Here is a 57,671-nt window from a genome sequence, read left to right on the forward strand (position 1 = left end):
GCTTGAACAAGACGGTGTTCCAATTGATGCGCTGATTGTGGACCCGCCTAGGACAGGTCTAGCCAAGAGCTTGATCAAGACTCTGCTCAAGGTCAAGCCGCGTACCTTCGTCTATATTTCTTGCAATCCGTCAACGCTGGCCCAGGACTTGATCTTGCTCAGTGAAGCATACAACGTCCGCTTAATCGAAAATGTGGACATGCTGCCGCAGACCCCGCGCTGTGAATGCATCGTCAAGTTAACCTTGCGCTAAGTAAAAAGTTGCCGTAATAACGGCAACTTTTTTGTTTGACAATTATTTAATATATTTAGCCAAAAAATTGCTAATGCGCCTGCGGTATTCCTTAGGGTGGTCAGCAAATGACTTGGCATGCTTGGACTTAGGTGCAACCCATAGTTCTTTTGGCCCTCTTGTGGCCTTGTAGTTGCTGTAAACCATTTTTGTAGGAACAAAGTTGTCACGAGCACCGTGGATAAACAGCATTGGCCGGTGGTTCTGGTGCAATTGGTTGACACTGGAGGCATCGCCCATGAAATAGCCTACCTTGGCCCGGTTAATCCCGCTAAGAATTTCAACTAACGGAAAGCGGGGAAACGCTGGTAAATTATAGAGTGCCTTGGCTTCGTGTTCAATCTCGTCCTTGACACTGGTATAGCCACAGTCTTCAACAAAGGCCTTGACCTGGTGCGGCAGTTCTAGCCCACTTGCCATCATTGCGGTAGAAGCACCCATGCTCAAGCCATAGACTACAATTTGCTGCTTGGGGCCCTTTTGAGTTAGCAGCAGATTTATCCACTTTTTGACGTCATCTTTTTCCGGCCAACCATAACCAATATACTTGCCTCCACTGGCCCCTTGCGCTCGTGGATCTGGGGTAAGTGTGTTATAGCCTAGCTGGTGAAAGAGTGCATCATATTCAGCCATGTCCTCCTTAGTATCCATATACCCTGGCAAAACGATGGCAGTCTTGTGCGAATTTGCGTGCGGAATATAATTAGCAACCAGCTCGTATTGCTTGTCGGCTGACTTAATATGCCACTTTTGCTTGGATGTCTTTTTAAACCAAATCTTTTCCTGGTATAGAGGATCGGACTTCTTAATCACCTTGCTGGATGAACTTAAAAAGCTCTTGGGTCCTGGAACACAGGCAACCTTAAAAAAGTAAAAACCTGCAGCAGTGAATGCCACAGCTATTAACAAAATGATTGTAACTAGTGAAAGCCATAGCTTTTTGTGTTTCAATTGATTAAACCACCTTTTCCAAAAACAATACTTATAGTATAACATTTTTATTTCATATAGGATAATGTGATGCGACTAACGGATTTATTGCAATTAACCAACGATCTAAACAAAGAGACAGCTTTTTATTTAACCATTCAAGGCCAAACAAAGCCCTTGGCCAAATTAAAAATCTCAAGCAGTGCATGTACGCTCTATCCCGGCAGCAAGCCCGTTACTAAGGGTAAACTAACCCAGCTAGTCAAAAATTTGCACGGCCGGAGCATTCCCATATATATTCAAAGTGAGGGGGAAAAACTTCCAATCTACGGAATTCAGATTCAGCCTGAAAAGAATGCTGTCTGCCTGACCTAAAAGCTGCTGCACTCAAAGCACAAGCGATTTTGGTGCTTCTTTTAAATTGCCTATTATTTTCTTCTTGACCTTGACGCAGCGTCAGCCTCTATAATCATTTTTGCAAGTGAGGTAACTTAATCATGTCATATTCAATCACAGAATTAGCCCAGCTAGCAGGCACTTCAACCAGAACGCTTCGTTTCTATGAGCAAAAGGGATTATTAAAAGCGCACCGCAATCCTCAGAATAATTACCGCTACTATGATGAAGCTGAAGTTGACCGCCTCCAAAAGATTCTGTTCTTAAGGCTATTTGACCTGCCTTTAGACCAGATCAAGAAGGTTTTGGATGATTCTGAAATCATGCAATACCAAACCTTGGCTGCCCAACGCCAAAAAATGATCCTTGAGCAGCAACGATTGGCCGACTTGATTACTAGTTTAGACAAAACACTTGCAAGTATGAAAGGAGTATCAAAAATGAGTGATACAGAAAAATTTGCGGCCTTTAAAACCAAGGCCCTTGATGACAATGACCACAACTACGGGCAAGAAATTCGGACAAAATATGGCGAGCAAGCAGTTTCCGCAAGCTACCAAAAGTATCGCGCTTTGACAAGGACTGAAATGACCCACTTAGACGAAGTCACCCAACAAATATTGACAGAATTGCGACCCCTGGTTGGCACCAGTGACTTGGACCAAGAGGCGGCCAAGCACCTTTTCGAACTACACCGGGAATTTTTACAAGCTACTTGGCCAAGCGGCCTATATTCACCTAAAGCACACCGGAGCATGGCAGCAATGTATGTTGTTGATGACCGTTTTAGTAAATACTATGAAAAGGGTACCGGAAAAAAGCAGGCCGCTGCCACCTTAAAAGCAATTATTGACCATTACGCTTAAAATATTTTTGTTTTAAGTAAAATACATAAAAACCACAATTACGACACGAAACATTTCCAGGTTAAGGAATTTTTCTTGCTAATTGTGGTTTTTGCTTTAGTTAAATTATATTAGTAAAGACAGGCAATAATTTTTACTTTTGCTTGTATTGGCGAACATGGTTCTTCGTTCCAGCAAAGTACCAGTAACCTGCCTCTTCATCACTTGCTAGTTCCTGGTTATCTTCTGGCAAACGCAAGGCCTCGGTAAAGATTTGCTCGTAGTCTTGGATGTCTAGCTTTTGCCTACGCGCAATCATTTCTTGATCTCTCTTGTCATTTAAAACTTGCTCATAGCCGGCAATCAGTTGGCCCGCATAAAATTCGCCCATTGCTCCAGACCCATATGAAAACAGTCCCACCTGTGCACCTGCCTCTAAGTGCCCATTTTCAAGAAGACTGAGTAAGCTCAAATAGAGCGAGGCCGTATAAATGTTACCAACATTTTGACTAAAGAAGGCCGAAGCAGTAAAGCTTGCTTGCAAACGCTGGACCGTTTTTTCATCCTGACCAGCAATTGCCAACTTATTAGCCTTTAAACCCATTTTAACGAAGGGCAAATGATAGATCAAGGCGGCAAAATCGCTAGTAGAGCTACCAGTCTGGGCGCAATAATCAGTAAACGTTCGCTTGAAAAAGTCGAGGTAAACTTCGGTTGAATACTTGCCATCTACCATGGCAAGCGCAGAATCATTTGGCCGCCAAAAGTCATTGATATCTGCACTATAGGCGCTGTGATTTGCTTTAAGCGTCATAATCCGGGGCTGGGCCTTGACCAGCACGCTCACGCTACCGGCTCCTTGAGTTACTTCGCCACTAGTTTTAATTCCATACCGGGCAATATCACTGCCAATCACAATGGCACTACGGTCTGGGTGAAGCCGCACATAGTCGCTGGCAATCATAATGCCAGCAGTCATCCCAAAACAAGCCTCCTTGATTTCAAAAGTACGGACATCAGGAGCCAGTTGCAGCGCGCTTTTAACAAACAAAGAGGCTGACTTGGACTGGTCAACGCCGCTTTCCGTACCCATTAAGAGTAGTCCTACCTGTTGGCGATCAACTTGCTTAAGGTAACCCAGTGTAGCGTTAATACCCATGGACACGGCATCTTGCGTCTGGTCAGCAAGGCTCATTCGACTTTGACCAATGCCAATCAGGTACTTATTGGGGTCTACCTGGCGCGCGTGTGCCAGGTCAACCATGTCGACATATTTATTCGGTGTATAAAAACCGATTTGATCAATTCCAACTTCCATTACTTTTCCTCCCTGATTTGCTCCAATATCTCTTGGGCTGCAGACTGCGAATAGTTTTTTTGTGCAATCATCAGTTGCACTACGGCTGCCTTTTCTGCAGTAGTTGCATTGAGACCAGCCACAATATTTCGTGCTTGCAACTTCATGTGTCCTTCTTGGATACCAGTCGTTGCGATTGCCAAGAGTGCAGCCAGGTTGTTGGCTAGGCCAACAGCTGCAATGATGCCTGCTAGTTCACCGCTTTTGATGCCAGCACCCAGAATACGGTAGTTCTGCTGGACATCCTGACGTGCATTAATCGATCCGCCCACGGTACCAATGGCAAGTGGCAAAGTTATACGTCCCACCAAGTCTCCGCCATCTACTTGCCATGTACTGAGACTGCTATACTTACCGCTTTTATTAGCCCAAACACCGCAAGCCGCTTCAACTGCACGAGTGTCGTTGCCTGTTGCCAGCAGCACACTGTCAACGCCATTCATGATGCCCTTGTTATTGGTTACTGCCCGCCAGGGGTCTGTTTGCCCAATTTTGCTTAAAAGAGCAATCCGCTCGGCCACGGCATGGCCACCTAGAACCTCAGCACTCACCCTAACCTTCGCTTGCGTTAACTGGCTAGGGTAATTAGACAAAATGGCAAATAATTTAGTCGTAATTCCTGCGCACTGGACAAAATTGGCAGCCATAAATTCTAAAATAGCATTGGCTCGGTTGGCCCCCATTGCTTCGGCTGGATCAATCAGAACTTTGAGAAAGACCAGAGCAGACTGATGGTTCATTTCGATTGTCCTGACACCGCCGCCATGCTTAACCAAGCTGGCAAACTTTTGATTGGTTTGGGCAATTATATTGGGAAAAGCTTTTTCAAATTCATTGACATTAAAGTCTGAACAGGCCTTTAAGACAATCTGCCCATAAATGCCTTCGCGATGACTAACTGCAGTCACACCGCCGCACTGAGCAAAGAGGCTAGCGCCATGATTAGCTGCTGCTACCACTGAAGGTTCCTCAGTCACCATGGGGACTTTATAATCGTGCCTATTAACGCGCAAGCTTTTAATGAGGCCCACGGGCAGCTCCAATTTGCCCACTACATTCTCACTTAAGCGGTCCAGGCGGTGCAAGTCATCAACAGGCACATCAACTAATTCAACGCCCTGCTCCTTGAGCCAAAGTCGCCGGTCTTCTGGTGTTAATTCATAAAACTTCATTTAAAAATCGCGCACCACTTCACATGCTATTGCTTGGCCGCCTCCAATGCAGAGGGTAACCAGCGCCCTTTGTCCATTACCTTTGTGCAAGGCATTGACGGCCGTACCAACCAAGCGCGTACCCGTAGCTGCAAGCGGGTGCCCTAGAGCAATTGCCCCGCCAGAGATATTCAGTTTCTCTTGTGGAATTTCCAGTGCTTGAGCTAGTGCTACACTTGGCGCTGCAAACGCTTCATTGACTTCAACCAGATCGTAGTCTGCAATGCTGCCGCCAGTTTGCAGCAATAGCTTGTGCACAGCAAAATAAGGGGCAAAGCCCATGTAGTCTGGATCAGTACCGGATTCTGCATAAGCTCCAATCCGGGCAAGCGGCACCAGTCCCAAGTCCTCTACCTTTGAAGCCGAAGCCAAAATCACCATACTGGCTCCATCGCTTAGTGGTGAAGAGTTGCCTGCTGTGACCAAGCCCCCATCTTTAAAGGCTGGCTTAAGCTGACCAAGAGCAGCCATACTGGTGTCTGGGCGAACAGTCTCATCCCGGTTGATTATTTGACCAGCAACTTTCAATGGAATAATTTCACTATCAAAATAGCCTTGGTCTGCTGCATGCGCTGCTTTTTGGTGCGACTCAAGGCTGTATTCATCCATTTCTAGGCGTGATACATGGTACTTAGCTGCAACGTTTTCTGCAGTTAAACCCATATGCATGCCAGAGAATGCATCAATCAAACCGTTATCCATCATCTCACTGTGCAGGTTAGTATTCGTCTGATCGCGGGAATAAAAAACAGCATTAGTCATGCTTTCGCTACCCCCAACTGCAACTAGGTCCAAGTCACCTAGTTCCATCTGACCCTGAGCAAGACGCAGCGCCTTCAGGCTCGAGCCACAGACTTCGTTAATCGTAACACTGCTGCTTGTTTCGCTCATTCCAGCGCCAAGGGCAACCTGCCGCGCCATATTTTGGCCCAGGCCTGCTCCTAGTACGTTGCCCATAAACAAGGCATCAAGTTCGCCGGCGCTTAAATCAATGCTTTTTAATGTTTCATTTAGGGCTAGTTCACCCAAACCAACTGCATCTTGACCAGCCCACAATCCGCGGTAACGACCAAAGGGCGTCCTTTTAGCTGCAACAATAAAAATATCCTTCATTAATCCCTCTCCCTTATAAAAAGAGTCATCTTACACGGTACATCTTACCCAAATTTGCTGTTCAGCAATAGTAATTGTCCCGACATTAAGAAAAATTTTAATCAAAAAGGAGCCACGAACTTGTGACTCCTTGTAAAATTACTTATTGTTTTTTGATTTTTTTTCATCATTGGCTTGCAGGCGTTGGCCCAAGTCAATAATGTAGTGGCGCAAAGCATCCTTGGTTTCAGGATGGTTCAAGCCATATTCAATTGAGGTTTCCAGGTAGCTTTCTTTGTTACCAACATCGTGCCGAATTCCCTTGAAGACATGAGCAAAAACGCGCTGCGTCTTGTTCATCGTGTCAATTGCATCAGTCAGCTGGATTTCACCACCCTTGTCTGGTTTTTGATCAGCCAAGATCCCAAAAATTTCCGGCGTTAACAGGTAGCGGCCAATGATGGCATAGTCACTAGGAGCCTGGTCGACAGCCGGCTTTTCCACAAAAGACTTGACATTAATCAAGCCAGGCATATTTTCGCTCTCAGGCTCAATCACTCCGTACTTAGAGACTTCTTCATGCGGAACCGGCATAACTGCAATGGTCGAGGCATGGGTCTCATTATAGCGGTCGATCAACTGCTTGGTTAGTGGCACCTTATCCATCATGAGGTCATCGCCGAGCATGACAATGAAGGGTTCATCCCCGACAAAGCTGCGCCCGCGTGCAATTGCATCCCCCAAGCCTGCTGGATAAGGCTGTCTGGTATAGTAGATATTAATTCCTAAGTGAGTAATGTCTTGCGACATTTTCAACAGGCCCGTCTTGCCCTTTTCTTGCAAATTCTGCTCAAGTTCAGGGTTAGAATCAAAGTGGTCTTCAATTGGCCGCTTGTTCTTGCCAGTTACAATCAAGATGTCTTCAATACCAGAGTTTTTAGCCTCTTCAACAATAAATTGAATGGTTGGCTTATCCACAATTGGCAGCATTTCTTTGGGCATTGCCTTGGTTACAGGCATAAACCGCGTACCTAGTCCGGCAGCGGGAATAATTGCTTTCCTTACTTTCATAGCTTGTACACTTTCTGTTAAACTTTTAAAACTTAATATAGCAAATTTAGCAAGATAGTTCCACTTTTACCGGTGCCGCTTGCTCTGAACATATTCGGCCAGTCGGCCCATCGAATATTGCACCTCACCATAGTTAAGTGCCACGATTGCCGCATTAACACAGGTACCTAACAAGAACACAACCGAAGCTATGTTGAGCCAAAGCATAAAGATGATAAAGGTGCCAATAATGCCGTAATTTTCCCAGCTAATGTGAAAGTTATGCAGATAAAAACTGAACAGCCAGGATAATAACAACCAACCAACAAGAGTCGTGAAGACACCTGGCCAAATAACCTTCTTTTTAAGCTTGATATTGGGCAAGAAGTAATTCAAGTAATACAGGGCACCAATCAGCGTGATAATGACAACTGGATAACGGTAGCTAAAAACGCGTTCGATTTCGCCAACTGAAAAAGAAAAGATCGGTCGCAGAAACTCCAGTATCTGCTGGCCAAAGATAAAGGTTAAACTGAGCAAGGTGAAGATAACAATCATCAAGTTGGTCAACATAATCGTAATCGACCTAGTCCACACAGTTACTTGCCACTTTTGCCGGAGTTCAATCTTGCGCACGCCATATATCCGGTTCATCCCGATTCGAATTGCATTGACCAATGATGAAACCGACCAAAGCGCAAGCAAGATACCAAAGGAAATATAGCCGGTCGAGTTGCTTTTTAAGAGCGAGTTGATAATTGGCATAATAAATGCTGCTATTCGATCAGGAAAAATCAGCTTCAAGTAGCTGGCAATTGGTGCTGTATTGATGTCGAACAGGGGTAATATGTTACCAATAATAATAATTAACGGAAAAATTGAGAACAAAATATAATAAGCGATTGCGATTGCGCTCGTCAAAACTTCCCCTTGCGTAAACTTAAGGGACAGCTCCTTATAAAACTGTGTAATCCGTCGTCCGACTGTTCCAACTTTTCTACCCATTCACTCTAGTCATCCATTTCGTCAAAATGAGGCAGGTATTTTTCATAACCATCATATGGCTTCTGCAAGGTCAGGATCTTTGGACCATCCTTGGTGATGGCAAAAGTGTGTTCAAACTGGGCCGACTTAGACCCATCTGGTGTAGCATAAAAAACCCAATCATCATGCGGATCAGCAACTGACTTTTGCTCAATGCGCCAGTCGCCACCAGCTTCCACCATAGGCTCACAGGTAATGGTCATGCCTTCGCGCAAGCGCAGACCATGGCCAGCTTTGCCCCAGTGCGGCACTTCTGGGTCTTCGTGAATAGTTGGCTGAATTCCATGCCCCACTAATTCTTTAACATCGCCATAGTTGTGCTCATCTTCAACATAATGTTGAATAGCAGCTCCAATATCGCCGATGCGGTTGCCTAAAACTGCTTGGTCAATGCCTAAGTACATTGCCTTTTTGGTTACTTCCATCAAGTCACGATCTTCGACAGAAATTTTACCTACTGGATAAGTCGTGCATGAATCTGTCTCAAAGCCATCAAGGTTGCACGTAACATCAACCTTGACCAGGTCGCCTTCTTTTAAGATTGTATCCCTGCGCGGAGTGGCGTGAGCAATTTGGTCGTTAACCGAAATGCAGGTCCCATACTTGTAACCTTCAAAGCCCTGCTCAGATAGGCGGCCACCGCGACTTTTAACAAACTTTTGACAATACTCTTCAATCGCCCAAGTGGTGATGCCAGGCTTAATCACGTCCCACAGCCCTTCAAACATTGACGCTAGCAGGTGGCCAGAAGCCTGCATGCCCTTAAGTTCTCGAATGGATTTAATTGTTATCAAAATTCAACTTCTCCTCTATAAAATGATCTTTATGTACATTATAGCGTTTTTTAAAAGTTTACTAAAGGGTTTCATCTAGCAAGCAAAATTAGGTATAATGTTATGATAAATGTATATATGAAAGGTATGAGGAACGTGAAGGCGAAAATTGTCTACGCTAGCATGACTGGCAATGATGCTGATATGGCAGAAATTTTAGAAGAGGATTTGCAGGACCTGGGCTTTGATGTCGATACTAGTGAGGCCGAATTCACTGATGCTAGCGACTACTTAGATAGTGATTTGTGCATCTTTGTAACCTATACCTATGGTGAGGGCACAATGACTGACGAGGTGGCAGACTTTTACGCCCAGCTCCAAGAGTTAGACTTAAGTGGCAAACATTTTGCCGTAATGGGCAGTGGAGACATGGTCTACGCTGATCATTTTTGCGAAAACGTTTATGACTTTGAAAAGATGTTTAAGCAAGTTGGCGCCCAGGAATTAACCAAGCCGGTAACAATTGAAAATGCACCTGACGATGAAGCAATTGAACTCATTGATAATGCCGCCCAGGAAATGGCTGATCAGTTAAATGGTTAAAGACAAAATGAATAATACCAGCAAGTTCAACTCAACTGAGGATCCCCACATTCACTCCTTAGCCCAAACAGTGGTCAAGCGTCATCGCAACCTGTTTGTATACATGATCTTTGGTTTTATCGCTGCACTCATCAATACCGTCGTTTTTATGGCCTTGCACAAGTGGGGTCATAGCGCGCTATTGATTTCCAATACGATCGCATTTGTGGTTTCTAATTTGGCGTCCTTTGTTTTTAACCAAAAGGCGGTTTTTATTAATAATGTTGACCGCGACCATTCCACTTGGCACAAATTAATTGTCTTCTTCACCTACCGCATTATCAGCCTTATCCCAGATAGCTTAATTATGCTGGTGGGACTGTCTTGGTTGAATTTGAATGCCTTGCTAGTTAAGATTATCGACCAGCTCTTGGTCGGCATCTTCAACTACCTGACCACGCGCTCAGTCTTTCAGGCCCAAGAGAAGACCATGATTGAACGCGCTAAGGCCCGCATCAAGTCACATACTGATAACAAGTCAAAATAAGCAAAAAGTCCAAAACCTAAGTTGGTTTTGGACTTTTTTAATGCAGTTTGCTCATCCCTTACTTTTATTCAAAGTCTTGGGGACGCTTGCCCCTTTGATTAGAAAAGTAGTATGCAATGGCATCCATGATTCGATCAGCAGCGTGTCCATCACCGTATGGATTCTTGGCATTGGCCATCTGATCATACATCTTTTGATTTTCCAGGAGATCTAGCATGGCGGTGCGAACTCCCTCCACTTGAGTTCCTACTAACTTCAAGGTGCCTGCCTCTACACCTTCCGGACGTTCAGTTGTATCTCGTAGAACAAGGACTGGCTTGTTGAGCGCTGGAGCTTCTTCTTGGACGCCACCTGAATCAGACATGATAAAGTAACTGCGCTTGATCAAGTTGTGAAAGTCAACCACATCAAGGGGCGCAATCAAGTGAATCCGTTCATCGTTACCCAAAATTTCGCGGGCAACTTCTTGCACCTTAGGCGATAGGTGGACCGGGTAGATGATTTCTACATCATCATGGCTGTCCACCACCTGTTTCATCACCTTGAATACTCGCCGCATCGGTTCTCCTTGGTTTTCGCGGCGGTGCATCGTTACCAGAATTATCTTATGCCCTGGTCTGATCACATCCAGCACCTCGTGGTGGTAGTCTTTTTGAACAGTCTGCTGTAAGGCATCAATTGCTGTGTTGCCCGTAACAAAGATATTTTGGGCACTATGATTCTCTTTGAGCAAGTTATCCTTGCTCATTTGCGTTGGCGCAAAGTAGAGATCGGTCAAGTCATCCGTCATCTGCCGGTTCATTTCTTCTGGAAAAGGCGAATACTTATTCCACGTGCGCAAGCCTGCTTCCACGTGGCCAAGTGGACACTGCTGGTAAAAGCTAGCCAAACCCGCAGCAAAGCTAGTAGTCGTGTCACCATGAACCAAAACAATATCAGGTTCTTCCGCCTTAATCACATCTGCCATGTCGAGCATTACCTTGGAGGTTATTGCCCCAAGCGACTGGTTCTTCTTCATAATATTGAAGTCATAGTCTGGCTTGATGTTAAAAATAGCAAGTACCTGGTCCAACATTTCGCGGTGTTGGGCAGTCACCACGGTTATCTCTTCAAAGCGTTCATCTGCTTGCAGCTTTAGTACCAGCGGAGCCATCTTAATGGCTTCAGGACGGGTACCAAATACCATCATTACTTTAATTTTTGTCATATAAGCCTCCACTTTAATATTAATAAATTGATGTCTAAAAGACAAGATGATGTGGTTTAATTATTAGTAAAACATAACTAAGGAGAACAAATTGCACTACCACTTTGCCTTATTGCTTATAACTGGATTGTTAATTGTCATCGCTAGCTTCAGCTTCGTTTTCAGTTTTGACTATAAAAGGACGCGCAAAAACCGCCGTATTTTGCTTTTGACGGCAATTGGGGGATTTGTTTTTATTGCTGTCTTAATTGCAATTTTAATGCGTTGGCCCGTGAGATAAAATAAAAATCGCACTGCTTTTTTATGAGTAGCGCGATTAATTAATAGCCCAATACTAGTAATAAATATACTTCCAAATTATGACCCCGGTGAGATTCGAACTCACCTCTACGGTTTAGGAGACCATTGTTCTATCCAGATGAACTACAGGGTCGTACGAAATTAACTTTACCAAACACAAGGGCCAAAAGTCAATTTTTTCGTAATTAATATTGCTGTGTGAAATAGTTTTGGGGACTGTTGGCATCAGCAATTTTATCAGCGGCAAAGACAAATGGAGTCCAGATGGCCAGGGCTATTAACATATTGACAATACACAAGACGATAGCGCGCCAGTCATAGTTGCAAGCTAAGAACGGTCCAATAATTGGTGGTACAATGCCGGGAATGGCAGCCTGGACAGGATTGACCAAGCCCATCATGGTGACCCAGTAGGAAAAAGCTACGTTGACTAACGGCGCCGCAACAAAGGGGATAAAGTAGACCGGGTTAAGGACCACTGGCAAGCCCAAAATAATAGGCTCATTAATATTAAAAATGCCCGGAGCCAGGGCCACTTTGGCAATGGTGCGGTAGTCACTGCGCTTAGAAAACAGCAAGATAGCTGCAATCAACATCAATGTGCCACCTGTTCCACCAAACCAGACGAAAACATTAAAGGAGTCATGCACCCACAAAAATGGTGCAGAGTTTCCATCTTTTACTGCCGTCACATTAACATTTTGTGCGGTCAGCCAGATTGAATCAAGTACTGGGGCCCAAACACTGAGGCCATTGATGCCAAAAAAGCCAAATAGCTGCACCAGTAGCGTCACCAAAAGGACCATGCCAAAACCTTGCCCCAGCTTTACTAATGGCGTTTGAATCGAATGTAGCAGCCAATTGCCAAAGAAAGTTCCTGTGACTGTCTGAAAGACCAGATTAATCATACCCACGCTGAAGATGGCAATAATTGCTGGAATTAAGGAATCAAAGGCCGTTTGTTCTGCTTGCGGCAGACTGGCAGACATGTGGATTGTCAAGCGCGCCCTGATGCAAAGTGCAAAAATTGAAACGCCGATCGTGCCAAACAAGATAGCAGTAAAAATTCCAGTAGTTGAAAATTGGGAAATATCAAATGCATGATGGACTGCAATAGTCTTGTCCCCCACCTTCAAATGGGTCAAGTTAGCAATACTCATGGCTAGTGACGATAGCGAAACAATTGCTCCCGCAATTGGATCAACTTCCATGCTTTTAGCCAAATGATAGCCTAAAGACATTGACAAAAAGAGTGCAAAAAGCGCAAAGGTTCCACGCCAGACAATGTCACTGGCCAGTACAAAGGGTTGCATCGCCCAGGCAAAGGCATGCCAGCCAAAGTGTGTTTTGGCCGCTGCAATCAAGCTTTTAATCAAGACCGCAACCGAACCAACAAGTGTGATCGGCATTACTGAGACAAAAGCATCCCTAAGGGCCACAAGCCAGCGTGTCTGCGCTAACTTATTGGCAAGCGGTAAAACATAATCTTCCAACCAGGCAACTAAACGACTCATCTTTCTTCCTTCTTCTTCAAATAATGTGGGTGATAGCCCTTATTTTTGAGGTGGCGCTTTTTGTGCTTCTTCTTTTTACTAGTAGCTTGCACTTCTTTAAGCGGCAATGATATCGGCTTTTCCTTTTTTACTGGTATCTGGGTTGACAACTGGTCGCCTGCAAAGTAAACACGCTCAAGCTGGACCGAATTGTCTAGCAATTTTTTCAAGTCACGCAAGTCATGATCGTCACCTAAAGTAACAACATAGCCCTTGGCACCCATGCGACCTGTACGACCGGCGCGGTGCAGGTAGGTGTTGGTTTCACTTGGAATATCAAAGTTAACAACATAGGTAACACCGACAATATCAAGACCGCGAGCAGCTAGGTCCGTTGCTAGCAGCAACCTGGTTCTGCCTGCCTTAAAGTTTCGTAATGCTTCTTCACGCTTTTGCTTGCCAAATTCATTGGCCAATAGACCAAACTTGGTTTTGGTGTGGGCCAATATCCCTGCAAAACGCATCATCGTTTGATTGCTATCAAAAAAGAGGATGCCCTTAAAATGGCCAAGCCGCATTAGCCGCTGCACAAAGTCAACCTTATGATTATTATCAATCTGCAAGAAATAATTTTTGACTGTGCTCTCTTGGTCAGGACGCACGTCCACCAGCTCAAAGTGCCGGTCAAAAAGCTCATCGGCTTGGCGCGTAACCTCCGATTCAGTAGCACCAAAGAGCAAAATCTGGGAATCAGGTCTCATGTTTTGCCCTAGTGAACTGAGAAGCTCCATCTTGCTGAATTCCAATATATCATCAGCTTCATCAATTACCAGGATCTTAATCTGCTCTACCTTAATGCGCCCACTTGAGAAAAAGTCAAAGAAGCGCCCTGACGTAGCCACGACCACTTCAGGGTGCTTTTTCTTTAAGTTGTCTTCTTGGCGCTTGCGATTGCCCGCTCCAACTAGGGTAACGCCTGTAAGTTCCAGTGCATTAATAAAAGGATCAATAGCATGACGAATCTGCACCGCTAATTCTGTTGTTGGGGCAAAAATAACTAGACTGCCTGCTTTGCCTGGCTCAAGCTGTTCCATGGCAGGCAAAGCATATGCTAGGGTCTTGCCAGTTCCTGTCTTGGCCAGGGCAATACAACTGGCGCCACGGCTAATCGTCTTGGCTGTTTTTTCTTGAATTAAGGTTGGTTGGTCAAAACCCATTTTAGTTAGAACTGCTTGAATTTCTTTTTTCATTATTGTGTTAACTGCCCATATTTCTGTTTATATTGCATTACTGTGCCGTTATATGCCAGCATGGCCACCCGGTCTTCTAATCCCTCGACAGACTTCACCCGTCCGCTATTAGTGTAGCGCCAAAAGGAATACTGCATCTTGTTTGGCGCCTTTTTGCCTCTAGTAATAAAAATAACGCCCCGAGGAAAATACTTCTTATACTTGACCTCAATTTCCACCATCACCCGCTTGCCTTGATTCTCAAGCAATTGCGTGAATGCAGCCATCTGCTTAATATAGTGCAGGCTATGATCATCAACAGCTGGCTCGATTAAGACAGGCAGGCTACCTGTATTTTTACCCACTTTTTTTATAAAGTAGCGGTAGTGCTGCAGGGGCGTTGATTCATTACTATAAGCGATGCTGGTACCAAAGGCCAATTTTGTTCCCAAAATCTGGTCACGGTAGGACAGATAATGGTCATCAAAGTATGATCGTCCCTGGGTACTTTTCAGGTAAACAAAGGAAATGCCATTAGCCTGCAATTCATGCAGGTCAATATATCCGTAATTTTGGTTTAATTCTACGCCAATTGCACTAGAATTAGCAGCCGGCGGCAAGGTGGTTTGGCTGTTCATGTTGGCCAAGCCTGTAATCAAAAGTCCTACCGCAGCGGCTAGCAAAAGCAAGATGGCCGGTAGCGTATATTTGTGATGAAACCTTTCCATCTCTTGCCTCCGACTATTTTCTACTATAGCTATTATATCAATATTACAATTATAAAGGATAAAAGCAAAATTTGATAATTTTGCGAAAAAAAGATGACTAATCTTTAAGATCAGTCATCTAATGAGGCAAACACTATTCATTAACGGGATAAACTGGTGCTTGCCCGTTTAAGACCCGCTTAACATCCGTCATGCTCTGTTCAATCATGTTTTTAACTGCCGTTTTGGTGTAATAGGCTGAATGCGGGGTGAAGACCACATTCGGCATCTTTGCCAGCTCCTGGTAATCTGCCGGCAGTTCACTTAGGTCATTAAAATGCTTCATGACGATTGCTTCTTCACCCGTCATCACGTCCAAGGCTGCACCGGCAATTTCCTTGCTCTTCAACGCGCTAATCAAGTCCGCAGTATTAATAAGGGGGCCACGGGCGGCGTTGATGATCACAGCGGTATTTTTCATTTCTCTAAACTGCTTGGCACTGATCATATCCTCCATGCCCGGCTCAAGTGGCGTGTGCAGAGTGAGAATATCCGCCTCCTTAACTACAGTGTCAAAGTCAGTATACTCAAGAAAGGCTTCATTGGCTGGATTTTCTACTACATCATAGCCAATGACGCGTGCCCCTAAGGCATGGAATATTTCTGCCGTAGCTGAGCCAATCCTGCCCAGACCAATAATACCGACCGTTTGATTATAGATTTCATCACTCATCAAGTCTGTGCTGCGAACAAAGTTCAGGTCTTCTCTTTCGTTTTTGAAAATCGGCCCCCACTTGCGCAGTAAAAACATGGCAGACGTTAACGTGTTTTCAGCAACGGCCCGGGGCGAATAGGCTGGGGTGTTGGTAACCAACATCTGGTACTTGTGGACATAGTCCCAATTGATGATGTTGTAGCCAACAGATCTTAAGGCAATCTGGCTAATTCCATAAGCGGTCAGTTTTTGATAGACCACTTCATCGTTAATGTCAAAGACCTGCAAAACGCTGACCACGTCGTACCCCTTGGCTTGGTCAACTGTCTCTGGGGTCAAGTCGTCTGCGGTCGTCACTAGCGTGTCTTCTGGATGCTGCTGACTCCACTTGTCAACGTATACCTGCTGTTCTGGGGTCATGTTATATAGCAAAACTTTCATTGATTAAATCCTCCCTTGCGAGTAAATGTCTTACTCATATTTTAACCATCATTAACAAATAATTACAGTTTTATTTAAAAAATTTAAGATAACTGTTTTTTTAACTGCTACTCCAAAAGATTGCTAGTCAGGTCAACTCATGTGCCACTTTTACAGGTTAGCTAATAAGCTCGCTGCCCCTTCTTGTAGACCTGCTTGTCTTCTTGAACAACTGCGGCAATTTTTTCTAAGGGATTTTCATCCAAAACTAAAAAGTCTGCATACTTGCCCTCTTCCAAGGTGCCATATTCATCTGCAATCTTCATTAACTTAGCTGAATTCAGGCTGGTTTGAAGCGCCTCAAAATTAGTGAAACCTTGCTCAACCAACAGAGGCAGTTCTTGCGGTGTCATCGTAAAGTCATTAAAAGGCGTACCGGCATCAGTGCCCAGCGTAATTGGCACACCAGCATTTTTGGCATACGTGATGTTGCCCCGTAAGTCCTTCCAAGCAGCCGCAATCTTGGCCATTTCCCATTCAGGAATCTTGCCCGGCGCGTACTCAATGAAGGCCCAAGCCCCCACAATTGTTGGGGTCAGGTACGTGCCCTTCTTGAGCATCAATGCAATTTCTTCGTCATTGACATAAAAGCCATGCTCGATACTGTCAACGCCGGCTTTTATAGCATTTAGAATGCCCGGGTTGCCCTCAGCGTGGGCTGCGACAATAAAGCCTTTATGGTGTGCTTCCTCAACTGCAACATGAATTTCTGCTTCGCTAAGTTGAGGATCATCCATGAAATCATTTTCAGTCATTACGCCGCCTGTTGCCATGACTTTAATAGCCTTTGCCCCCTTCTTGATGCCCCGGCGGACCGCCTTGCGCATCTCATCAGGTGAATCAACCAGATGGGCAAAGTTGGGCAGGTCACCGTGGCCCCCAGTCATTGAATACGGGCGACCCGACGGCATGATTTCCGGCACACGGGTCAACTTGCCTTCCTTAATCAAGTTATTTAAGGCGATATCGATGTCAAAAGAGCTGCCACATTCGCGAATATAAGTCACGCCTGACTTTAACAGGTCGTGTAAATGCCCTACGCTGCGCACAGTAGCCTCAACTACGTCGGCACGCGTATCGCCATCTGCTGTATTCGAATCCATTACAATATGAGTGTGGCAGTTAACCAGCCCCGGCATCACGTACCTGCCCTGCAGATCAATTGTGCGGTCAGCTGCTGGTATTTGACCACTGGCTAGCGCAACTATCTTGCCCGTTTCATCATCCACCAGCATGTATTGATCTTGTTGGATCTTTTCGTCTTTGCCATTAAAAATTTTTGTATTTGTAAAAACCGTCTTCGCCATTTGTTGCCTCCTAAATAAAAAAGCACTCAATCCTTGTATCAAGGACGAGTGCTTCGTGTTACCACCTTTAATTTGTTTACTGCTTACGCAATAAACCTCACTGGCTGCCATCTAGCAGCCTGCACTTGATAACGGGTGCATTCCGCTGCCGGCTAACTGTCACCGGCAGGCATCGTTTCCAAGCCCATATTCACTACTTGCTGCCTGCCGGCTTCCACCATTGCCAGCTCTCTTTCAAGGCGCCCATCAGCAGCTACTCTGCTCTTCAAGATGAATCTATTAATTTAGTTTTCATTTAAGCATGCAAGATAGGCTTTGTCAACTGCAGGCAAGGAAGTGGGCTTGGTGTTTACTTAACTAGGATAAATAGTTAGTCCTTGTCCGTATAAAAATCATCCAGATGGTAGGTTGTCCTGGGCTCAACGTGGTACTTAAATTTAGCCACTAAATTGCAAATCCCATCGCCGTTAATGAGCGTGATAATTCTCGTGCCCCGCCGGGCAGTCTTGATTGCTTCGCGCGAAAAGTCAGATGTTGTAATAAAGATACCGAACTCGGCATTGTACTTATCCATCGCCCCGCGAAACTTATCAATCTGGGACCGGGACGTTGCCCTGCCAGCGCTTGGCCTGCAGAGCGACGCGCGTCGTCCGGTAATCGTCCGATTGAACATAGCCAAAGCCGTCTAGACCACCATCGGCAACGTAACTTACCCCAATTTCCGGATCCACATCAATTCCCATCCTGGTTAAAAGACCGCGGCAAAATAACTCAAACTTTTGCGGATGCATTTTCAAAAGCGCATCGAGCAGTTTTTCCCGCCAGGTCTCGGCTTCCTCGTCATCATCAATTTGTTCATTAACTTCCTGCCTAATCGTCTGCTTAACTTTCTTTTGACTCGTACTTTGCGCCTCAATAATGGGCCGCACATCCCGTGCAGCATCAAACGTTGATAGGTCAATGCTCCGCCCCTTCGCCGAAAACTCAACAACATGATTGCTATCATCGATTAGATATCCGGCACAAATTAAATATTTAACAGCATAATTTAAAGTCCAAGTAAAGGGACTGTATGGCTTGCCAGTCTTCTTTGATACTTTGATTTCATCTATCTCATCTTCAGAAATCACCGTTGAACTCTCGCGCAGTTCCTGGCGAATTTCCTTCCTGGTTACGGGATCGCCTAACCGGCGCATGGCAACCAAGATTTCTTTCATCGTTAAATTTTCGCTAATGATTTGCTGATCGGCCATTGAACTTGTCCCCTGCATTTTTATCTTTGCTATCTAATTTTCCTTAATTTAATTCTAGTACGTTTTCTGCCAAGCAAAAAGGATTCACTGCTAGCACAACGCCAATAGTGAATTTTGTTTTTATGGATTTATACTTCATTATTTAGCCCAGCGTTTTTTCCAGGCAGACAAATCGTTGAATCCCTCGCTACTATCCTTAACAAGCCCGAGTTTTCGGCCCTGGTCAAAACCAGCGCCTTCTCCACTTCTTGGGGCAGCGGGATAGTCTGCTGCGTGCTTTCTTTGCGATTAACCTGGTAGATGAAGCCCTTATTATGGTTAAATTGTGCAATCAACATCTTAACCACGGCTGCCGCGGTCAGGCCGATGGCCAGTGCATTCTTCCCAACAATAACGTTTCAACCACATAAGAGTAAAACAAAAGGGCGTTGTAATAACGTCCTTTTGTTCTGATGCAATAACACCCACTGATTAGTTAAATACTTATTCTAATTCTTCTTTATAAATATCTGTCCACCTGACAATTGCGTATTTCTTCTCCGGCGTCTCTTCCTGATCATCCTGTTCAGTTTCAGAATAATCAGCAAACAAATCGAGTTCCTCAAACTGCTGCTTCTGTGCACTCTCAGGTTCGCCACCGTTGAGAATCGACTCAAAGGTATATTCTAAACGTTCAACCTTCTTGACCCTACCATTAATGAGCTTCCATTCCGAAAAGATAATCGGTGATCCATCAGCCGTCGTGCCTTTTAAAGCATCGCCCTGAGCAATATTAGCCTTAATAATAATTTGGGCACTCTTTAAGACATGACTATCTGGCCTTGTTGCCGAAAACTTTGTGATCGTCACATGACTGTACTGTTCGGTAAAAGTCATGATCATGTTCATAACTAGCATCTCCACGTTGTCTTCCATGATTTCAATACCATAGAGTGTGGACAGGGCAATCAAGCAATTTTCACCGTATTCCTTTGCCGTCTGACTCTGATCCTCAGCCACATGCATCTTTCTTTTTAGCAGTTCAACCAAAAATGCTCCTTCACCTGCAGCAGGTTCTAAAAAAGTTGCAGTTAGGTCTTGAATCTTGGCCTTGATTTCTGGTTGATTCAGCATGAAATTCACGATTTTCTTCGGCGTGAAAACCTCGCCCAAGTTTTTAACCCGCGCGGCAGACTTGATTAAGTTCTCTTCCATTAGTCCATAGCCTGTACTTTCGTCTCGATGAAGTTAATCTCATCTTCAGACAAGTTATATTTTTTGTATAATTGCTGGTCGATTTCAGCAACCGACTTGGTCCAATCAATATCTGACTCTGGAGTAAAATCTTGAAGAGGGACTAAACGCCAAGTTTCTCTATTATTGTGTTGTGTAACCTTTAGTATACCCAACATTATTCTAGAAAATTTAGCTTTTATATATTTCATTACTGCATTTGCTTCCAATAAATTATCAAAAGAACCGACACTAATAAAAGTTTCAGTACTACCCATTAGTGGGGTACCGATTAGTGGGGTACTGAGCCTTTCCCCCAAAGATCCGCTCCCATTAGCTTGCGGAATAAAAACTTTATACTTGTCTAAATTATGCTTATTAAACACATATTCTTTTCGTATAAATTTTTCTTTTCTTTTACTTTTTTCTCTTCCAATAATTTTTACATATTCGTGTCCATCATTAGGTTTGCTATCAAAAAACACTTCCGGGATTATATTAAATATATTAGATGACATATCATAATCATGTCCTTTGCTTATTCTTTCTATAAAGTCTGGATGATCTTCATGTATTTTCTTAGTAAGCTTATACGCCGTTCTAGAATATATTATGTTACTGAGACTAATAAAATTATTTGTCATAACTTTATGCATGATAGAATTTAGGTCTTCATAAGGAATAAATATGTTAGCTGGACTATATTTTTCTTTTATTGATTCGAGATTCTTAATTTTATTCCACAGTAGAATTACAATTCCACCTTTTATATCCGTTCTAGGAAAAAGGTCTGAACTCACCGGAATGTACTTAACAATCTTCATATGAGTGTCATTTAGTATCTTTTTAGTCCAGTCTTTTGGAGCACTACCTGCATCAAATAAAAACCTGGCTGGCGTGATTAATATTACTAAATTACTCAACTGGTTTGACAAATCAATAAAATCATTATAAATAGGAGCATGATAAGTATCGTTATCACCCTTGCTAGTATCTTGATATGGTGGATTCCCGATTATAACATCAAATTTCATATTATTAAATAGCCCCTCAATCTTTTGTGCTTCTTGATCAACATCTTTTTTCGAGTCTTCAACAATATTGTCAACAAATTCAATGTTTACATCCATGTCATGATAACCAACCAAGGTCCTGCGGGCAATTGCTGCTGCCATCGGCGTCTTGGCAATCGCGAAAATGTTCTCGCGCAGAACACGCTGCCAGATCATTAGCTCATCTTCAAGGCTAAATTTACCAGCAGCATCATTGTTCAGCTTCTGGTATTCACGCCAGTAAATTGACATCGCCGCATACAGTGGGTAAAGTCCGGTCTTGGCATTAATTTCCAGGATATGGCTACTCTTAGAAAAGATCTTGTCCGTATACTCGGTATGAATCCAGTGGTTAGCACGCTTTCCTTCAAAAGTCGTATACTGATATTTATCATCATAGAAGCAGTAGCCACCAAGCGTCATGCCTAACTGCATGTTGACCACGCGCCACGGCGTTAAAACCGTTTCCTTGTCGGGATTGCGAAAGGTGCCAAAGATTTCTGCCAGGTGCTCAACGCGGTCAATCGGATCTTCCCTGTCTAATTTCTTAACGCGCTGCCGGATGATCCTGCCAGCTTCAATAAAGACGTCTTGGTCATAGTACTTGCTGAACTCATGGAACAATTCCTTGGTTACGCCTTTTGGCATGAACTCTTGCCAAGACTTATCATCAACCTGGTCAATGAACTTGCGAATATTCACATCTTCGTCCAGTTTGACGTCCATTCCATAAATCATCATCGGAATTCGGATTGAAATCGACCGCAAGATAGAAATCATCGTTTTACGCTGCTTCTTTAACTCTTTCATCTTATCGATAGCAGCTTGTTCAGCCTCTGTCCGTTGCCGCTTTGGTTTCTTTTCACCTTTAAGTGCGCTGTCATACTCTTCTTGGTCAAGTCCTTGATTATTAACGTCAATCTTCTCGGGCTTCTTTTCGGCTTTGGTTGTTCCCACGATGGCCTTTAGGTTGTTAAAGGCTTCGAGGTCCTTTTCCTGCAGCATTAATAGGGCATCACTGTACAGGGAATCGTCATCAAAGCCGGTACGCACAGCCTTTTCGGCGTATACACGCTTAATCTTAGCCAGAAGCTTATCCACCTTATAGGGTTTCATCCCTTGACCGGATTCACCAATAATCGGCAAGAAGTTGAGCAATTCTCCCATCTTGGCCTTTTGAACACTTGATGTTAACTTTCCCACACCCGTGTTCAGCTTGGTTGAAGCCGCCATTATTTTTAGCGCGCGGTCGGGTGCAAAGTCAAAGATGTAGCAATTTGTCTTTTTGCCAAACGTCGGTGACGAATATGGTGTCTGTGCCCTGAAGGCGGCCTGCAGGTACTGCATCGCACTATTGGTGTTGGAAAGAAAGACAACGCCTGTCCACGGCTTAATGGTAACACCCGTAGTCAGCTTCCGCACCGTTAAGGTGATTGTCTTAGTGGCCGCCGGATCGGGACCGATGGCATCGTTGACTTGCTGGATATCACTTTCGGAAGTTATCCCGTTATCGTCCTCACCATTAACGTTGCGAACCACGTTGACGATTCGATAATCAATTCCAAAAACCGGGTGTCGCTTCAGCAATTGCTCTAACGCATTGGCCTCCTTCACGCCCGACATAATCCACAACGTATGACGCAAACGCGCACGAAATTCCTTGGTGGAAAACGGGTAGTTAGTTTTCTTATCCGGCTGGGTGATATTGTCTAAGAAGTGCCGCACCTTATCTTCATAAACAAACTTCCCCTGGTCATCAACCCTGAAAAACTCCTTGAAGTTGAACGAGTGCGCTTCATCCAGGAACTGTGCTTCCTTGAGCTTCTGATTCATTTCGAAGGTATACATCGAAACCTTAGGCAGGCCGTCATACGGGTTAGGCTCATCCGGATGATCCTTATTCCAAGTATACTTGGCTTTCTGCTCCATGACATAATCCCAGGTATAGGTCGTATCTTCATCATACTGATCAAGAATGTTAAAGGGCGTGCCCGACAACTCTAAGAGCTTGGTGTGCCCCTTCTTAACAACTAAATTAGTAACGTTTTGGGCCAGGTCGGTCTGCGTACCTTCGTGTGCCTCATCGACTATTACTAAGTCCCAGTCAGTCTCAAATAATTCCCGGTTTTTGTCGCCGGCAGTGCCACCCACAGCCTTTGATCCACGCAAATCCTGCAGACTGGCAAAGTAAATAAAAGGCTTGTCACTCTTTAAAAGGTAGTCAAAACTCTCTCCTTCCTTCTTGGAGCCATATAAATACCCTTCTTCAGCCATGCCCAGCTTCTGAAAGTCATTAAACCAGCCCTCATCAACAACGGGTCGATGCGTCATAATCAAAACGTGCCGGTACTGTTCATCCTTTACTAGCTGCAGGGCCGACAAGGTCTTGCCAAAACGCATTTTGGCATTCCAGAGCATTTGGTCATGTTTCTTAAACGCCTTCTTTGTCTTCTTAACCGCTTCTTCCTGCTCTGGGCGCAGAACTATCTCGATACTTGTGTTATTTGCAGCGGGCGCATCAATTGACTTGCGTCCCTCTTTGACGGCCTTAATGGCAAGCTTGGCGGTATCAAGATCGGTCTCAAACCATTCTTGGCCCGTTCCCATCTCTTTTTTCTTGATGCCTGAACGCAATAAAACCTCATGCACATCATAATCACGGAACCAGCTTCGATCAAACTTGCGATAGGCCAATTCTGCCCACCCTAACTTATAAGGAACACCAGCTGTACCCATATATTGTTTGATTCTACGCTCAGCTACTCTTCTTAAATCGGAACTGTTGGGCTTGTTGTCCATCTCATAATCATCTATCGTGGCATCACCAACTTTTTCTAAGCCAACGTAAGCAGGCCATTGACCATCCGTATTGTCGCCCGTTTCAACATAGATTAGTTTGCGCTCTGCAGTCTGATACAATTTATGATTTTGTGGTTCGACAAAATTAGCAACGTCCTCTTGGCCGTCAAAATAACTGTTAAAGAGCCATACTAAAATTTTATATAGTCCCTTTAATCCCTCTAACGCCTCAATCTTATCGTATTCCTCTAGGGTGTGGGCGGCTTTGTTACCAACAGCTTTTAATTTGTAAAGAGTATCGAGAATTTCCCTATCTGCCAGATTTTTGTACCTCAACATACGCAAATTATCATTAAAGGTGGCACGCGCATCGACATCCACGTAGTTTAAATCCAAGACCATCGCAACAACATTTTCAATAATCTTGCGGATTGATTCAAATTCATTGCCAAATTTGCCAATAGCGTATAAGTCCTCGGTATCCTTGGCAGCATCATACAAAGTTTGCGTATCCAGATCTTTGGTTAAAAATTCAAAGTTACTTTCCATACTCAATTACCCGTTTCAAAGTCTAATTTTGTTTTCATATATAATTATACAAGATTAAACGTCTTCAATGCAGCTTTAGCACAATTGATTTTTAATATTTATAGATTGCTAATGAAGTAAGAAGATTCTTTGGCTCAAGAATTTTGCTATTACAACGATTCATAAATATTTTGAAATTTCTATCAATAATCATAGTTGTCTAAACATGCAGATTACAACGTAATTAATCAAGCTATAGATTTTAGTCGTAATTTTTATCAATCTTACACTATATATTTTTATACATTGCACCATCTGAAACAAGACTTATCATGTCACAAATCCGTTTTTTATTTCTTTCAGAATTTATGATTACTATTCCATCACCAATGTTTATATTCTTAGAATTATCCGCATCTACGAACAACCCATGGTAAATTTTTTGAGCACATATCTTTGAATCGTTGTCGTTGTCTTCGTCCAGTCCAACATACTTTTTAAAAAGTTTATTTGTACCTATAAATTCAATAAAGCTATTATCATCAATACCAGAAATTGTGTCACTAAATAACTTGCTATTAATCATCTTTAAAGCTATAAAATAAGGTATAATAAATACATTTATAATTTCTTCTCCCTTTGTTTCAGCAAATAATGGCGTTTTTGATATTCTAGCAATTATACTTTGAAGCACTATGCTTGTTCTACTGTAAAAATGATTCAATTCCCTTAAACTAAAATCAAAGTATTTAGTGATATCTTTGCGATATGAATCAAAAAGAGTAATCTTAGTTGACGGAACATTGAGAACCTCCTGATAATATTTGCTAAAATCAGGTTCTGGAAGGTAAATTACAAAATCAAAAAATCGATCAAGATACCTATCACCATCAAATTCAGAACCATAAAACTTTTTGATAGTATTGTTTAGTTCTAGCAAATTCACAGAAAACACAAAAGTTATTCGTTCATTTTCAAAATAATGTTGAACTCTTTCTAATAACTTAACAGCATAAGTGGGACGGCATCTATCTAATTCATCAATAAATATGACCAGTCGTCCATTTTTGGGTATCAATGATGTTAAAACCTTATTAAACTCATCTTGGATATTTTCTTTAGGGTTGAATGAATTCAAAAGTTCATGAATATTTACATCGACTATCTTTTTTACAGCAATCTCTATGAGCTTTTTTCCATTTTAATCGCTTTATCTTTAACTTCTGATTTTAAAACGAATTCGGCAGATGCTATATTTTTTGATAAAGAAACAATTGGATCAATTTCGCTATCATTTTGCCATGCATCAAAATATACGGTTTTATAATTTATCTTTTTAACGTCATCTATTTTTCCATTACAAACCGTTTCTATAATAGACTGACTTTTCTCTTCATTACTCTGTATTTCATTTAAGCAATCCAGTAGTAACTTACATTGTTTAACAAAAAAAGTTTTTCCTGTTCCCCACTTACCATCAATGGCTATAGACCAAGACTCACTTTGTTCATTTAGCATCTCAATGAAATGAAGAATATTCTTATTTCTTCCAGTTATATCATTTAAAATAGACTCAACAATATTTTCCCTTATTGGTTGTAAATCTGTTTTTTCATTACAGTATCTCCAGCACTTTTACCCTAATTTATTCTTATCATACGAATTATATAGTAAATCCAAAAATAATGAAAATGCACTCTTATCACTAAGAGTACATAATTCTTAATTATTCAACTTTACCCCTTCTCCAGTACCGTTACGGCTTCTACGTGCGGGGTCTGCGGGAACATGTCGACGGGATCGATGCGACTGAAGGTATAACCGTTCTTTTGAAAGTCCTGCAGGTCGCGCACCAGTGTGGCTGGGTTGCAGGAAACGTAGACGATCTTCTTCGGCTTGGTCTTGACGGCGGCCTCTATGAACTCAGGCGTCAGGCCCTTCCTTGGCGGATCAACGAAAATCACGTCGGCCTTCATCCCCTTGGCGGCCCACTTCGGCATGACCTCCTCGGCCTTTCCGGCAACGTACCTGGCATTGTGGATGTCGTTCAGTTCGGCATTGTTGTTGGCATCCTTGACCGCATCGCGCACGCTCTCAATGCCGCGCACCGCCTCGACGTGCTTGGCCACAGTCAAGCCGATGGTACCAATACCAGAATAGGCATCGATCACCGTGTCGGTGGGCTCAAGGTCGGCCTGCTTGATGGCCAGGTCATACAGGCGTGGGGTCTGCAGCGAGTTAATCTGGAAGAAGCTCTCCGGCGAAATGCGAAACTTGACGTCGCCGATCTGGTCGGTGATCTGCGGCTTACCGAAGATCAGGTAGTCGACCTTGCCCAGGATGACGTTGGTCCTTTTTGGATTATAGTTCAAAACCAGACTGGTCACGCCCTCAATTTCCTTAATTGCTTTGGCTACTTTAGGCAATTGCCTAAAGTCTTTATGCAGGCAGACCAGGATAACCATAATTTCACCTGTAGCTTTAGAGCAGCGAATGTCTAAGTAGCGAACCTCGCCCTTGTTATGGATCTCGTCGTAGGCCGGCACGCTGTATTCACGCAAGATATCGCGCACTGCCACTAGAACGCGGTCAATCTCAGGGTCAGTGGTGAAAAAGTTGGTCAAAGGTACCAGGTCATGCGAGTGACGGCGGAAGAAGCCGATTTCAAGCTGACCATCTACCTCGCGCACCGGCACCTGGGCCTTGTTGCGATATCCGGTTTGTTCAGGACTAGGCAGCGTCTCGCCCACTTCAACCTTGTCCAGGTGAGCTTTTTGCAGCAAATTGACCACCTGGGTGCGCTTGAAGTCCAGCTGCTTGTCGTACTTGATGTGGGCCAGCGACGCCAGGCCTGTTTGCACCCACTCGTTTAGCTTGATATTAACGCGGTCGGGGCTTTCTTTGATAATTTTTTCAATCTTGGCAAAGGCAAAGTGCTTCTTCACCTTCAATATTTTCGCACTGACAGTTTCACCTGGCAAAGCACTGGTGACAAAGATCGTCATCCCCTCATAGTGGGCTACGCCCATCGCCTCGTACGATAAGTCGGTGATTTCTAAGTCGATTATTTGATTTTTTTCCATATCTTGTCCTTTTTTACAAACACTAGTTAACATACCTATTTTACTCGAAATTGTGGTAAAAGTAATCTCTCTTGCCAGTCTAAATATTGTCTTAAGTCAATTCGTTTTCCTTCACTCTTAACCTTGCTTATGTTAATTTAAGGGCAATATCAAAAGAAAGGACATGCTCTATGAATAACTTTGATACTAATTCTGATAGACGCCAAATCCACTCCATTTCTGAAACTAACAGTTTCTTAACTAAAATGTATGCACTGATGGGTGGTGCAGTGCTCATTTCCGCTCTGGCTGCTTACTTGACCATGACTGTGTTTCGCAGTGCCGTGATGAGTTTGCCGGTTGGCTTCATGTGGTTAATCCTACTAGTTCCATTTGCGCTTTCAATGGGCATCAGCTTTAAGGCAAACCGCAATCCAGTAGCCAGCTTAATCATGCTGGCAGTGCTAGCCGCCATATACGGCTTTGAGTTTGCTCTCATTGCTGGCTTTTACACAGGCACCCAGATCACCTCTGCCTTTGTATCCTCAGCCGCCGTCTTCATTGCCATGGCCCTCTTTGGCACTTTGACCAAACGGGACTTAACCAACTGGAATTCCTATTTGAGCGCAGCCCTGCTAGGCTTCCTAGTGGCCTGGATTGTCAACATGTTTTTGCACAATCCAACCATTACCTATATCTTTTCCTTCATTGGCGTAATTATCTTCACTGGCCTGATTGCCAGTGACGCCAACAAGATGAAAGTCATCTACAATAACTATGGGGACCAGGTTTCAACTAGCGGTTTGGCCGTTTTGGGTGCCTTGCAGCTTTACTTAGACTTTGTCAACATCTTCTTGTTCTTGCTTGAAATTTTTGGTAATAATAACAGCCGCAACTAGTTTTAGGAAAAAAGTATAATCAAAAGCTTCTGCCAATATTTATTGGCAGAAGTTTTTTTGTTTAAACAATGATTTACAGAGGAGGACGCATAAAAATCTTTTAGTTGATCATTCATAACGCTTGTAATAATAAATATATCAGCCTATAATTTCCTTATTATACATTTCAAAAAACAATGGAGGAAAAATATGATTGGCTGCAGCAGCTTCACAATGGAAACCAAGGACAAAAAGCACTTTTTATCGCGCACAATGGACTTTATGATGGAAATGGCAGAGCAAGTTGTCTTTACTCCCCAGAACAAGACCTTTGCTATTTCATACAAAAACAAGCAGGAAATCACCAGCCTTCATGCCTTCCTTGGCATGGGGATTATTCAGGAGTTTGACAACGCTCCCGTTACCTTTGACGGTGTAAACGATGCCGGTGTTACCGGCGCTGTCTTATACTTCCCCGGCTACGTTAGTTACGAAAAAGAAGCTGGCCAAAGCAAATGGGCCGTTTCGCCTGACAAGGTGATCTCAACAATCTTATCCCAGGCCGGCTCTCTAGCTGAAGTTGAAGACTTGTTCAAAAACAAGCTGGCAATTGTCAACGAGGCCAGTCCAACCTTGAAAATAGTTTCGCCTTTGCACTACATCTTCTCTGATACTTCAGGGGCCAGCATGATTATTGAATCCCAAGAAGACGGACTTCATATTATTAAAGATTCAATTGGAGTCATGACCAACAGTCCCGATTACCACTGGCACGAAACCAACTTGCGCAACTACCTTTCTGTGCGACCTAAGCAACACGACGATGTAGAATTTTTGGGCAAAACTTTAAAGCCTTTCAGTCAAGGTTCAGGTACTTTTGGCCTGCCGGGCGACTTCACCCCAGTATCCCGCTTTGTCAGGACGGCCTTCATGAAGAATAATGTAGAGCAGCCCCAAGACGAGATGGCCGCTGTCAGCCTCGCCCACCATATACTGGAATCCGTTAGCATTCCGCGCGGAATTGTCGTCACTACTGAAGACACCCTTGACTATACTTGTTATTCTGCCTATATCTGTGCTGAATCAAAAAGCTACTACTATTCCACTTATGGCAACCAGCGCATCAGGTGCATAAAGCTAACGCCGGAATTAGCCAAAGAAACTGATTACCGTCAGTTCAAGGTTAATCAAGACGAAGACATTGAATATCTAAACTAGCAAAAAAGAGGCGAATTGCCTCTTTTTTTGCTTTTAAAAATCAAAACAGGTACTTATTTACTAAGTACCTGTTTTATTACCTTATTCGCCAACATAGAATTCAATTCGCTCTTGCAAGTTTTTAAAAGTAACAGGGCAATAGTCGCCAATCTCGCCATCGAGGTTGACTGGCAGGTCCTGGCCAATACTCTTGCCTACCAGTTTAATCTTTAAACTAGTCGTTTTGGTGTAGATGATGTCAGGATCATCTACATGCTTGCCATTCATGGCCAGCGCCATCAACTTTAACAGCTTAACTGGATCAGCAGGTTTTACAATGATTAGCTGAAAGAGCCCATCACTGAGTTCAGCATCTGGCATAATCTGTTCAAAGCCGCCAATCGAATTGGTCATGCCAAGCAGCAGCATCGAGAGTTTGCCCTCATAGACGCCTTCATCATAGGTCAGCCGTAATTCGTTTTCAGTCAAGTGCGGCAGCATTTCAGCGCCCTTAATCAAGTAGGCCGTGTAGCCTAAAGCTGACTTGATTTCAGACGGTACGCCATAGGTCAACTCAGTTAGTGACCCACAGGCTGCAATATTGACAAAGTACTGTTCACCCTTGGTAAACATAGCTTGACCAATATCCATCTTGCGCGTTTTATTTTTTAAAACCACCTTGATAGCATCGCCAATATTGTCGCGCGGAATGTGCAAAGCACGGGCATAATCGTTGGTTGTGCCCGCTGGAATAATCGCCATCTTGGGTCTTTTCTCCAAAAAAGCAATGCCATTGACCACTTCATTGATCGTGCCGTCGCCACCTGCCGCAACAATCAGGTCAAAACCTTCCTGGGCCGCTCGGGTAGCTTCTTTTTGCGCACTCTGTTCTTGGGGCGTAGTTCTAAAGGCGCTTGCTTCATAACCCGCTTGTTCTAAAACATCCAATATATCGGCAACGTTTTTAGGCATCTGTTCGTGACCGGATACAGGATTATAAATCAATCTTGCTTTTTTAGTCATAGTTACTACCCTTTACTTAAAACTAACTTAGCGATTCTGCAATTCCTGGTTCAATAGCTGGTTGATCACCTTTGGATTGGCCTTGCCACGGGTCTGCTTCATGATTTGTCCAACCAAGAAGCCAATTGCCCGGTCCTTGCCGTTCTTGAAGTCCTCAACTGACTGCGGGTTCTTGTCAACTACTTCCTTGACCATCGGGGCCAAGACACTAGTATCAGAAAGCTGAACCATGCCCTGGTCTTCGACATACTTCTTCGGATCAGTGCCATTCTTAATTGTTTCGGCAAAGACCTTCTTGGCAATCTTGGACGAGATGGTCCCATCTTGAATCATCTTGATCATTGCAGCCAAGTGACTTGGCGTGAGCTTAATGTCAGCAAGGTCAACTCTGTTATCGTTCAAATAGCCATTAACCTGGGTATTCATCCAGTTGGCAGCTAGTTGCGGGTCAGCACCAGCTGCCACAGTTTGATCGTAAAAGTCTGAACTTTCCTTGTTTTGCAATAGAACTTGCGCATCGTAATCCTTGAGACCAAACTCACCGGTGTATTGCTGGTAGCGGTCTTCAGCCGGTCGCGGCAGCGTCTTTTTGATTTCATCAATCCAGTCTTGGCTGATGTGATCTGGAGCGATATCTGGTTCTGGGAAGTAGCGGTAGTCCGCATCGCCTTCTTTGACCCGCTCTAAAACCGTCTTACCTGTTGCTTCATCAAAGCGGCGAGTCGATATTTGCACCCGGCCACCAGACAGTAAGACTTGTTCTTGCCGCTTTTGCTCATAGGCCAGCGACTTGCGCACGTGCTCAAAGGAGTTCAGGTTCTTCATTTCGACCTTGGTGCCTAATTCTTTTTGGCCAGCTGGGCGAATGGAGATGTTGGTATCTACCCGCATTGACCCTTCTTCCATCTTAACGTCAGAAGCGCCCGTAAACTGAACAATCTTGCGCAGTTTTTCTAAATAAGCGTAGCCTTCATCTGGATCAGAAATTTCTGGTTCAGAAACCACTTCAAGTAGGGGCACGCCTTGTCGGTTCAAGTCAACATAGGAATAGCCGTTGGTGCCATGGGTGTTCTTACCAGCATCTTCTTCGATATGCATCTCGTGGATCCCAATCCGCTTTTTCTTGCCATGAACTTCAATTTCTACATAGCCATCGCGGGCTAGCGGTTCAAAGAACTGGGTAATCTGGTAAGCCTTGGGACTGTCAGGATAATAGTAGTTCTTCCGGTCAAAGTGGGTGGTTGGCAAGATATGTGCATGCGTTGCCAAGGCAACCATGATGCCTAAGCGGTAAACGTCCTTGTTGACGTATGGCAGAACACCCGGCATTCCCCAGTCAATCACGTTGGTCTCTGTGTTTGGCTTAGCACCATAGCTTACAGGTGAAGGTGAGAAAATCTTACTCTTTGTTTTTAATTCGAAGTGAACCTCGAATCCAATCGTTGATTTAAAATTCATCACTTAGTCCTCCATTCCAGATGGTGTTTGTTCATAGAACTTATTGCTGCGTTCAACAAAGTCAGCCACCTTGAAGATGCTGCCCTCGTCAAAGCGCTTAGCCATAACTTGCAGTCCAACTGGCATACCATCAACCAGACCAGCTGGCACGCTAGCTGCCGGTATCCCGGCCAAGTTGGCTGAAATGGTTAAAATGTCATTGTTGTACATCTTGATTGGGTCAGAAATTTCGCTGCCAATGTCAAATGCAGGTGTCGTTGTAGTCGGCCCAACAATCACGTCATGATCGGCAAAAATGCGGTCAAAGTCCTGACAAATTAATGTTCTAACCTTAGCTGCTTGCCTGAAGAAGCGGTCATATGAACCAGCAGACAGAGCAAAAGAGCCAAGTAAAATTCGGCGCTGTACCTCTTCGCCAAAGCCTTCAGAACGTGACTTAACGTATACGTCAAGTAGATCCTCAGCATTCTCAGAGCGGTAACCATAGCGAATACCATCAAACCGTTGCAGGTTGGACGAAGCTTCACTTGAAGCAATAATATAGTAGTCCGGTACCACATACTTGGTTAGTGGCAGCGATACTTCCGTAATCACTGCACCAGCATCTTTAAGGACATCAATCTGCTTTTGAATGGCTTGGTGCATGTCACCATCGACAGCATCCATGTATTCCTTAACCACTGCAACACGCAAGCCCTTAACGTCTTGACCAATGTACTTGGTAAAGTCTGGCACTGCCCTAGTTGAAAGGGTAGAATCGTGGTCATCGCTGCCGGCAATTACATTCAAAACTTGGGCAGAAGTCTTAGCCCGCTTGCTCATCACACCGATTTCATCAAGTGAGGAAGCAAAGGCAATCAGCCCCCACCGAGAAACGCGACCATAAGTTGGCTTAATACCAAAAATGCCATTAAAGGCAGCGGGCTGACGAATCGAACCTCCCGTATCAGATCCAAGAGATGCCACCACTTGACCTGAAGCCACAGCAACTGCAGACCCACCAGAAGAGCCACCAGGAACCTTGTCCAAATTCCAAGGGTTATGGGTAATGCCAAAGTATGAGTGTTCAGTCGAAGAACCCATCGCAAATTCATCCAAGTTGGTCTTACCAACCAAGGTTGCCTGGGCCTGCTTTAGCCGCTCAACCACGGTCGCATCATAAACTGGCATGTAATTATCCAGAATATGACTAGCTGCAGTCGTTTTTACATCCTTGGTAATGATATTGTCCTTAATCGCAATCGGAATACCTGCTAGCTTATTCTGGGCAAAGTCCAAGTCTTTAGCTGGCTGCGCATCTTCTTGCACCGTAATCCAAGCATTCAGTTTGCCATCAGTCTGCTTAATATTTGCAACTGTATCACCCACCAATTGGTCGGCTGACAATGACCCTTGGCCTAATTTTTTATTTAATGAGTCAATATCTTCATTTAAATAGTTCATTACTCATCCTCGTCTTTGTTAATAATTACCGGAACCTTGATAAAGCCGTTGGCTTGGTCTGGAACGTTCTTCATTAATTCAGTCCGGTCTTGCCAATGCTCTGGCTTGTCTTCACGGAAAACAGTGTCCCGGTCAACCACCTGGACAGTTTCCTCTACTCCATCGGTGTCAACTTCTGAAAGTTGGTCAGCCATATTAATAATTGAACTCATTTGTTCGGTCACTTGACCGATATTTCCTTCTTTGATCGCAAGCCGCGATAAAACCGCCACGTGCTTGATTGTGTCTTCTGTGATTTTCACAAAAATACCTCCTTATTCGCCGCCATAAATATGGACTTGATAACTACTATCGCCTGTTTCCTTGGCAACCAAAGCTTGAATGTCGTTAACAGAACCAATCTTTATTTCAATCGGTACGTCACTTGCCAAGTATTTTTTCGCTGTCGAAAGGACCAGCCTAGTAAAGCTCTGGATCTGTTCATACCCATAAAATTGGGTTGTGATCGCAATGTTTTCTTGGGCCAGCTTGCCATTTTCATAGCGTAAACTTGCAGTTACACCGCTGATATTCGGAAAATAATTCTGAATCGATTCTTTGAAACTATTGAAACTTGATGCATCACTGCTGTTGATGGCCTTTTTATTGCCAATTGTTGGCAGCACTTGGGCTTGGGTAGCAATAGTTTTCCATTTAGTTATTTTACTACTATTAGCGGCTGCTGTCCCGCTCAAAAAGTAAGTTCCAGAGACTAATGAGTCCCGACTTTCCTTGGCAAAAAGACCGATAGTAATTGGGATGTTTTTCAATGCCTTCTTTTTGCGCAATCGTGCCACCACTTGCTCAGCTGCTGCTTGACCATAACGCTTTTGCTGGGCCCGCGAAATTGCCATCTGATATTCAGGACCGTCCTTAGTCTTTTGGTAATAGTCGATTGAGTTAAGCGCAAGGCCAATGCTCATTCCGCCAATATGATAAGAAGAGCCCGATCCAGTCAGGTAGTCTTGCTCAATAATCTCTTCTAAATAGTAGGGCTGATAATTTTTCTTCGTGCCAGCGGCCGGATTAAGGCCAGCCGGATTAGACTTGGACTTGCGCTCCAGCCAGTCATTAGCAATAGTTGAGGATATATACTGTCCCTCTTGAAAGACATAGGAATTAGTCGAATATACACCATTGGAAATCTGGACTAAGCCCCGTTCAAGCTCACGCGTGTCAACCGAATTGTTGTTATTGGTTGCTGTCAGACCCGAAATTGGACTGGTAACGTAGTGACCATTCTTCAATAAAACAGTATAGCCATTATCGCCTGTATCAGTGGTTTGATAGGTTTTGGCAGGCGCATTAGATGACGTTTTGGCATTGTTTGCCAAGTTGGAATTTTTCAAATTTCCGCATGCAGTCAAGCTTAGGGATAGCCCCAGAAGCGCAAATAATTGCAAATATTTTTTCACTTTAATTGGTCCTTTATTTAAGCTGAGCGATTGCCTCTTCCTCAGTCAGCAACGCAACGCCCAGTTTCTGTGCCTTGTCAAATTTAGAGCCGGCATCCTGACCATAAATGACATAGTCTGTCTTGCCAGACACTGAACCAGTCACCTTCGCCCCCATTGACTGCAGTTTCTTAGTAAATTCACCGCGGGTGTAATGGGCAAGCGTACCAGTCAAGACAACGGTCTTATCCTTGAAGTAATTATCTGGAACTTCTGCGGCCGCTTCTGGGCTTGGCCCCAAATAATCCATGTTGACGCCGCTTTCTCTTAGCTCTTTGACCAGGTCCTTGACCTCATCTTGAGCAAAGTAGGTGGTCATTGACTCGGCAATCGTCATCCCTATTGTAGCGATTGCTGCTAGTTCTTGCACGTCTGCGGCCATAATCTTTGTCATATTTTTAAACTTTTGGGCAATTAACCGGGCTGCCTTTGAGCCCACATGATCAATTCCCAAACCAGTCAGCAAAAGCTCAACAGAATTCTTCTTCGAATTATTAATCGCCGTCAAAAGGTTGTTGATAGCCTTATCCTTAAAGTGGTCCAGCTGCTCTAAGTCGCTTGCCTTTAGATGATAAAGGTCAGCCACATTGTGGACTAAGTCGTGGGCAATAAGCTGGCGCACAATCTTAGGTCCCAGACCATCAATATTCATTGCTGGCCGCGAGGCAAAGTGGGTAATCCCCTCTTCAATTTGAGCTGGACAAGATGGGTTGACGCACCGCAATGCAACTTCATCTTGCAAGTGGATCAGCTTTTCGCCACACGACGGACAGGTAGTTGGAATTGGATAAGGGGCTGCATCTTTAGGTCGCTTAGCCAGAACAACTTCAGAAATTTCTGGAATAATATCGCCCGCTTTATGCAGCATAACGGTGTCGCCAATTCTAACATCCTTTTCTTGAAGCAAGTCGGCGTTATGCAAGACAGCATGCGAAACAGTAGTACCAGCAAGCTGTACCGGATCCATAATCGCGGTTGGCGTTACAACGCCCGTTCGGCCAACCGTCCACTTGATCTCGTGCACGACTGTTTCCTGCTCCTCTGGTGGAAACTTGTAGGCAATCTCCCAGCGCGGGATCTTAACCGTATTTCCCAGGTCCTTTTGCAAGTTCAAGTCGTCAACCTTGAGGACGATGCCGTCAATGCCATAATCCAGTGCGTCACGCTTGGCTGTGTACTCATCAACAAAGGCAAATATCTCATCCAAATTAGCCAACTTACGGCCTGTCTGGTTGGTATGAAAGCCCAGCTTCTGCATTTCAGCAACCGCTTGGTGTTGGCTGGTAATTTCTTCAGGTGGATTGACCCAAGTATAAATAAAGGTGCTTAAATGACGGTGCTTGGTTACACTAGCGTCAAGCTGGCGCAGGGATCCTGCTGCAGCGTTACGCGGGTTAGCAAAGACGGGTTCGCCCTTTTCATCGCGCTCTGCATTTAACTTGGCAAAAGATTCCTTGCCCATGTAGCATTCACCCCGGACCTCAGTAGTCAATTTTTCTGGTAATTCCTGGGGGATATCTGCAATGTAGCGAGCATTGGCCGTCACATCTTCGCCTACTAAACCATTACCCCGAGTTGAGGCCCGCGTTAGTTTTCCTTCAGTGTATTCTAGGTTGATTGACAGACCATCAATCTTAAGTTCGACATTGTAGGCAACTGGATGACCAACCTGCTTTTGCACCCGATCATCAAACTCCCGCAACTCTTCTTTAGAAAAAACGTCACCCATTGAAAGCATCGGAATCTTGTGCGTGACTTTGGTAAACTCACTATCAATCTCGCCACCGACGCGCTGCGTGATTGAATCTTGCGTGACCAGTTGCGGAAACTGCTGCTCGAGCTCAACCAAGCGGTTGTACTTTTGGTCGTAGACATTGTCTTCAACTTCCGGTGCATCTTTTGAATAGTATGCGTCTGCCCACTCATCGAGTTTGTCTCTGAGTGCAGCAACTTCCTTTCTGGCTTCATCAAGAGTTAATTCTGCCATTTTTTGCCTCCAGACTATACTTAACTTTACTCGTTGCTTTTATTATACCTTTTTGATCGGAGCAAAGGCTGCTAAAAGTCGCTTAATCCCCTTGTCTTTAAAGGCAATGTCAAGCTCCATATCTTCACCTTGGCCATTGACCTTGACTACAACGCCGCGGCCCCAGGCCTTATGTTCAACCTGATCGCCCGTATTCCAGCCCTTCTTTTCTGCACCAATGGCTCCAGCTGCTTTAATGCGCGAAGTATAAACTTGAGCACGTGCCCGCTCATCTTTATTGGCAAAGGGTGCCGTTTGCACCTCAAAGCTAGCAGAAGCAAAGTTATCCTGAATGGCATTTTCCATGTCTACGTCCTCAGATTCAATTTCTTCCAAAAATCTTGAGGGCGGATTATTCTGCATCCGACCATACATCATACGCGAATACGCATTAGTCAAAAACAACTTACGTTTGGCTCGCGTGATACCAACATAGGCTAGACGACGTTCTTCCTCAAGTTGGTCATCTTCCATCAAAGCACGTGACAGCGGAAAGAGTCCGTCTTCCATGCCCACCAAGAAGACCACGGGAAATTCCAAACCTTTGGCCGCATGCAGAGTCATTAAAGCAACCTGGTCATCATTATTTTCTAAGTCATCCTGGTCACTTAAAAGCGAAACTTCAGCCAAGAAGTCACTAAGCGCATTTTCATCATCGCTATCATCATCAAGCTGATCATCAAAACGCTTGGTCACAGAAAGAAACTCGTCCAAGTTTTCTAGCCGCGTCTCAGCTTCAATTGTATGTTCAGCCTTTAATGCCTTTGTGTAATCAAAGTCTTGCAAAATCTTTTCTGTTAGTCCAGTTACGCTGTGATCTGATGCATACTTGATTGAATCGCGCAATTTAGCGCCAAAATCACCCAGCTTGCCAGCAACACGAGTTGACAACCCCGACATGTTAATATGACTGAAAGCGTCCAGCAGAGTCAAATTGTTATTTTGGGCAAAAGTCATAAACTTTTCTACGCTGACCTGCCCAATGCCCCGTTTAGGCGTGTTGACAATCCGGTTGAAACTAATCGTATCACTGGGGTTGGCCACCAGCTTGAGGTAGGCCATAATATCCATGATTTCTTTACGGTCGTAAAACTTATGACCACCAACAATCTGGTAAGGAACATTTGATTTTACGAAGGCCTCTTCAACGGTTCGGGACTGGGCGTTGGTCCGGTACAAAACAGCAAAATCCTTGTAAGAATACTTCTTTTGCTCAACTTCTTCTTGAATCTTGCTAATGATAAAGTGGGCTTCGTCATCACCGCTTTGGGCCCGGTAATATGTTACCTTGGCACCCTCACCCTGGTCAGTCCACAAGTTCTTGTCCTTGCGGTTGTAATTATTTTTAATTACAGCATTGGCTGCTGCTAAAATATGACCAGTTGAACGGTAGTTTTGTTCCAACTTGACCGTTTGCACGCCATCATTCTTGTAGTCTTGCTCAAAGTTCATGATGTTTTCCATATTGGCACCGCGCCAGCCATAGATCGACTGGTCCGCATCGCCCACAACGCAAATATTTTTGTATTGTGCAGCCAAGTCGTGACAGAGCTCGTATTGTGCCTGGTTGGTGTCCTGGTACTCATCAACCAGCAAGTAGCGAAATTTGTTCTGGTAATAGTGCAATACATCTGGCGCCTGCTTAAACAAGACCAGAGTTTGCATAATCAGGTCGTCAAAGTCCATGATCTGATCGTGCTTTAAGCGGGCTTGATACTCGTGATAAACTTGCGCAGCCACCTTGTCAAAAGGAGTGGAACTGCTAGCTTCAAAGGCCTTGGGCGTCAACAAGTCATTTTTGGCATTAGAAATTGCCGATAAGATTCCGCGCGGCTCGTACATCTTGGGATTAATGTTGAGGTCACGCTCAATATGCTTGACCAGCGTCAATTGCTCAGCCGAATCTGCTATGGAAAAGTTACGGCTATAACCAATTTTCTCGCTGTCACGGCGCAAAATACGCACGCACAACGCGTGAAAAGTTGACATCCAAATACTATCAGCCTGAGGTCCTAGCAACTGGTGCTCACGCTGGCGCATTTCACTAGCAGCCTTATTGGTAAAAGTAATGGCCAATATATTCCAAGGCAGAACCCCTTTTTCATCCACCAAGTAGGCGATACGTCTGGTCAATACAGAAGTCTTACCAGAACCCGCACCAGCAACCACAAGTAGTGGCCCCTCGGTTATCTTGACGGCCTTTTTTTGTTGCGGGTTTAACCCAGCAAATATCGATTCTTCGCTCATTCTTATTCCCTTCACCAAAACTTTATAACTATCTAATTGTACCAAAAAAGAAGGCAACATTTTTACCAGGTGCCTTTTATTTGTCAAAGCGGTCAAGGTGATATTGTTCAATCAACTTGATCACTTTCTCTGCGTAATTCGGGTCCGTTGCATAGCCGTCCTTGACCAGGGCATAGGCTTGCTTTCCATAATTTTTAGCCGCTAGAACATGCTTATACTGCTGTGCGTCCCAGCTAGTCCCCTTCTGAAAGAGGCGAGCGTGTGCTCGAATTGAAGCCTCATAAGAATCATAAATTTGAAAGCGGGCCTTGACCACAATCCATTTGCCCTTCTCATATTCCTTGGTCGTTAAAACAGCAGACGTGTTAGGGTTGCTACCCTTGACCCCAAAAAGATTATTGTATTTCTGGGAGAGACTGCTTTGTCCATAGTCGCTTTCCAGGCAGGCTTGGGCAATCGTAATGCTAGGCAATAGTTCAAAGGACTTGTTGACCTCGCGGGCAATTGGCCCAATCTCACTGATAAAGGCCTTGTGCTGTCTGATTACTTTCTGCCTGGCTTCTTGGCGAGCCAGTTGTTCTTGCCTAATCTGCTCAGATTGGATTGCTTGTCGCCGGTAATAGCGAAAAGCAGCAAATGCAACAATTAGGAGGAACAAGATGATGAACGTGCGAACGATAATTTGCCAATTAGATTGTTTCCTGCGCTTGCGTTTTCTTGCCATAAAATACCCTTTGTTTCTAAAGTTAATACTCTAAGTATAACCTCTCCCGCAGTTAAATTATGCAATGTAATTAATTTTTAAAATAAAAAGGCATTCTCAAGCAGAATGTCCTTTAGATATTAAAAAATGGAGCCAAGGCTCCATTCAATTAGTGCGGGCAAGAAGACTCGAACTTCCACGATCAAAAAACGATCACAAGATCCTTAGTCTTGCGCGTCTGCCATTCCGCCATGCCCGCAAATACATTCATTACTATACCCCAAAAGCAGGTTGAGCACAAGACTTTTAGGCGGATTTTTTTGCAATAATTGCCTCTAGTCAACCATCTGTTCGTTTACATAGCGGGCATACAAACCATGCTTTTGCATCAGTTCACGATGCGTCCCATGCCCAGTGACACGGCCGTGTTCAATAAAGTAGATTTGATCAGCATTAACAATTGTTGATAACCGGTGGGCAATCACCAGCGTTGTTCGGTTAACCATTAGTTGGTCAAGTGCCCTTTGGACTTGCCCTTCTGATTCGGAGTCAAGACTAGCAGTTGCCTCATCTAGCATTAAAATTTGGGGATCACGCAAGAAGGCTCGGGCAATCGCCAAACGCTGTTTTTGGCCGCCAGAAAGTTTAATGCCCCGCTCACCAATCTCTGTTTCCAGTTGTTGGGGAAAGGCCCGCACAAATTGGTCGGCAAAGGCCAGCTTAAGTCCTTCCCACAAGCGGTCATCTGCTAATTCCTGACTCAGACCGTAGAGCAAGTTAGCGCGAATAGTCCCTGAAAAAATGGCACTGTCTTGGGACACATAGCCTATTTGCGAACGCCATTCACAAAGGGCAATGTCTTGAATGTTGTCCTGGCCTACTTTGATTTTTCCACTATCGGGCTGGTAGAAGCGCTCCAGCAGGGCAAAAATTGTTGACTTGCCGGCTCCACTCGGGCCAGCAAAGGCAACTACCGAATTGGGCTTTGAAACAAAGGAAATATCATGCAAGACTTCCTCGCCAGTTGGGTAGCTAAAACTGACATGTTCGACTGCCAGGGTCTTATTGTCAAGTGCTAAGGCGCGGCCACTTGTGTTTTCTTCAGGCGCAAGGCGCAAGATCAACTGAATTCGCTGAGTTGACCCCAATGCCTTTTGGACCTGGGAGAAGAAGCTGGCAAAGGTGGCAACAGGAGCAATCACATTAAACAAGTATAGCAAAAATGCAACTAAGGACCCGCTGGTTAACGTTCCTTGACCAACCCGGATGATTCCAAAGGCCAAAATACCCATGAAGGTAGCAGTCATCAAGGTAGTCATGATTGGCTGCAAAATCGCTTCTACTCGAGCATCAACGATTCCAATTGCAAAAATTTTTTCAATCAGCTTGTCGCCGCGCTTTTCCTCATATTTTTCCCCATTGCTAGCCTTAATTAGGCGGACATCAGACATCTTCTCACTGACATCGCCGCTGAGTTCGGCGGTGGCACCCTGGCGTTTGCGACCCAAACGGGCCATAATGCGGCCAATTGGCAGCAAAACCAAGACGACCACTGGCACAATTGTGAACATTAGTGCCGCCATCTGCCAATCCATTACAAACAGGATCACTATAGAAAACAACAATTGCAATGCACCCGTGATAAAGTTGGGGAACTGTTCTGCAACCAATCCTTTAATAATCTCAGTATCATTAACAAGCCGCGAACTGCTTTCTCCAGCCTTATTTTCATCAAAATAAGAAACGGGCAAGCTGAGTAAGTGGTGCCACAGTTTGCTGCGCAGACTCTTGACGACGCTTTCGCCAAAATAGCGCAATATAAAACCACTTAAAGTGCCTATAACTAGTTGGGCTATAAAAACAATAACCAAGATAGTTGTGCTGGTGTAATTCAACTCGTCCCACCTGCTTGTGTCAACAAGATTCCGCGTTAATAGTGGCAAGGCCAAATTAGCAGCGCTGGTAACCAAACTGAACAACAAGCCTAGCACAAATAGAATCCGGGGAACCGACAATTGCTTCAACAAGTGGAAAAAATCGCGCAATCTCACTGTTTTAGGTTCAGTCTTAAGTGACTTGAATGCCATGCTAGTTACCAACTTTCATTAATCTAAAGAAGAAGTTTCTCAGCTTTTGAAAAACTTCTTTCTCCTTACTTTAATCCGTCTTCTTTATCATTATCCCAAAAGTCACTCCAAAAGTCGTGATTATAATGGTGCATCTTACTATAGTGGTGATACTTTTCTCTCAAGGCATCGCGGTCAAAGTCAACTGGATAATCACGGCGGGCATGCATGCGGCAATGATCTGGCATTGTGCTCGAAGTCCAACCATGTTTTTGTCGATATTCATGCCATTTGGCCATTGCCTTCATGCGCGAGGCCGGATCGATAAACCGTTGCGCATACTCTCTAAAATCATCGTCCCATCCAGCTGCAATCTTTTCTAGATAGTGGCTGAATTCAGCCTGCTCTTCTGTAGTAAGACCAGCAAAAAAGGCAGCAGTATCCTTGTTTTTCTCTAACTCTTCAAGCTGGTTAGCGGCTGTTTGTCCTTCTTTAGTCAGGTAAACCCGTTTCACTCGCTTGTCTTGATCATCAGTAGCCCGCCGAATGACGCCCTTGACTTCCATCTTTTTTAGTAATTCAGCTAAAGAACCTGGTTTAAGGGCCAGGATTTCAGCCAAGTAGTTCTGGGTTAGTCCATCTTCTAGTTTGAGCACGGCTAGTACCCGTTTTTGTCCAGAAATCGGCTGCTTGTTCTTAAACATAAAATAGCGGCTGGCCCGCATAATAAAATCAAATTGTTTCATTAAGTTATCGCTTGTTTGACTCATTGTAAAGCTCCTTTGGTAATTGTTTTTTTAAATTAGTTAGGTACCTAAACTTTATACCAAAATTATAGCCTGGTCCTTAGTCAGTTGTCAAACAAAGTTAACTATCAGCTTTTCTGGTTCACGGCTTGGAATTGCAGGTAAGCTGGTGGCTGTACTTGAGCTTGCCACCACATTTGCCACAGGCATAATGGTGCACATCGATATGACGCACCCGCCAAAAGGTTTGCCCGCACTTTTGGCAAGTGTAGCTGTACCTGGGTGATTGCCGACGGTTGAGGCCGATATCTGGCGTATAGCGCGACCCACCCACTTGCTTCAAAAGGGCCTTAAAGTCGCGGTTACGATGGCGAAAACCTTGCCGGGTCAGGTGCAAGTGGTAGTGCGTCAATTCATGCTTAATGATGCCAATGAGTTCAGCGCGGTATTGGGACGCCAAGAAATGGGCATTAATTTCAAGGTGGTGGTCTTGGAGGTGGTAGCGCCCTCCCGTTGTAGTCATGCGCTGGTTAGTCGTAACTTTATGTGTAAAGGGACGACCAAAGTACTGCAGCGAGACCTGCTCGACCAGTTTTTGTAATTCTTCTGCTGTCATCTTACCTGAAAACCTTAGCATAAAGAGCTGCTTCAGCAGGCGTTTTTATCCGTACCTTAAGAGCCGTCACCAGTTTACGTTTGAGCGGTTTGGCACCCTCCATCCAGGTACCCGTGAAGACATGAATAGTCTTGGATTGAGCAGACGGATTGCACAAGATACCATCGGGATAAAGGTGAATGCCATCTTTTAATAGCTGTTCCTGGTTGTTAGGGACAGCGCCGTATTTGCTTTTTAACAAGCCAGAAACAGATACCGTATTGACGCCAGCCATTTGATCTTGGCTATCAAAGGTGAAATCACGATCATCGTAGTAGTCAAGCATATCGTGCAAAAGTGGGTGCTTGGGCTCAGCACCAAATACTGCTGTAAAGGGATTGGCCGGATTTTCAAAGCCGACAAAGGCCGAATTAGCAAGCAGACTGGTCAGGTTGTCTAAAACTAAAACATCAGTATCTAAATAGATACCGCCCATCTCATAAACAGCCTTGGCTCTAATATAGTCTGAAACAAAGGCCCACTTCTGCGCGTGATAGGCTTGTTCAACATACTTGTTTTCATGAATGTCAAAGTTCTGCTCGTTCCACTCGATAATTTGGTAGTCAGATAGGTGCTGGCTCCAAGTCCTCATGCAGCGCTGAATGTTTTTAGGTTTGGGCTTACCGCCCACCCAGACGTAGTGGATAATTTTGGGAATCATTTTAACCTCGTGTAAAAAATTTCTTGAATAACGTAATTATATCTTGGTTAAAGTCGAGCTTTAATATAAACATGAGCGCAATGTACAGAACCAACATGATGATGGACTTAAGTGCCATGTTGAAAAAGGCTGAAGGCAGCATCTGCGGCAACAACATCCCGATAGTTAAAACCACAAGTGAGATTAACAGATACTTGGGGACTTCACGGAAAGAATACCTGAAGTCATAGCCATCGCGCACAATCCACAGGCGCAATAATAAAACAATCAGCTCCGTTAGCAAAATTGCAATCATAGCACCGGTGGCGCCATACCACTGGTCAAGAAAGTAACTCAAAACCACTTCTAAGATCGCCCCAATAATTACGGGAATGGCATAGTCACGGTCACGGTGGTTGGCTAGTGCAAATTGATTGGCAAAAACCCCACCCATGGGAATCATGATAATGGTTAAGGCAAAAAAGAACATCAGCGGCGTCATCGGAATATACTTGTGGCCAAAGAAAAACGGGACAAATTCCTTGGTGTTGGCCATGATAATCACGGCAAAAATACTTCCCAGCATGACTGTAGCCTCAAGCGACTTCTTCAATATCACCCTTTGCTGGTCCTTGCCCTCCCCGGCCATCTTGGGCATGATCACCAGCGAGATGCTAGTCACAATGCCCAAAACCATATTAGAAATTCGTTGCGAGTTATCATAAAAGGCTACTTGGGTTGAATTTTGAAAGAGTCCTAACAGTGGTTTGTCTAGCGAGGTATAGATCTGTGTAGCAATCTGGGGAATTAACAGCGTGATGATTGCTTTAATGGTCGTTTGGTACTTATAAAAGTGCTTAACGGGCCCGTCCACGTAGCGGTGAATATCAAACCAAAAGACGAAGGAACCCAGCATAGTTGAAACTGACATGATGAGCATGTACTTCCACAAGTCCCCCGGACTTTTGACCCAGAGCAAAATTAGTACAACTGATACTAGCTTGACTGCTGTGTTTTTCACAACGACTCGGCCAAAGGCTGCCAACCCCTGAAAGAACCAAGAAATGTCTACTTGCGCTGAGACTAGATAAGGCACCATAAGCAAAAGATAGTTCCAGTACCGCATCTGGAACAAGCTGGCCACACTGGCCACCAAAATAATAGTTGCCAACCCTGCCAAGGCCTGAAAGTACCACAAGCCCCAAAAGGCCTCAGTCAAATCAGCTCTAGTACCAGAAGCCCGCGTTTGCGAAATAGTCCTCATCCCAATATAGGAAATTGACAACGTACAAAAGATCATCAAAAACTGCACAATGTTGTTGACGTTGCTATAAATGCCATAGGTCTTGGGACCCAGTACTCTTGACAAGTAAGGAACCGTAATTAAGGGCACAAGAACAAGAAAGATTTGGTAAACCGCATTATATAAAATATTTAGAAAAGTTCGTTTCACAATTCCCCTTATCCTTCCTTGGTCATCCAGAAAAAAATTTGGTCACAAGCAGATTCGCCCTGCATTTGATTGGTCAGATCACGCCAGTATTGCCGCGCCTTTTGATTAGTATCCGGAGCTGCTAAGGCCGCCAACAACTCCTTTTGCGATTGCACGCAAGGACCTGGTACTACCTGGTCATAGGGGCCGATCAGCAGTCCTCGCGTTTTTTCATATTGGGATAAATAATTGGTTAAAAAGATAATTGGCCTGTCTAAGTTCAAGTAGTCAAAATACACCGACGAAAAGTCGGTCATCATGAAGTCAGTATCCCCTAGCAACTCATATAGGTCATAGTCATGGTCAAACAGATAGTCATTATTTAAGAAGCAAATATTAGAGAATTGGCTGTTCAAGTCGCCAACAAGCCGCATTTCATAAGGATGCAGCTTGACAATTAAGTATTGGTGCCTTGCCCTTAATCCTTTGTTGAGAACTGAACCATCAAAGTCATCAAGAGCCAAAAAGTTGCCGGCCTTTATCCGGTCCATGAGCTGGTCATCTGCCATTTCATAGCGAAAGGTTGGCAAATAAATGCCAATCTGGGCCTGGTCATCTTCTTGACCAAACAAGTCCCCTAACAATTGGGATTTGCTAACCACTGGCTTGCTTAGTGCATCTAAACGAGGAAAGCCCAGTCTTTGATACTTACCCGCTGCAATAGCCGTACAAGCACTCATGAGTGTTTCATACAGGTCTGAACTCGAGCATACCACGTTAGCGTTACTTTGCCAAAGGCGCGCATTGCGGCGATTGTCGCGATCCTTAGTGTTGTTAGCCATGATGCCCATCCGCTTGAGCGGGATCCCATGCCAAAATTCAATACTGACTTGGCCAGGGTGAATTTTAAAGGGCGAATGGGTGGTCAAGACAAACTTGGCTGCGCCAATTTTGCGCCAAGTGGTGAATGACAAATGCGCTGAAGGCCACGGCTCAACAATAGTTACATTATAGTCAGGGTGGTGGTGCTTCATGTATTTGGCAAACAAATAGCCATTTGAGCCTGACCGTCCAGCACCATTTAAAACCACAATGCTTTTTTCGTTAATCTTGGTCAACCGCGCGCCCAATTTCATCAAACGCAAGTATAGCCGAAACAAAAAATTCTTCATTATTAATTTCCCCAATTTCTACTTAATATAAGGGTACAGAAAAAGCTTGAGAAAACTCAAGCCCTTTTGTCTTATTTTTTAATTTTTTAATGAATGAATGGTTTATATTGGCATTAGCCAGTAAATCAATCTTCAGATCCATGTTAAACACATGAAGCCGCAATAATTTTCTTTACTGGTAAACCACAAAAATTTACTTCTATAACAGGCGTTTGTCATTAAAATGGACTTTACTGTCTGCCGTTAAATCAATTGTGTAGGTCATTTCATCACCACGCACAACATAATGTGAAAATTCAAGCGGTTGCTCGAACTGATTATAGACAGTCTTATTAACATCAAACAAAGGCACAACTTCACTTAACTTAAGCAATTCACTCTGTTTTTTATTCGGTAAAACAGTCCCAATCTCACGGAAAGCGCTGGTTGGAATTTCGTGATACTTCCGTTCAAGATACTCGTAAAGGGATGTGACAGACTCAATTTTAACTAACAAATCAGGAAAGCGTGCTGCTGAAAGCCAAGCCTCATCAATTGCAATGGGAATATCTTCAATTTCTGAAAGGCGCTTAATATAAATTAAATCTGCTTGTTCAGATAAGGAAAGTGCTTTAGACACAGCGGGATTTTGTAAAATTTCACGTTTAATAATAACTTGCTTATTCTTTTTATCCCGCGAAAGAGCAAATTCTGAAAATCCTTCAATTTTCTCCAGTTTACCATTCATCTTGCTTATATTAACGTATGAGCCCTTACCCTGAATAGTGGCAATCATCCTTTCATCAGTTAACAATTTGAGCGCTTTACGTATAGTGATTCTGCTCACTTGATACTTTTCACACAAGTATTGTTCACTTGGCAATTTTTGATTAGGCTGTAATTTACCCACTTGAATCTGCCTCTTGAGATCAAGATAAACCTTTTTGTAAAGCGGTACAGCGGCAACTATCTTATCGGAATTCATTTCAACACTCCCTCATTGCCTCAATATTACTAGATTAAAAAAGAAATAACAAACAGCAAAGCTGTTTGTTATCGCTTACAAATAAGTTTTTATTTTAAGCAAACTAGCAGGTCGGAGAATGCTAGCCTGCTAGCCCTTATCTTAACAACAATAATTATACCTAGTCAGATGACCAAGAGCCATCAGCTAGAACCGAATGTCCCTGCCCGATGTTTATCATTACTTTATTTTCATATTGCCTCTGCTCCGCCTGATAATCAGAAGAAGCTTTGCTTTGTTCTGCTAACGGGTTAGCTAGAGGGATTGCTGCTAACAAGCTTTTGGTATAAGGATGGACAGGATTGGCAAAGATCTCAGCTGTAGGCCCAGATTCGACAATATGACCACGATGAATCACCCCAAGATCGCTGGAAAGGTGTTTAACCATTGCTAAATCATGTGCAATAAAAAGCATCGCACTGTCAGTTGCTTTTTGAACACGTTGAAGCAAATTAACTACTTGCGCTTGCACTGAAACATCAAGAGCAGAAATTGCTTCATCAGCAATAATTAAACGGGGTTGCATAATCACAACTCGAGCAATTCCCACACGCTGCCTCTGGCCACCGGATAGTTCTTGTGGATATCGATTAGCAAAGGAACTATCTAATCCTATTGTCTTTAGCATTTTCAACACGCGTTGTGATTTTTCTGCTTTAGTCAATTTAGGGTAATGTATATCAAGTCCTAATCCAACAATATCTCCCACCTTCTTACGGGGATTAAGTGAAGACATCGGATCTTGAAAAATCATTTGCATATCTTTACGCAACTTAGCTGTTTGAGCTTTATTCAAATGGTCTGCCAGTTGCTCCCCTTCAAAATTAATCTCACCAGCTGTTGGTTTATACAAACGAATAATGGATCGCCCTATCGTTGTTTTTCCACTACCAGATTCACCTACTAAACCAAAAGTCTCTCCATTGGCAATATTAAATGAAACATCGTCAACTGCTTTAACAACTTTTTTATTTGGAGCTGAAAAGTATTGTTTCAGGTGCCGTACCTCGAGAATATTATTCGTCATCCTGTTCAGCCCCCTTCATTTTTCTAATTCTTCTTTGAAGTATAGCAGGCATCTCTACTTTGGGTGCTCTTTTATCAAGCAACCATGTTGCCGCATAATGGTGATCATTAATTTTGAACAGTGGTGGCTGCTTTTTAAAATCAATTTTTAGTGCATAATTGTTTCTTTCTGCAAAGGCATCACCAATAATTGGTTCCGTAAGATTGGGAATAGTGCCCGCAATTGTAGGTAATTCCTCAACTTCTTCATTAATATCAGGAACAGAAGTAAGCAAGCCCCACGTATATGGATGACGTGGTTCAAAGAAAATATCTGCACTTGTACCTGATTCAACAATTTTACCAGCATACATTACGTTTACATAGTTTGCAATGTTGGCTACAACACCTAAATTATGAGTAATAAAAATAACTGCCAGTTTTCTACTCTTCTGAATCTGTTTAATTAAATTTAGAATCTTGGCCTGGATAGTAACGTCTAGTCCAGTAGTCGGCTCATCACAAATCAACAGGCTGGGATCACCTGCCAGAGCAATCGCAATTACAATTCTCTGTCTCATTCCACCTGAAAGTTGGTGTGGGTATTGGTTTTGAACCACGACAGCATTTTGAATGCCAACTGTTTCAATCAATTCCAAAACTCTTCGCTTCACTTCGACCTTATCCAACTCAGGATTGGAAGCTTTGACTGCTTCAGCTACCTGCTTGATGATTTTCATTGTCGGATCAAGTGAAATCATCGGATCTTGAAAAACCATGGCAATTTCCTTGCCTTTAATTTGACTTTGCAAAATTTTAGGACTGGCCTTTAACAGGTCTATTGTCTTTTCACCATCCATACTTTGATAAGTAAAATCAATTTTGCCTGCTTTGATTATCTGATTAGCCTCATGCTCCCCCATAATCGGTTTCACACTAGCAGATTTACCACAACCTGATTCTCCCACTAGGGCCACAGTTTCACCTTTTCTGACTATATAATCAATACCTCTAACCGCTTGAACGTCGCCGTGTTCAGTGTGATATACAACTTGTAAGTTCTTAACTTCTAAAATTGGATGAGTCATCGTTTCCTAGCTCCCTTCAATCGCATCACGCAAGCCATCAGCAACAAGATTAAAACTTAACATTAGTAAGGCTAAGAATAAAACTGGAAAAATCACCATATAGGGATAAACAATAGCCTGAGTATAGCCATCATTAATCATAGTACCTAATGATGCAAGTGGTGCGGGCACACCTAATCCAATAAATGCCAGAAATGCTTCTAAAAAAATGGCATTTGGAATAGACAACATAAAAGTAGTAATAATCTGACCCCATATATTAGGTAAGATTTGGGAAAAAATAATCTTCAAGTCTGATTCCCCCATTGTTCTGGCTGACAAAACAAACTCTCGCGATTTTAGTTCAAGCACTTGGGCTCTGACAATTCGGCTCATATTAATCCAGCCTACAATCATCATGGCAGTAATAATACTTATCAGTCCTGGACGCATTATTAAAACTAGTAGCGTAACTATAATAATCATTGGAATTGTACTCAGAATTTCTGTAATTCTTTGCATGATAAGGTCTATTTTGCCACCAAAGTATCCTGAAATCAGTCCATAACTTGTGCCAATTACCAAGTCAATCGCCATCGCAACTAGGGCAACCCGTAGTGAGACCGAGGTGCCAGCAGCCACTCTGACGAAGATATCTCTACCCAAGTTGTCAGTGCCAAACCAATGTCCGCTTGTTCCAGGTACTAAGTTAGATTGACTGGGATATGGCGTCGTGGGAGAGAATTGGCTTAAATGAGATGCTAAAATTGCAATTAAAGCAATAACCATGATAACAACAGCACTTACAACGGCACCCTTGTTTCTTAAAAAGCGACGCAACACCAGTTGACCATATGAATAGGATTTACCTGAATAATAATCCACAATTTCATGTTTTTGAGCAAACTCAAAGTCATTATTTTTATTCGCCATCTTATTTCCCCTCATCTAATCTAATGCGCGGATCTATCAAGCCGTAAAAGATATCAACTATTAGCATGACACTAATAAACAAAACAGCATAAAAGAAGGTGATACCTAGAACAACATTGTAGTCATTTGCTTGGATCGCACCGATATACAAGGTTCCAAGTCCCGGAATCGCAAAAGCTTTTTCAATTACCATACTGCCAGCAATCAAATCAATCATTAATGGTGCTAAAACCGTAATAACTGAAATCAAGGTGTTTCTAATGACATGGTGCGTAATTAGTTGCCACTTATTGATCCCTTTTGAATCAGCCAACCGATAATAATCTGAATTCATGATGGTTACTATGTCATTACGTACATACCGTTCAATACTTGCCATGGTGAATGTGCTTAAGGCAATTGTCGGTAAAACACTGGAAATAAAGGGCTGAGTTTGCTGGTAGGTTCCAGGGAAAATCTTTAACTTATATGCAAATAGCAGCGAGACGATCAGAGCCACTACAAAGTTGGGTAAACTTATTCCTAATACTGAAATACTCGTCATTAGGTTATCCCAAATTGTACCCTTTTTGATAGCTGCTAAGATACCCATCAAAAATCCTAGAAGTGATCCTAAAATAGTTGCCTGTATACCAATTTGTAACGAAACCGCAAAGTGCTGCAAAATCATTGTTGTAACTGGTGTATTTACTTGAACAGTATAAGATACACCGAAATCACCACTAAGCATATTCTTTAAATAGTTAAAAAATTGCATTGGAATAGGACCGTCCAGCCCATATTTGTGATTAAGGGCTGCGACTTGTGCGCGTGACATTTTCTCATCATTAAATGGAGACCCAGGCATTGCCTTCTCCATCACAAACAAAATCAAAGTAATTAAAAATAAAGTTATAATAGCAATCAAAATTCTCTTTAAGATATATTTTTTCAAGTTCATCCCTCCTTGCTTTCCATGTAGTCAAACAGGGCTGAGATAATGTCTCAGCCCTGTTATGACTTGGCTCAAATTATCACTTAATTGATGCATACTTGAAGAAGAATGGAACACCGGCAATATGCATTGGCAAATCTTTGATATTTGTCCTCTTCAGAACAGGTGCACCAACCTGGTACAGTGGTGGACAAGCGGCACTATCAATTAAAAGATTGTTGGCCTTCAGCAAAAGCTGGTATCTTTTAGCCTGGTCAGTCGTCTTATCTGACTGTGCCATTAATTGATCAAATTCAGAGTTGGCCCAGTGCCCATAATTACTATCATTCTTAGACTGGTACATACTCAAAATAGCAGTTGGATCAGCATAATCCGGTCCCCAACGAGTTAAAGTGGCGTCATAAGTACCTTTTGTCATTTTATTGAGACGGGTCTTCTTAGCTACTTGTTGCAAATCAATCTTCATCCCTGGAAGGTGTTTTTCAATTTGAGCTTTAATATAGGCAGCTACATTAGCATAAGCAGGATCACTGTCGTCATAAAGTAGTGTAAAAGTTCTAACCTTGGTTGAAGCTTTTGCCTTCTTCCAATACTTTTTGGCTAGATCAGGAGCATAATTTGATAAGTTAGTAGTTGACTCATCGGCGAAATCCTTATTATTAACCGGATTTTTAACCAAGTCCTTCATAACCATTGCATGAGCTGGAGACGAACCATCTTTCAGAATATGGGTAGTTATCTCCCGACGATTAATGCTGTAAGAAATAGCTTTACGCAGATCTTCATTATTCATTCCAGCTTTCTTAAGGTTAAACATGATGTACTGAGTGAAATTACCTACATCATTTTCAAAGCTTTTGTCTTTACGGTACTTAGCAACTAATTGTCCACTCAAATGAACATAATCAGCGCTGCCATTTTCATAAGCAATTGCTGCCTTTTCAGGATCTGTAATAATATCAAGCTTTACTTCTTTAATTTTGACATTTTTAGCGTCCCAATACTTTGGATTCTTAACTAATTGGATAGTATTATCTCCTAATTTCCAATCCTTAAGTTGATAAGGGCCTGAATATATTAGATGACCTGAATCCTGAGCAAATTTCTTACCAGTTTTTTCAAAATATTTCTGGTTAACGGGAGCAAAGTCACTAAAAGCTAATAGCTTATCCATATATGGAACGACATGATCCAGTTCAACTACCAATGTTCTTTTTCCGATCGCCCTTACACCTAATGATTCAACCGACTTTTTACCTGCAACAATATCATTAGCATTTTTTATACCGGCAGCACCGGGCTGGAAGTTAAAAGCCGAAGCAATTTTTGGATCTGACAATCGCCGCCAAGCAAAAACAAAGTCACTTGCCGTAACTGGATCACCATTTGACCACTTGGCATCTTTGCGAATCGTATAGGTCTTGGTTAAGCCGTGGTTGCTCGTCTTAACGTTAGCAGCAAGACCTAACCGCGGCTTGTCATTTGGATCAATGGTATATAACCCTTCATTCACATTTGCTACAACAGTAGATGAAGTGTTTTGATACGCTAAAATTGGGTCTAAAGAATCAACGGTTGCATTCTGAACCACAATAATTTTGTTCTGATTTTTCGTACCAGAATCCGAATTATTTTGACAGCCTGTTTGTAACATACCCAAGCATGCAATTGCAGCTGCTAAAAATTTTTTGCTTTTTTTCATAAATATCCCTCTTTTCTAAAAAGATTTTTGGTGACCGAAACCACCTGATAGCTGGCAAGTATTCGCAGCATTTTTGCTTGCTACTTCTGCAGCTTGAAGTAAATCATGCTGTTCAATATAGGAAACCAGAAAGCCGGCTATAAAACTATCACCTGCTCCCATCGTATCGATAATTTTAACTTTCTGGGGCTTTTGATAACATGAAGTTTTATCGGTTAATAAAAACGCCGGCTTTTCTCCTCTAGTAATTACTACAACCTGGGGGCCAAGGACTAAATACTTTTTCGAGAATGCAATAATCTGATCATCTTTTAAATCTGAACCTGAAAAGAAAGCGAAGTCAACATTGGGTAAGACCTTTTTAAAATATTCTTCATCACGAATATCTGAAAAATCAAAAGAAACTTTAACTTGCTGATGAAGTCGTGGCAAATATTCTTCAATACCCGAATCAATTCCAGCATGTACAACATCAAAATTAGCAATTTTTTTAAAATCAGACGCGGTTAGTATCAAAGAGAACAAGTGTAATGCTGAATTTTTGGGACCAGCATCAAAGGTTCTATCTCCTTCCGCAGTAATAAAAACACGCGGTTGAGCCGTCGGTGCGTATACCTTACGACAATTAACCATTTGAACATTTTCTTCTTTCAATGATTTTTTAATGTGATGGGCTCGATCATCATTACCCAGAATCCCCAAGTAGGCAGAAACTGCTGCACCGGCCTTTTTAGCATTGACAGCAACGTTAGCACAATTTCCGCCTGGAAAGTATAATCTTTCGTTGACGTAGGTGTCTGCTACATTATCACCTATTGCGATTAACTTCATTTTTACTACTTTCTAATAATCTAAGTGCCACATGTAACGCCGTACATCTAGCGAGTGTCCTCTTTCATAAGCAAAACCTTCAGCAAGTTGCCGGAATACGACACCAGAAAGAATTTGTGAATAGTATTCTTGAAAATCTGGATCAATCTCATGCAGATCAAACTCGGCATTATCAATCACGTAAACTTTATTACTATGTTTCTGGGCAAAATTAGAGACACGATGATCCATCTTCCTAGTAACTCCCATACCTTCACAAATAATAAAGGGGACATCAAAGTCAGTAATTTCAAAGGGACCGTGGAAGTATTCTCCAGAGTTAATGTAGCTGCTATTAATCCATTGCATTTCTTGAAGCCAGCAGGCTGAAAATGAATACACTTGACCCGCATTGATACCGGAACCGACTGCATAAATTAGCTTTTCTCGCTTCAATTCACTTGTCCACTTCTTGGTTGTAAGGTCAAACTGCTTTCTAGTTCTTGCCGCAATTTTTTCTAGGTTAGTAAGAGCAGACAAGCCTTTGTCAAATTTTGTGTCACCTGTTACTGCTTTCAACAAGCTAAAGACAAAACCATATAGTATTCCGGTGTTCAAATCAGCTGCATCTGTGCCCTTACCCCAGCTATAGTGCAAAGTATAATCAGAGTTCTTTTCCAAATCAGAATCTTGGGCAAAAGTAATCGCTACTGTCATTGCACCCTTTTCCCGAGCAAACTTAACTGCCTCATTAGTTTCAGGTGTGTTGCCCGAATGAGAACAAGTAACCACTATACTGTGTTTCCCTAGGTCATGTGGGTTACGGGTCGTAAATTCGCGTGCTGGTAAAACTGTTGCAGGAATGTCTGTCTCACGATTAATGATATATTCACCTGGCTGCAAGAAAGCCATCGATCCTCCACAAGCTGCAAAGTAGACGTGGTTAAGCCCTCCTAGTTTCTGGCTAGCCGCAACTGCTTTTTGGATTTCTCGTTGATATTCTTTCTTCATTTGTATTCCTTTCTTTTATATTGTTATATGATGTTATATAACAATATAAATGTAAAACTTTAATATGTCAATTATTTTCTTAAAATATTTTAATAACAATTACAGATAATAAATATTTTCTTAAACAAGCTTGTGAATTGTTATAGATTAATAAGTCAATACTGGGGAAACAAAAAATAAGCTTTCACAAATTGTGAAAACTTATTTAAATATATTATTTGATAATTTAAAGTTTAGCTTAGATGCCTGCCAATCTGGTTGCCAATTATCGACAAGGTAAAACAAACGATGAAGTATAAAACAGCCAGTGCCGCAAACATCGGCAAGATGTAGTTAGCGTTTTGCCCGTATATTACTTGCGCATGCTGCATCATCTCTGGCACTACGATAATCGTGGCTAGCGAGGTGTCCTTAATCAAAGAAACAAATTGGCTGATGATTGTCGGAATCATATTCTTATAGGCCTGGGGTAAAACCACATGCCACAGTGCTTGTCCAAAGGACATGCCGGTTGATCGTGCGCCTTCCATCTGACCATTTGGCACGGACTGGATACCTGAGCGCACTATCTCAGCAATCATGCTTGACTCAAAAACAGTCATCGCAATTATGGCTGCCGGAATTGTTTCTGGACGCAAACCAAAATTAGGCAGACCGAAGTAGGTGAAGAAGATAATCAGGAGCAACGGAACGTTGCGGATGATATCAATCACGAAGCCGACAATTTTGGAGAGGTACTTAATCTTAGAGTACCTGATAATTCCCAGAATTGAACCAAGAATAAAGCTCAAAACAACTGAGATTACCGAAATATAAATCGTCACCCAGAGGCCCATCAATAAAAAGCGGACGTTGAGCCAAGAAAAGGCATTAATCCAATTTTGCATTTTACCGTACCTCCTTCTAGGCTAACTTCTTTTCTAGGTGTTGCATATAATAGCTAAGCGGCAAGGTTACGATCAAGTATAAGATCCCAACTACCAAATAGCTATTAATTGTGTCAAAGGTTGCTGATGCAATTGAGTTGGCTTGATACATCAGGTCAAACCCAGCAACAAAAGCAAGTACTGACGAATTTTTAACCAAGTTAATGAACTGGTTGCCTAGTGGAGGAATCACAATCTTAAATGCCTGCGGCAATATAATGTAGCGCATTGCTTGCCAATAGGTCATGCCATTAGACCGGGCCCCCTCCATCTGACCACCAGAAACAGACTGGATGCCTGAGCGAATTGTTTCCGCAATAAAGGCAGAAGTATACAGCGTCAAGCCAATCGTTCCCGCAGTAAAACCGTTGATCTTAACAACATACAGCGGAATAACCAGGTAAAAGAACATTGTAATTACCAGCAAGGGAATATTCCGCAGAATTTCTACATATGCTCGTCCAATAAAACGTAGCGCCCGGTTGGGAACCACTTCCAAAATTGAAAAAATAGTCCCAATAATTAAACTGAAAAATAATGCAATCACGCTGGACAACACGGTCCAGCCCAGACCAACCAGCAGCTGGTCACTAAATTTAGCAAAGATATTAATCATTGGCGATACAGCTCCTTATACTTAAATCCTGGAACGTCGCCAAACCACTTCTTAATCAGGCGGTTATATTCACCGTTGTGCTGCATCTCAAGAACTGCCTTATCAACAGCCTTAGTAAATGAGGTTTGGCCCTTATTAACTGCTACACCGTAAGGCTCGACCGTAAAGGTTTTGCCGCGAACTTCATAGCCTGGATTTTGCACAGCTAGCCCAAACAAGATACCGTTATCAGTTGTTAACGCATCGCCTTGGCCAGACTTCAGTGCATTCATTGCCTGAGCATAATCTTGAAGCTCGATGACTTTGGCCTTGGGCGCAACCTTTTTGATGTTGTCAACCGAATTGGCCCCAACTACACCGATAACAGTCTTGCCGTTTAAGTCCTTGGTGCTTTTAATTGATGAATTTTTTGGTACTAACAAGGATTGACCTGCATCAAAATAAGATTTTGAAAACGAGATAGTCTTTTTCCGTTCTGGCGTAATAGACATCGTCGCAATTACTGCATCAACATTGCCATTTTTTAGCAATGGAATCCTTGATTGAGAAGTGGTGGTGACAAATTCAGCTCGACCTTTGGGCCCTAAAATATGTTTGGTAATGTGCTTGGCCATATCGACATCAAAGCCCTTTTGCTGGCCATCACGAACGTCGATTAAGCCGAACAGCTTAACATCACCTTTAACTCCCCATGTAATAGTGTTAGCTTGCTTAACATTTTCTAGAACAGACTGCTCTGCTAGGTTCTTGCCGCAGCCAGACAGTAAAAGCAAACACGCAAATAAGGGAAGTAGCCATAATTTCTTTTTCATCACCGGCCTCCTTAGTGCGAGATAATCTTACTCAAAAATTGCTGTGCCCGTTCAGTCTTAGGCTGCTTAAAGAAGCTCTCACTATCATCATCTTCAACAATTTGGCCCTTGTCCATAAAGATTACCCGGTTGGCAACTTCTTTGGCAAAGCCCATTTCGTGCGTCACGATTAGGGATGTCATACCGCTTTCTGCAGTTACCTTTCTGATA

52 protein-coding genes, 2 tRNA genes and 1 pseudogene (2 of these 55 cut by a window edge) are annotated in these 57,671 nt (G+C 43.2%); 7 read left to right on the forward strand and 48 right to left on the reverse strand.

Going from position 1 to position 57,671, the window contains the following annotated elements; genetic code table 11:
- On the forward strand, positions 1 to 253 hold the 3' end of the coding sequence (gene rlmD, locus AC2JF7_RS03695; RefSeq protein WP_500727231.1) for a 23S rRNA (uracil(1939)-C(5))-methyltransferase RlmD. It extends 1,124 nt beyond the left edge of the window; 253 of the gene's 1,377 nt are visible here — the last part of the coding sequence; its start codon lies off the left edge, out of view; it ends in the stop codon at positions 251 to 253.
- Between the two features lie 42 nt (positions 254 to 295).
- Here rlmD (AC2JF7_RS03695) and AC2JF7_RS03700 read toward each other — a convergent pair whose 3' ends face one another.
- Entirely contained in the window at positions 296 to 1,288 is a 993-nt protein-coding gene (locus AC2JF7_RS03700; protein ID WP_500727233.1) for an alpha/beta hydrolase, read from the reverse strand.
- Positions 1,289 to 1,312: 24 nt separating this feature from the next.
- Here AC2JF7_RS03700 and AC2JF7_RS03705 point away from each other — a divergent pair, with 24 nt between their 5' ends.
- Positions 1,313 to 1,597, forward strand: coding sequence for a hypothetical protein (locus AC2JF7_RS03705; RefSeq protein WP_500727235.1), 285 nt, complete (start codon positions 1,313 to 1,315; stop codon positions 1,595 to 1,597).
- A 122-nt stretch (positions 1,598 to 1,719) separates the two neighbouring features.
- Positions 1,720 to 2,484 (forward strand): MerR family transcriptional regulator, encoded by a 765-nt coding sequence (locus AC2JF7_RS03710; RefSeq protein WP_500727236.1) that lies wholly within the window; start codon positions 1,720 to 1,722, stop codon positions 2,482 to 2,484.
- 133 nt (positions 2,485 to 2,617) lie between these two features.
- Here the strand turns inward: AC2JF7_RS03710 and AC2JF7_RS03715 are convergent, their stop codons facing one another.
- From AC2JF7_RS03715 to map, 6 genes are all read right to left on the reverse strand, one after another.
- Positions 2,618 to 3,781: a hydroxymethylglutaryl-CoA synthase gene (locus AC2JF7_RS03715; RefSeq protein ID WP_500727239.1), complete on the reverse strand. Its 1,164-nt coding sequence runs from the start codon at positions 3,779 to 3,781 to the stop codon at positions 2,618 to 2,620.
- Positions 3,781 to 4,992 carry a hydroxymethylglutaryl-CoA reductase, degradative gene (locus AC2JF7_RS03720; protein ID WP_500727241.1) on the reverse strand — a complete coding sequence of 404 codons (1,212 nt, stop codon included), beginning with the start codon at positions 4,990 to 4,992 and terminating at the stop codon, positions 3,781 to 3,783. Before AC2JF7_RS03720 ends, AC2JF7_RS03715 begins: the two co-directional genes overlap by 1 nt.
- Positions 4,993 to 6,144, reverse strand: a complete 1,152-nt coding sequence (locus AC2JF7_RS03725; RefSeq protein ID WP_500727243.1) for a thiolase family protein — start codon at positions 6,142 to 6,144, stop codon at positions 4,993 to 4,995. It abuts the gene before it with no gap.
- Positions 6,145 to 6,282: 138 nt separating this feature from the next.
- Complete coding sequence (gene galU, locus AC2JF7_RS03730) at positions 6,283 to 7,194, reverse strand: UTP--glucose-1-phosphate uridylyltransferase GalU (protein WP_500727245.1); 912 nt, start codon at positions 7,192 to 7,194, stop codon at positions 6,283 to 6,285.
- A 66-nt stretch (positions 7,195 to 7,260) separates the two neighbouring features.
- Positions 7,261 to 8,178, reverse strand: a complete 918-nt coding sequence (locus AC2JF7_RS03735) for a YihY/virulence factor BrkB family protein (protein ID WP_500727247.1) — start codon at positions 8,176 to 8,178, stop codon at positions 7,261 to 7,263.
- Positions 8,179 to 8,183: 5 nt separating this feature from the next.
- Entirely contained in the window at positions 8,184 to 9,011 is an 828-nt protein-coding gene (gene map, locus AC2JF7_RS03740) for a type I methionyl aminopeptidase (protein WP_500727249.1), read from the reverse strand.
- A gap of 135 nt (positions 9,012 to 9,146) precedes the next feature.
- On the opposite strand from map, the gene AC2JF7_RS03745 reads away from it, so the two are divergent.
- Positions 9,147 to 9,593 (forward strand): flavodoxin, encoded by a 447-nt coding sequence (locus tag AC2JF7_RS03745; protein ID WP_500727250.1) that lies wholly within the window; start codon positions 9,147 to 9,149, stop codon positions 9,591 to 9,593.
- Positions 9,594 to 9,600: 7 nt separating this feature from the next.
- Positions 9,601 to 10,119, forward strand: coding sequence for a GtrA family protein (locus AC2JF7_RS03750; RefSeq protein ID WP_500727387.1), 519 nt, complete (start codon positions 9,601 to 9,603; stop codon positions 10,117 to 10,119).
- 64 nt (positions 10,120 to 10,183) lie between these two features.
- Here the strand turns inward: AC2JF7_RS03750 and wecB are convergent, their stop codons facing one another.
- The 14 genes and pseudogenes from wecB to rlmD (AC2JF7_RS03820) all read right to left on the reverse strand — a co-directional run bounded on the left by wecB (position 10,184) and on the right by rlmD (AC2JF7_RS03820) (position 27,484).
- The gene (gene wecB, locus AC2JF7_RS03755; RefSeq protein ID WP_500727252.1) at positions 10,184 to 11,326 is read right to left on the reverse strand and encodes a non-hydrolyzing UDP-N-acetylglucosamine 2-epimerase; all 1,143 of its coding nucleotides are present in this window, start codon (positions 11,324 to 11,326) and stop codon (positions 10,184 to 10,186) included.
- Between the two features lie 360 nt (positions 11,327 to 11,686).
- Positions 11,687 to 11,759 (reverse strand) — tRNA-Arg (locus AC2JF7_RS03760).
- 52 nt (positions 11,760 to 11,811) lie between these two features.
- Positions 11,812 to 13,140 (reverse strand): PTS sugar transporter subunit IIC, encoded by a 1,329-nt coding sequence (locus tag AC2JF7_RS03765; RefSeq protein WP_500727253.1) that lies wholly within the window; start codon positions 13,138 to 13,140, stop codon positions 11,812 to 11,814.
- Positions 13,137 to 14,372: a DEAD/DEAH box helicase gene (locus AC2JF7_RS03770; protein WP_500727389.1), complete on the reverse strand. Its 1,236-nt coding sequence runs from the start codon at positions 14,370 to 14,372 to the stop codon at positions 13,137 to 13,139. Before AC2JF7_RS03770 ends, AC2JF7_RS03765 begins: the two co-directional genes overlap by 4 nt.
- A complete protein-coding gene (locus AC2JF7_RS03775; protein WP_500727255.1) occupies positions 14,369 to 15,076 on the reverse strand; it encodes a GH25 family lysozyme in 708 nt (235 codons plus the stop codon). The genes AC2JF7_RS03770 and AC2JF7_RS03775 overlap by 4 nt, the downstream gene beginning before the upstream one ends.
- A gap of 133 nt (positions 15,077 to 15,209) precedes the next feature.
- The gene (locus AC2JF7_RS03780; RefSeq protein WP_500727257.1) at positions 15,210 to 16,211 is read right to left on the reverse strand and encodes a D-2-hydroxyacid dehydrogenase; all 1,002 of its coding nucleotides are present in this window, start codon (positions 16,209 to 16,211) and stop codon (positions 15,210 to 15,212) included.
- 161 nt (positions 16,212 to 16,372) lie between these two features.
- Positions 16,373 to 17,557, reverse strand: coding sequence for a metal-dependent hydrolase family protein (locus AC2JF7_RS03785; protein WP_500727258.1), 1,185 nt, complete (start codon positions 17,555 to 17,557; stop codon positions 16,373 to 16,375).
- A gap of 370 nt (positions 17,558 to 17,927) precedes the next feature.
- A pseudogene (locus AC2JF7_RS03790) lies at positions 17,928 to 18,810 on the reverse strand (restriction endonuclease).
- A gap of 128 nt (positions 18,811 to 18,938) precedes the next feature.
- Positions 18,939 to 19,148, reverse strand: coding sequence for a hypothetical protein (locus AC2JF7_RS03795; RefSeq protein ID WP_500727260.1), 210 nt, complete (start codon positions 19,146 to 19,148; stop codon positions 18,939 to 18,941).
- A gap of 145 nt (positions 19,149 to 19,293) precedes the next feature.
- Positions 19,294 to 20,004: an N-6 DNA methylase gene (locus tag AC2JF7_RS03800; protein WP_500727262.1), complete on the reverse strand. Its 711-nt coding sequence runs from the start codon at positions 20,002 to 20,004 to the stop codon at positions 19,294 to 19,296.
- Entirely contained in the window at positions 20,004 to 24,422 is a 4,419-nt protein-coding gene (locus AC2JF7_RS03805; RefSeq protein WP_500727263.1) for an Eco57I restriction-modification methylase domain-containing protein, read from the reverse strand. Before AC2JF7_RS03805 ends, AC2JF7_RS03800 begins: the two co-directional genes overlap by 1 nt.
- Before the next feature lie 268 nt (positions 24,423 to 24,690).
- The gene (locus tag AC2JF7_RS03810; protein ID WP_500727265.1) at positions 24,691 to 25,539 is read right to left on the reverse strand and encodes a P-loop NTPase fold protein; all 849 of its coding nucleotides are present in this window, start codon (positions 25,537 to 25,539) and stop codon (positions 24,691 to 24,693) included.
- Positions 25,540 to 25,583: 44 nt separating this feature from the next.
- Positions 25,584 to 25,994 carry a P-loop NTPase fold protein gene (locus tag AC2JF7_RS03815; RefSeq protein ID WP_500727391.1) on the reverse strand — a complete coding sequence of 137 codons (411 nt, stop codon included), beginning with the start codon at positions 25,992 to 25,994 and terminating at the stop codon, positions 25,584 to 25,586.
- A gap of 143 nt (positions 25,995 to 26,137) precedes the next feature.
- Positions 26,138 to 27,484, reverse strand: coding sequence for a 23S rRNA (uracil(1939)-C(5))-methyltransferase RlmD (gene rlmD, locus AC2JF7_RS03820; RefSeq protein ID WP_500727266.1), 1,347 nt, complete (start codon positions 27,482 to 27,484; stop codon positions 26,138 to 26,140).
- A gap of 170 nt (positions 27,485 to 27,654) precedes the next feature.
- Here rlmD (AC2JF7_RS03820) and AC2JF7_RS03825 point away from each other — a divergent pair, with 170 nt between their 5' ends.
- Both AC2JF7_RS03825 and AC2JF7_RS03830 read left to right on the forward strand, forming a co-directional pair.
- The gene (locus AC2JF7_RS03825) at positions 27,655 to 28,362 is read left to right on the forward strand and encodes a Bax inhibitor-1/YccA family protein (protein ID WP_500727268.1); all 708 of its coding nucleotides are present in this window, start codon (positions 27,655 to 27,657) and stop codon (positions 28,360 to 28,362) included.
- 189 nt (positions 28,363 to 28,551) lie between these two features.
- A complete protein-coding gene (locus AC2JF7_RS03830) occupies positions 28,552 to 29,559 on the forward strand; it encodes a choloylglycine hydrolase family protein (RefSeq protein ID WP_500727270.1) in 1,008 nt (335 codons plus the stop codon).
- A gap of 81 nt (positions 29,560 to 29,640) precedes the next feature.
- Here the strand turns inward: AC2JF7_RS03830 and AC2JF7_RS03835 are convergent, their stop codons facing one another.
- The 27 genes from AC2JF7_RS03835 to AC2JF7_RS03965 form a co-directional block, all read right to left on the reverse strand.
- Complete coding sequence (locus tag AC2JF7_RS03835; RefSeq protein ID WP_500727272.1) at positions 29,641 to 30,561, reverse strand: diacylglycerol kinase family lipid kinase; 921 nt, start codon at positions 30,559 to 30,561, stop codon at positions 29,641 to 29,643.
- Between the two features lie 27 nt (positions 30,562 to 30,588).
- Positions 30,589 to 32,019 (reverse strand): Asp-tRNA(Asn)/Glu-tRNA(Gln) amidotransferase subunit GatB, encoded by a 1,431-nt coding sequence (gene gatB / locus AC2JF7_RS03840; protein WP_500727274.1) that lies wholly within the window; start codon positions 32,017 to 32,019, stop codon positions 30,589 to 30,591.
- Positions 32,020 to 32,022: 3 nt separating this feature from the next.
- Positions 32,023 to 33,462, reverse strand: a complete 1,440-nt coding sequence (gene gatA / locus AC2JF7_RS03845) for an Asp-tRNA(Asn)/Glu-tRNA(Gln) amidotransferase subunit GatA (RefSeq protein WP_500727275.1) — start codon at positions 33,460 to 33,462, stop codon at positions 32,023 to 32,025.
- A complete protein-coding gene (gene gatC, locus AC2JF7_RS03850) occupies positions 33,462 to 33,764 on the reverse strand; it encodes an Asp-tRNA(Asn)/Glu-tRNA(Gln) amidotransferase subunit GatC (RefSeq protein ID WP_500727277.1) in 303 nt (100 codons plus the stop codon). The genes gatA and gatC overlap by 1 nt, the downstream gene beginning before the upstream one ends.
- A gap of 12 nt (positions 33,765 to 33,776) precedes the next feature.
- A complete protein-coding gene (locus AC2JF7_RS03855; protein ID WP_500727279.1) occupies positions 33,777 to 34,916 on the reverse strand; it encodes a CamS family sex pheromone protein in 1,140 nt (379 codons plus the stop codon).
- 13 nt (positions 34,917 to 34,929) lie between these two features.
- Positions 34,930 to 36,942, reverse strand: coding sequence for an NAD-dependent DNA ligase LigA (gene ligA / locus AC2JF7_RS03860; protein ID WP_500727281.1), 2,013 nt, complete (start codon positions 36,940 to 36,942; stop codon positions 34,930 to 34,932).
- A 42-nt stretch (positions 36,943 to 36,984) separates the two neighbouring features.
- Positions 36,985 to 39,228, reverse strand: coding sequence for a DNA helicase PcrA (pcrA, locus tag AC2JF7_RS03865; RefSeq protein WP_500727282.1), 2,244 nt, complete (start codon positions 39,226 to 39,228; stop codon positions 36,985 to 36,987).
- Positions 39,229 to 39,304: 76 nt separating this feature from the next.
- Positions 39,305 to 39,952, reverse strand: a complete 648-nt coding sequence (locus AC2JF7_RS03870) for a glycoside hydrolase family 73 protein (protein ID WP_500727284.1) — start codon at positions 39,950 to 39,952, stop codon at positions 39,305 to 39,307.
- A 152-nt stretch (positions 39,953 to 40,104) separates the two neighbouring features.
- Positions 40,105 to 40,190: transfer RNA gene (locus tag AC2JF7_RS03875), tRNA-Leu, on the reverse strand.
- 76 nt (positions 40,191 to 40,266) lie between these two features.
- Positions 40,267 to 42,018: an ABC transporter ATP-binding protein gene (locus tag AC2JF7_RS03880; RefSeq protein WP_500727286.1), complete on the reverse strand. Its 1,752-nt coding sequence runs from the start codon at positions 42,016 to 42,018 to the stop codon at positions 40,267 to 40,269.
- Positions 42,019 to 42,083: 65 nt separating this feature from the next.
- Positions 42,084 to 42,767 carry a MarR family winged helix-turn-helix transcriptional regulator gene (locus tag AC2JF7_RS03885; RefSeq protein ID WP_500727287.1) on the reverse strand — a complete coding sequence of 228 codons (684 nt, stop codon included), beginning with the start codon at positions 42,765 to 42,767 and terminating at the stop codon, positions 42,084 to 42,086.
- A gap of 118 nt (positions 42,768 to 42,885) precedes the next feature.
- A complete protein-coding gene (locus tag AC2JF7_RS03890) occupies positions 42,886 to 43,359 on the reverse strand; it encodes a SprT family protein (protein WP_500727289.1) in 474 nt (157 codons plus the stop codon).
- 1 nt (position 43,360) lies between these two features.
- The gene (locus tag AC2JF7_RS03895; protein WP_500727291.1) at positions 43,361 to 44,059 is read right to left on the reverse strand and encodes a glycosyltransferase family 32 protein; all 699 of its coding nucleotides are present in this window, start codon (positions 44,057 to 44,059) and stop codon (positions 43,361 to 43,363) included.
- Between the two features lies 1 nt (position 44,060).
- Positions 44,061 to 45,491 (reverse strand): oligosaccharide flippase family protein, encoded by a 1,431-nt coding sequence (locus AC2JF7_RS03900; protein WP_500727294.1) that lies wholly within the window; start codon positions 45,489 to 45,491, stop codon positions 44,061 to 44,063.
- Positions 45,492 to 45,499: 8 nt separating this feature from the next.
- Complete coding sequence (locus tag AC2JF7_RS03905) at positions 45,500 to 46,642, reverse strand: CDP-glycerol glycerophosphotransferase family protein (protein ID WP_500727295.1); 1,143 nt, start codon at positions 46,640 to 46,642, stop codon at positions 45,500 to 45,502.
- Positions 46,643 to 46,841: 199 nt separating this feature from the next.
- Positions 46,842 to 47,606, reverse strand: coding sequence for a GntR family transcriptional regulator (locus AC2JF7_RS03910; protein ID WP_500727297.1), 765 nt, complete (start codon positions 47,604 to 47,606; stop codon positions 46,842 to 46,844).
- A gap of 160 nt (positions 47,607 to 47,766) precedes the next feature.
- Positions 47,767 to 48,672, reverse strand: coding sequence for an ATP-binding cassette domain-containing protein (locus AC2JF7_RS03915; RefSeq protein ID WP_500727299.1), 906 nt, complete (start codon positions 48,670 to 48,672; stop codon positions 47,767 to 47,769).
- Positions 48,662 to 49,738, reverse strand: coding sequence for an ABC transporter ATP-binding protein (locus tag AC2JF7_RS03920; protein WP_500727301.1), 1,077 nt, complete (start codon positions 49,736 to 49,738; stop codon positions 48,662 to 48,664). Before AC2JF7_RS03920 ends, AC2JF7_RS03915 begins: the two co-directional genes overlap by 11 nt.
- A gap of 6 nt (positions 49,739 to 49,744) precedes the next feature.
- Positions 49,745 to 50,650, reverse strand: coding sequence for an ABC transporter permease (locus AC2JF7_RS03925; RefSeq protein ID WP_500727302.1), 906 nt, complete (start codon positions 50,648 to 50,650; stop codon positions 49,745 to 49,747).
- Between the two features lies 1 nt (position 50,651).
- A complete protein-coding gene (locus AC2JF7_RS03930; protein ID WP_500727303.1) occupies positions 50,652 to 51,584 on the reverse strand; it encodes an ABC transporter permease in 933 nt (310 codons plus the stop codon).
- A gap of 79 nt (positions 51,585 to 51,663) precedes the next feature.
- Positions 51,664 to 53,286 carry a peptide ABC transporter substrate-binding protein gene (locus tag AC2JF7_RS03935; protein WP_500727305.1) on the reverse strand — a complete coding sequence of 541 codons (1,623 nt, stop codon included), beginning with the start codon at positions 53,284 to 53,286 and terminating at the stop codon, positions 51,664 to 51,666.
- Between the two features lie 15 nt (positions 53,287 to 53,301).
- A complete protein-coding gene (locus tag AC2JF7_RS03940) occupies positions 53,302 to 54,117 on the reverse strand; it encodes a PfkB family carbohydrate kinase (protein WP_500727306.1) in 816 nt (271 codons plus the stop codon).
- A 12-nt stretch (positions 54,118 to 54,129) separates the two neighbouring features.
- Positions 54,130 to 55,107: an SIS domain-containing protein gene (locus tag AC2JF7_RS03945; protein WP_500727308.1), complete on the reverse strand. Its 978-nt coding sequence runs from the start codon at positions 55,105 to 55,107 to the stop codon at positions 54,130 to 54,132.
- 233 nt (positions 55,108 to 55,340) lie between these two features.
- Entirely contained in the window at positions 55,341 to 55,994 is a 654-nt protein-coding gene (locus AC2JF7_RS03950; RefSeq protein ID WP_500727309.1) for an amino acid ABC transporter permease, read from the reverse strand.
- Between the two features lie 16 nt (positions 55,995 to 56,010).
- Positions 56,011 to 56,649 carry an amino acid ABC transporter permease gene (locus AC2JF7_RS03955; RefSeq protein WP_500727311.1) on the reverse strand — a complete coding sequence of 213 codons (639 nt, stop codon included), beginning with the start codon at positions 56,647 to 56,649 and terminating at the stop codon, positions 56,011 to 56,013.
- Positions 56,646 to 57,461, reverse strand: a complete 816-nt coding sequence (locus AC2JF7_RS03960; protein ID WP_500727312.1) for a glutamate ABC transporter substrate-binding protein — start codon at positions 57,459 to 57,461, stop codon at positions 56,646 to 56,648. The genes AC2JF7_RS03955 and AC2JF7_RS03960 overlap by 4 nt, the downstream gene beginning before the upstream one ends.
- Before the next feature lie 11 nt (positions 57,462 to 57,472).
- Positions 57,473 to 57,671, reverse strand: the 3' portion of a protein-coding gene (locus tag AC2JF7_RS03965) for an amino acid ABC transporter ATP-binding protein (protein WP_500727314.1). 539 nt of this gene lie beyond the right edge of the window; only the last 199 of its 738 coding nucleotides appear in the window; the start codon falls outside the window, past its right edge — the gene reads right to left on this strand; the stop codon is at positions 57,473 to 57,475.

Source organism: Lactobacillus sp. XV31L (assembly GCF_059900865.1).

Coding starts and splice junctions, on each gene's coding strand:
- AC2JF7_RS03795 (WP_500727260.1), bottom strand. CDS start 19,148: ATGTTGATTGCACAATTTAACCATAATAAGGGCTTCATCTACCAGGTT.
- AC2JF7_RS03920 (WP_500727301.1), bottom strand. CDS start 49,738: ATGACTCATCCAATTTTAGAAGTTAAGAACTTACAAGTTGTATATCAC.
- pcrA (WP_500727282.1), bottom strand. CDS start 39,228: ATGAGCGAAGAATCGATATTTGCTGGGTTAAACCCGCAACAAAAAAAG.
- AC2JF7_RS03725 (WP_500727243.1), bottom strand. CDS start 6,144: ATGAAGGATATTTTTATTGTTGCAGCTAAAAGGACGCCCTTTGGTCGT.
- AC2JF7_RS03935 (WP_500727305.1), bottom strand. CDS start 53,286: ATGAAAAAAAGCAAAAAATTTTTAGCAGCTGCAATTGCATGCTTGGGT.
- AC2JF7_RS03805 (WP_500727263.1), bottom strand. CDS start 24,422: ATGGAAAGTAACTTTGAATTTTTAACCAAAGATCTGGATACGCAAACT.
- AC2JF7_RS03960 (WP_500727312.1), bottom strand. CDS start 57,461: ATGAAAAAGAAATTATGGCTACTTCCCTTATTTGCGTGTTTGCTTTTA.
- gatA (WP_500727275.1), bottom strand. CDS start 33,462: ATGAACTATTTAAATGAAGATATTGACTCATTAAATAAAAAATTAGGC.
- AC2JF7_RS03945 (WP_500727308.1), bottom strand. CDS start 55,107: ATGAAGAAAGAATATCAACGAGAAATCCAAAAAGCAGTTGCGGCTAGC.
- ligA (WP_500727281.1), bottom strand. CDS start 36,942: ATGGCAGAATTAACTCTTGATGAAGCCAGAAAGGAAGTTGCTGCACTC.
- AC2JF7_RS03950 (WP_500727309.1), bottom strand. CDS start 55,994: ATGCAAAATTGGATTAATGCCTTTTCTTGGCTCAACGTCCGCTTTTTA.
- AC2JF7_RS03750 (WP_500727387.1), top strand. CDS start 9,601: ATGAATAATACCAGCAAGTTCAACTCAACTGAGGATCCCCACATTCAC.
- AC2JF7_RS03765 (WP_500727253.1), bottom strand. CDS start 13,140: ATGAGTCGTTTAGTTGCCTGGTTGGAAGATTATGTTTTACCGCTTGCC.
- AC2JF7_RS03940 (WP_500727306.1), bottom strand. CDS start 54,117: ATGAAGTTAATCGCAATAGGTGATAATGTAGCAGACACCTACGTCAAC.
- AC2JF7_RS03785 (WP_500727258.1), bottom strand. CDS start 17,557: ATGGCGAAGACGGTTTTTACAAATACAAAAATTTTTAATGGCAAAGAC.
- rlmD (WP_500727266.1), bottom strand. CDS start 27,484: ATGGAAAAAAATCAAATAATCGACTTAGAAATCACCGACTTATCGTAC.
- AC2JF7_RS03800 (WP_500727262.1), bottom strand. CDS start 20,004: ATGGAAGAGAACTTAATCAAGTCTGCCGCGCGGGTTAAAAACTTGGGC.
- AC2JF7_RS03890 (WP_500727289.1), bottom strand. CDS start 43,359: ATGACAGCAGAAGAATTACAAAAACTGGTCGAGCAGGTCTCGCTGCAG.
- gatB (WP_500727274.1), bottom strand. CDS start 32,019: ATGAATTTTAAATCAACGATTGGATTCGAGGTTCACTTCGAATTAAAA.
- AC2JF7_RS03895 (WP_500727291.1), bottom strand. CDS start 44,059: ATGATTCCCAAAATTATCCACTACGTCTGGGTGGGCGGTAAGCCCAAA.
- AC2JF7_RS03915 (WP_500727299.1), bottom strand. CDS start 48,672: ATGACGAATAATATTCTCGAGGTACGGCACCTGAAACAATACTTTTCA.
- wecB (WP_500727252.1), bottom strand. CDS start 11,326: ATGACAAAAATTAAAGTAATGATGGTATTTGGTACCCGTCCTGAAGCC.
- AC2JF7_RS03705 (WP_500727235.1), top strand. CDS start 1,313: ATGCGACTAACGGATTTATTGCAATTAACCAACGATCTAAACAAAGAG.
- AC2JF7_RS03835 (WP_500727272.1), bottom strand. CDS start 30,561: ATGACTAAAAAAGCAAGATTGATTTATAATCCTGTATCCGGTCACGAA.
- AC2JF7_RS03720 (WP_500727241.1), bottom strand. CDS start 4,992: ATGAAGTTTTATGAATTAACACCAGAAGACCGGCGACTTTGGCTCAAG.
- AC2JF7_RS03910 (WP_500727297.1), bottom strand. CDS start 47,606: ATGAATTCCGATAAGATAGTTGCCGCTGTACCGCTTTACAAAAAGGTT.
- AC2JF7_RS03775 (WP_500727255.1), bottom strand. CDS start 15,076: ATGGAAAGGTTTCATCACAAATATACGCTACCGGCCATCTTGCTTTTG.
- galU (WP_500727245.1), bottom strand. CDS start 7,194: ATGAAAGTAAGGAAAGCAATTATTCCCGCTGCCGGACTAGGTACGCGG.
- AC2JF7_RS03700 (WP_500727233.1), bottom strand. CDS start 1,288: ATGTTATACTATAAGTATTGTTTTTGGAAAAGGTGGTTTAATCAATTG.
- AC2JF7_RS03735 (WP_500727247.1), bottom strand. CDS start 8,178: ATGGGTAGAAAAGTTGGAACAGTCGGACGACGGATTACACAGTTTTAT.
- AC2JF7_RS03715 (WP_500727239.1), bottom strand. CDS start 3,781: ATGGAAGTTGGAATTGATCAAATCGGTTTTTATACACCGAATAAATAT.
- AC2JF7_RS03885 (WP_500727287.1), bottom strand. CDS start 42,767: ATGAGTCAAACAAGCGATAACTTAATGAAACAATTTGATTTTATTATG.
- AC2JF7_RS03830 (WP_500727270.1), top strand. CDS start 28,552: ATGATTGGCTGCAGCAGCTTCACAATGGAAACCAAGGACAAAAAGCAC.
- AC2JF7_RS03925 (WP_500727302.1), bottom strand. CDS start 50,650: ATGGCGAATAAAAATAATGACTTTGAGTTTGCTCAAAAACATGAAATT.
- AC2JF7_RS03880 (WP_500727286.1), bottom strand. CDS start 42,018: ATGGCATTCAAGTCACTTAAGACTGAACCTAAAACAGTGAGATTGCGC.
- AC2JF7_RS03870 (WP_500727284.1), bottom strand. CDS start 39,952: ATGGCAAGAAAACGCAAGCGCAGGAAACAATCTAATTGGCAAATTATC.
- AC2JF7_RS03825 (WP_500727268.1), top strand. CDS start 27,655: ATGAATAACTTTGATACTAATTCTGATAGACGCCAAATCCACTCCATT.
- AC2JF7_RS03955 (WP_500727311.1), bottom strand. CDS start 56,649: ATGATTAATATCTTTGCTAAATTTAGTGACCAGCTGCTGGTTGGTCTG.
- AC2JF7_RS03905 (WP_500727295.1), bottom strand. CDS start 46,642: ATGAAGAATTTTTTGTTTCGGCTATACTTGCGTTTGATGAAATTGGGC.
- AC2JF7_RS03710 (WP_500727236.1), top strand. CDS start 1,720: ATGTCATATTCAATCACAGAATTAGCCCAGCTAGCAGGCACTTCAACC.
- AC2JF7_RS03780 (WP_500727257.1), bottom strand. CDS start 16,211: ATGAAAGTTTTGCTATATAACATGACCCCAGAACAGCAGGTATACGTT.